Annotated in this window: 44 protein-coding genes, 1 tRNA gene and 1 pseudogene (2 of these 46 running past the window's edge); 30 read left to right on the top strand and 16 right to left on the bottom strand. The window is 42.3% G+C overall.

Annotated elements, in window-relative coordinates:
* The 7 genes from mnmG to rpmH form a co-directional block, all read right to left on the bottom strand.
* Positions 1 to 446 carry the 5' portion of a tRNA uridine-5-carboxymethylaminomethyl(34) synthesis enzyme MnmG gene (gene mnmG / locus Q0E19_RS00765; RefSeq protein ID WP_294407012.1) on the bottom strand. It extends 1,432 nt beyond the left edge of the window, so the window shows 446 of its 1,878 coding nt (coding positions 1-446); the start codon lies at positions 444 to 446; its stop codon lies off the left edge, out of view.
* Between the two features lie 83 nt (positions 447 to 529).
* The gene (mnmE, locus tag Q0E19_RS00760; protein ID WP_294406185.1) at positions 530 to 1,897 is read right to left on the bottom strand and encodes a tRNA uridine-5-carboxymethylaminomethyl(34) synthesis GTPase MnmE; all 1,368 of its coding nucleotides are present in this window, start codon (positions 1,895 to 1,897) and stop codon (positions 530 to 532) included.
* Between the two features lie 151 nt (positions 1,898 to 2,048).
* The gene (gene jag / locus Q0E19_RS00755; RefSeq protein WP_294406183.1) at positions 2,049 to 2,849 is read right to left on the bottom strand and encodes an RNA-binding cell elongation regulator Jag/EloR; all 801 of its coding nucleotides are present in this window, start codon (positions 2,847 to 2,849) and stop codon (positions 2,049 to 2,051) included.
* Between the two features lie 29 nt (positions 2,850 to 2,878).
* Entirely contained in the window at positions 2,879 to 4,219 is a 1,341-nt protein-coding gene (locus Q0E19_RS00750; protein WP_294406180.1) for a YidC/Oxa1 family membrane protein insertase, read from the bottom strand.
* Positions 4,220 to 4,367: 148 nt separating this feature from the next.
* A complete protein-coding gene (gene yidD / locus Q0E19_RS00745) occupies positions 4,368 to 4,622 on the bottom strand; it encodes a membrane protein insertion efficiency factor YidD (protein WP_294406178.1) in 255 nt (84 codons plus the stop codon).
* Position 4,623: 1 nt separating this feature from the next.
* Entirely contained in the window at positions 4,624 to 5,034 is a 411-nt protein-coding gene (gene rnpA, locus Q0E19_RS00740) for a ribonuclease P protein component (RefSeq protein ID WP_294406175.1), read from the bottom strand.
* Positions 5,035 to 5,174: 140 nt separating this feature from the next.
* Complete coding sequence (gene rpmH, locus Q0E19_RS00735; protein ID WP_294406172.1) at positions 5,175 to 5,309, bottom strand: 50S ribosomal protein L34; 135 nt, start codon at positions 5,307 to 5,309, stop codon at positions 5,175 to 5,177.
* Positions 5,310 to 5,825: 516 nt separating this feature from the next.
* Between rpmH and dnaA the strand changes: the two genes are divergently transcribed.
* From dnaA to gyrA, 8 genes are all read left to right on the top strand, one after another.
* A complete protein-coding gene (gene dnaA / locus Q0E19_RS00730) occupies positions 5,826 to 7,202 on the top strand; it encodes a chromosomal replication initiator protein DnaA (RefSeq protein ID WP_294406168.1) in 1,377 nt (458 codons plus the stop codon).
* 635 nt (positions 7,203 to 7,837) lie between these two features.
* Positions 7,838 to 8,944 (top strand): DNA polymerase III subunit beta, encoded by a 1,107-nt coding sequence (gene dnaN, locus Q0E19_RS00725; protein WP_294406165.1) that lies wholly within the window; start codon positions 7,838 to 7,840, stop codon positions 8,942 to 8,944.
* A gap of 9 nt (positions 8,945 to 8,953) precedes the next feature.
* Positions 8,954 to 9,184, top strand: coding sequence for an RNA-binding S4 domain-containing protein (locus Q0E19_RS00720; RefSeq protein WP_294406163.1), 231 nt, complete (start codon positions 8,954 to 8,956; stop codon positions 9,182 to 9,184).
* 4 nt (positions 9,185 to 9,188) lie between these two features.
* Entirely contained in the window at positions 9,189 to 10,319 is a 1,131-nt protein-coding gene (gene recF, locus Q0E19_RS00715; RefSeq protein ID WP_294406161.1) for a DNA replication/repair protein RecF, read from the top strand.
* 21 nt (positions 10,320 to 10,340) lie between these two features.
* Positions 10,341 to 10,628, top strand: a complete 288-nt coding sequence (gene remB, locus Q0E19_RS00710) for an extracellular matrix regulator RemB (RefSeq protein WP_294406159.1) — start codon at positions 10,341 to 10,343, stop codon at positions 10,626 to 10,628.
* 123 nt (positions 10,629 to 10,751) lie between these two features.
* Positions 10,752 to 12,683: a DNA topoisomerase (ATP-hydrolyzing) subunit B gene (gyrB, locus tag Q0E19_RS00705; protein ID WP_294407010.1), complete on the top strand. Its 1,932-nt coding sequence runs from the start codon at positions 10,752 to 10,754 to the stop codon at positions 12,681 to 12,683.
* A gap of 32 nt (positions 12,684 to 12,715) precedes the next feature.
* On the top strand, positions 12,716 to 13,441 hold the full coding sequence (locus Q0E19_RS00700; protein ID WP_294406157.1) for a hypothetical protein: 726 nt from the start codon (positions 12,716 to 12,718) through the stop codon (positions 13,439 to 13,441).
* 16 nt (positions 13,442 to 13,457) lie between these two features.
* Complete coding sequence (gene gyrA, locus Q0E19_RS00695; protein ID WP_294406155.1) at positions 13,458 to 15,986, top strand: DNA gyrase subunit A; 2,529 nt, start codon at positions 13,458 to 13,460, stop codon at positions 15,984 to 15,986.
* Positions 15,987 to 16,114: 128 nt separating this feature from the next.
* Here gyrA and Q0E19_RS00690 read toward each other — a convergent pair whose 3' ends face one another.
* The 6 genes and pseudogenes from Q0E19_RS00690 to Q0E19_RS00665 form a co-directional block, all read right to left on the bottom strand.
* The gene (locus Q0E19_RS00690; RefSeq protein WP_294406153.1) at positions 16,115 to 16,840 is read right to left on the bottom strand and encodes a hypothetical protein; all 726 of its coding nucleotides are present in this window, start codon (positions 16,838 to 16,840) and stop codon (positions 16,115 to 16,117) included.
* Positions 16,841 to 17,147: 307 nt separating this feature from the next.
* A complete protein-coding gene (locus Q0E19_RS00685; RefSeq protein WP_294406151.1) occupies positions 17,148 to 18,422 on the bottom strand; it encodes an ABC transporter permease in 1,275 nt (424 codons plus the stop codon).
* Positions 18,423 to 18,436: 14 nt separating this feature from the next.
* Complete coding sequence (locus tag Q0E19_RS00680) at positions 18,437 to 20,284, bottom strand: biotin/lipoyl-binding protein (protein WP_294406148.1); 1,848 nt, start codon at positions 20,282 to 20,284, stop codon at positions 18,437 to 18,439.
* 203 nt (positions 20,285 to 20,487) lie between these two features.
* Positions 20,488 to 21,150, bottom strand: a pseudogene (locus tag Q0E19_RS00675) (ABC transporter ATP-binding protein); the annotation flags it as partial.
* Between the two features lie 17 nt (positions 21,151 to 21,167).
* On the bottom strand, positions 21,168 to 22,649 hold the full coding sequence (locus tag Q0E19_RS00670) for an efflux RND transporter periplasmic adaptor subunit (protein WP_294406146.1): 1,482 nt from the start codon (positions 22,647 to 22,649) through the stop codon (positions 21,168 to 21,170).
* A 498-nt stretch (positions 22,650 to 23,147) separates the two neighbouring features.
* Entirely contained in the window at positions 23,148 to 24,215 is a 1,068-nt protein-coding gene (locus Q0E19_RS00665; protein ID WP_294406144.1) for an electron transporter RnfD, read from the bottom strand.
* A gap of 266 nt (positions 24,216 to 24,481) precedes the next feature.
* On the opposite strand from Q0E19_RS00665, the gene Q0E19_RS00660 reads away from it, so the two are divergent.
* The 7 genes from Q0E19_RS00660 (at position 24,482) to Q0E19_RS00630 (ending at position 34,608) form a co-directional block, all read left to right on the top strand.
* A complete protein-coding gene (locus Q0E19_RS00660; protein ID WP_294407008.1) occupies positions 24,482 to 25,273 on the top strand; it encodes a TatD family hydrolase in 792 nt (263 codons plus the stop codon).
* An 18-nt stretch (positions 25,274 to 25,291) separates the two neighbouring features.
* Entirely contained in the window at positions 25,292 to 26,245 is a 954-nt protein-coding gene (locus Q0E19_RS00655; protein ID WP_294406141.1) for a glycosyltransferase family 2 protein, read from the top strand.
* A 20-nt stretch (positions 26,246 to 26,265) separates the two neighbouring features.
* The gene (locus Q0E19_RS00650; protein WP_294406139.1) at positions 26,266 to 26,841 is read left to right on the top strand and encodes an SseB family protein; all 576 of its coding nucleotides are present in this window, start codon (positions 26,266 to 26,268) and stop codon (positions 26,839 to 26,841) included.
* A gap of 183 nt (positions 26,842 to 27,024) precedes the next feature.
* Positions 27,025 to 28,350 carry a xylose isomerase gene (gene xylA, locus Q0E19_RS00645; protein ID WP_294406136.1) on the top strand — a complete coding sequence of 442 codons (1,326 nt, stop codon included), beginning with the start codon at positions 27,025 to 27,027 and terminating at the stop codon, positions 28,348 to 28,350.
* Positions 28,351 to 28,640: 290 nt separating this feature from the next.
* On the top strand, positions 28,641 to 30,851 hold the full coding sequence (locus Q0E19_RS00640) for an alpha-galactosidase (RefSeq protein ID WP_294407006.1): 2,211 nt from the start codon (positions 28,641 to 28,643) through the stop codon (positions 30,849 to 30,851).
* Positions 30,852 to 31,032: 181 nt separating this feature from the next.
* The gene (locus tag Q0E19_RS00635; RefSeq protein ID WP_294406134.1) at positions 31,033 to 33,330 is read left to right on the top strand and encodes an exo-alpha-sialidase; all 2,298 of its coding nucleotides are present in this window, start codon (positions 31,033 to 31,035) and stop codon (positions 33,328 to 33,330) included.
* A 645-nt stretch (positions 33,331 to 33,975) separates the two neighbouring features.
* On the top strand, positions 33,976 to 34,608 hold the full coding sequence (locus Q0E19_RS00630; protein ID WP_294406133.1) for an orotate phosphoribosyltransferase: 633 nt from the start codon (positions 33,976 to 33,978) through the stop codon (positions 34,606 to 34,608).
* Between the two features lie 789 nt (positions 34,609 to 35,397).
* Here Q0E19_RS00630 and spoVG read toward each other — a convergent pair.
* The gene (gene spoVG / locus Q0E19_RS00625; protein WP_294406130.1) at positions 35,398 to 35,679 is read right to left on the bottom strand and encodes a septation regulator SpoVG; all 282 of its coding nucleotides are present in this window, start codon (positions 35,677 to 35,679) and stop codon (positions 35,398 to 35,400) included.
* Positions 35,680 to 35,943: 264 nt separating this feature from the next.
* Between spoVG and murC the strand changes: the two genes are divergently transcribed.
* The 4 genes from murC to cls all read left to right on the top strand — a co-directional run bounded on the left by murC (position 35,944) and on the right by cls (position 40,525).
* Positions 35,944 to 37,380: a UDP-N-acetylmuramate--L-alanine ligase gene (gene murC / locus Q0E19_RS00620; RefSeq protein ID WP_294406128.1), complete on the top strand. Its 1,437-nt coding sequence runs from the start codon at positions 35,944 to 35,946 to the stop codon at positions 37,378 to 37,380.
* Positions 37,381 to 37,398: 18 nt separating this feature from the next.
* On the top strand, positions 37,399 to 37,983 hold the full coding sequence (lexA, locus tag Q0E19_RS00615) for a transcriptional repressor LexA (protein ID WP_294406126.1): 585 nt from the start codon (positions 37,399 to 37,401) through the stop codon (positions 37,981 to 37,983).
* A gap of 24 nt (positions 37,984 to 38,007) precedes the next feature.
* Entirely contained in the window at positions 38,008 to 38,727 is a 720-nt protein-coding gene (locus tag Q0E19_RS00610) for a zinc ribbon domain-containing protein (RefSeq protein ID WP_294406122.1), read from the top strand.
* A gap of 154 nt (positions 38,728 to 38,881) precedes the next feature.
* Positions 38,882 to 40,525 carry a cardiolipin synthase gene (cls, locus tag Q0E19_RS00605; RefSeq protein ID WP_294406120.1) on the top strand — a complete coding sequence of 548 codons (1,644 nt, stop codon included), beginning with the start codon at positions 38,882 to 38,884 and terminating at the stop codon, positions 40,523 to 40,525.
* A gap of 80 nt (positions 40,526 to 40,605) precedes the next feature.
* On the opposite strand, the gene Q0E19_RS00600 is transcribed toward cls, so the two are convergent.
* Positions 40,606 to 42,039 (bottom strand): hypothetical protein, encoded by a 1,434-nt coding sequence (locus Q0E19_RS00600; RefSeq protein WP_294406117.1) that lies wholly within the window; start codon positions 42,037 to 42,039, stop codon positions 40,606 to 40,608.
* Between the two features lie 557 nt (positions 42,040 to 42,596).
* Here Q0E19_RS00600 and Q0E19_RS00595 point away from each other — a divergent pair.
* The 9 genes from Q0E19_RS00595 (at position 42,597) to Q0E19_RS00555 (ending at position 54,810) form a co-directional block, all read left to right on the top strand.
* Positions 42,597 to 45,218: a cation-translocating P-type ATPase gene (locus Q0E19_RS00595; RefSeq protein ID WP_294406115.1), complete on the top strand. Its 2,622-nt coding sequence runs from the start codon at positions 42,597 to 42,599 to the stop codon at positions 45,216 to 45,218.
* Between the two features lie 241 nt (positions 45,219 to 45,459).
* Entirely contained in the window at positions 45,460 to 48,012 is a 2,553-nt protein-coding gene (locus Q0E19_RS00590; protein WP_294406112.1) for a YfhO family protein, read from the top strand.
* A gap of 33 nt (positions 48,013 to 48,045) precedes the next feature.
* Positions 48,046 to 48,588, top strand: a complete 543-nt coding sequence (locus Q0E19_RS00585) for an NUDIX domain-containing protein (protein ID WP_294406110.1) — start codon at positions 48,046 to 48,048, stop codon at positions 48,586 to 48,588.
* Between the two features lie 6 nt (positions 48,589 to 48,594).
* Positions 48,595 to 49,788 carry a CDP-glycerol glycerophosphotransferase family protein gene (locus tag Q0E19_RS00580; protein WP_294406107.1) on the top strand — a complete coding sequence of 398 codons (1,194 nt, stop codon included), beginning with the start codon at positions 48,595 to 48,597 and terminating at the stop codon, positions 49,786 to 49,788.
* 19 nt (positions 49,789 to 49,807) lie between these two features.
* Positions 49,808 to 51,655, top strand: coding sequence for a CDP-glycerol glycerophosphotransferase family protein (locus tag Q0E19_RS00575; RefSeq protein WP_294407004.1), 1,848 nt, complete (start codon positions 49,808 to 49,810; stop codon positions 51,653 to 51,655).
* A gap of 74 nt (positions 51,656 to 51,729) precedes the next feature.
* Positions 51,730 to 52,092, top strand: a complete 363-nt coding sequence (locus Q0E19_RS00570) for a hypothetical protein (RefSeq protein ID WP_294406105.1) — start codon at positions 51,730 to 51,732, stop codon at positions 52,090 to 52,092.
* 19 nt (positions 52,093 to 52,111) lie between these two features.
* Positions 52,112 to 53,572, top strand: coding sequence for a proline--tRNA ligase (gene proS, locus Q0E19_RS00565; RefSeq protein WP_294406102.1), 1,461 nt, complete (start codon positions 52,112 to 52,114; stop codon positions 53,570 to 53,572).
* Positions 53,573 to 53,837: 265 nt separating this feature from the next.
* Positions 53,838 to 53,922: transfer RNA gene (locus Q0E19_RS00560), tRNA-Leu, on the top strand.
* 480 nt (positions 53,923 to 54,402) lie between these two features.
* Positions 54,403 to 54,810 (top strand): DUF3592 domain-containing protein, encoded by a 408-nt coding sequence (locus Q0E19_RS00555; RefSeq protein WP_294406099.1) that lies wholly within the window; start codon positions 54,403 to 54,405, stop codon positions 54,808 to 54,810.
* A gap of 230 nt (positions 54,811 to 55,040) precedes the next feature.
* On the opposite strand, the gene alr is transcribed toward Q0E19_RS00555, so the two are convergent.
* Positions 55,041 to 56,177, bottom strand: a complete 1,137-nt coding sequence (gene alr / locus Q0E19_RS00550; RefSeq protein ID WP_294406097.1) for an alanine racemase — start codon at positions 56,175 to 56,177, stop codon at positions 55,041 to 55,043.
* A gap of 224 nt (positions 56,178 to 56,401) precedes the next feature.
* Here alr and Q0E19_RS00545 point away from each other — a divergent pair, with 224 nt between their 5' ends.
* Together Q0E19_RS00545 and Q0E19_RS00540 are read left to right on the top strand one after the other, a co-directional pair.
* Positions 56,402 to 57,037: an SLOG family protein gene (locus tag Q0E19_RS00545; protein ID WP_294406095.1), complete on the top strand. Its 636-nt coding sequence runs from the start codon at positions 56,402 to 56,404 to the stop codon at positions 57,035 to 57,037.
* 14 nt (positions 57,038 to 57,051) lie between these two features.
* Positions 57,052 to 57,671 carry the 5' portion of an LCP family protein gene (locus Q0E19_RS00540; protein ID WP_294406093.1) on the top strand. The gene runs 391 nt beyond the window's last position, so 620 of the gene's 1,011 nt are visible here — the first part of the coding sequence; the start codon lies at positions 57,052 to 57,054; the stop codon falls past the right edge of the window.

The raw sequence follows: 57,671 nt of genomic DNA, 5'->3' as shown, positions 1-57,671 counted from the left end.
GAATATTCTGTGCCGAGCTTTGTTTTTATTCCGCAGACGGTCTTTCCGTCCTCCTCAAAAAGTATCTCCGTTACCTCAGCCTGTTTAAGAAAAAGTCCCTCAGTATCTTCAATAGTCTTTTTCATAAGTGTATGATATTTTACTCTGTCTATCTGCGCCCTTAAACTATGAACGGCAGGACCTTTTCCTCTGTTCAGTATCCTGCTCTGTATAAGCGTCTTATCAGCAGCTTTTCCCATTTCTCCGCCGAGAGCGTCTATCTCTCTGACAAGATGTCCCTTTGCAGTTCCGCCTATAGAAGGGTTGCATGGCATATTTGCCACACCGTCAAGAGTTATGGTAAAAAGCGCTGTTTTCAGTCCCATCCTTGCTCCCGCCAAAGCAGCCTCACAGCCTGCGTGACCTGCGCCGATAACTATAATATCAAAATATTCTCTGTTTTCTATATTTGTATCTGAACTTGCTTTACTTTCCAATTTTTTCACCTTTTTTTATAAAAACTTAAAAACTTTAAACCATTATTGCCTTGTTATTTTCCAACACAGAACTTAGAAAAGACCTCGTCAACTACCGCCTCTGTCGCCTTTTCTCCCGTAAGCTCCATAAGTGCATTTGCCGCATAATCTATCATCACAGTAACAGCGTCAAGTGTCTCTCCCATATCAAGGCTTTCGAGAGCCATTTTCAGATATTTGTCCGCTGTCTGCGCACAGTTCATCTGCCTTTCATTTGCAAATATCGTACTGTCTGCGTCATAATCCTCCGGACTGAACATCTTCTCTATCTCGCTTTGCAGTGAATCTTTTCCCTCTTCATTCTTAGCCGAAATCTCAACTATACTATTGCTGTAACTGTTGAAAAATTCTTTGTCTATCCTGCTTTCAAGGTCGGATTTGTTCAGCACGATAATAGTTTTTCTGCCTGTATTCTTAACATATTCAAGCAGCTCCTTGTCCTCATCATCAAGAGGACGTGAGGTGTCAAAGACCTCCATTATGAGCATCGCATTGTCAAGCTTTTTCTTTGCTATCTCAACGCCTATTTTTTCCACCTTGTCATCAGTTTCGTGTATGCCTGCGGTATCGGAAAGCTTTAGGGTAAGTTCGCCTATTTTCGCACTTTCCTCAATAACATCTCTTGTCGTACCTGCAACATCGGTAACTATTGAGCGGTCATATCCGAGCAGCATATTCATCAGTGTAGATTTTCCAACATTCGGTTTTCCTGCTATACAGGTATCGACTCCACGTTTCAGCACCATTCCGTTATCATAATCACGCAGTATCTTTTCCGTAACAGCTATGGATTCTTTCAGACTTGTCCGCAGATTTTCTTCCTCAACTTCGGGAAGATCCTCTTCGGGATAATCCACCCATGCGGCAAGTTCTCCCAGTATCTTCACAAGCCGCTTTGTTACTCCCGATATCTTTTTAAACAGCCTGCCTTCTCTTGTCAGATTTGCAGACGCAAGTTCATATTCGCCCTGAGCTGATATAGTATCCATAACAGATTCCGCCTGCGTAAGTGACATTTTTCCGTTGAGCAAAGCACGTTTTGTAAACTCACCTTTATTTGCAAGAACTGCGCCGTTTTTCAGACAAAGCCTTAAAACCTGTTTCGTAACAAAAATTCCGCCGTGACATGATATCTCCGCCACGTCCTCGCCTGTATAAGACTTCGGCGCACGGAAAACTGTCAGCACACCGTCATCTACCACCTTTTCCCCGTCAGTTATCCTGCCGTATGCACAGGTATAGCCCTGCATATTTTCAACAGACTCACATGATAAAGGTTTAAAAATTTTTGCGGCAACAGAAACTGCATTCTCACCGCTTATTCGTATTACTGAGATACCGCCCTCAGCGAGAGGAGTGGAAACAGCGCATATATCGGACATTTATAATATCAATCCTTTCGGAAAACAATTTATCGAGCCTTAACTCTACTTCACCATTGTAATTATATCACTATAACACGATAAAGTCAATTAAGACATAAAAGAAACAGCAGACAGATCAAACCGACCTGTCTGCTGTAATTTTTATTTATCAGAACTCTATCTTTGAGTAAAGTCCTGCATCGGTCATTGAATCCTCAGGCTTTGGCTTCTTGTATTCCTTCTCAAAGCTTGTGGTGAAATCAAATCCCTTGCTGCGTGGAGCATTGTTTCTTCTTCCGCCGTTTCTTCTGCCCTTGCCGCCTTTTCTGTATCCGCCTCTGTCATCTCTTCTTGGATTTGTTGAGCTGATTATTACTTTTCTGTAAGGCTCTTCACCCTTTGACTGGGACTGAACGCCCTCTATCTCGGATACTGCTGCGTGGATTATTCTTCTCTCATATGGATTCATTGGTTCGAGAGCTGAAGATCTGCCGTTCTTCTTTACGTTGTTTGCGATCTTTCTTGCAAGCTCTTCAAGCTGAACTTTTCTTCTCTCTCTGAAACCGTTGCAGTCTGTTGTGATTCTGAAATATTCTCTGTCGATCCTGTTGCTTACCAGTGATGCAAGATACTGGAGTGAATCGAGCAGCTCGCCCTTCTTACCGATAAGCTCTTCAAAACCGTCGCCGTTTATCTCAAGAGCAACGCCGTTTTCGATCTCGCTCTCTTCAACTGTAACATTCTCTATTCCCATTGCTGTGAGAACTTTCTTGATGTACTTTACTGCAATATCTGTCTTTGTTTCAGTATATTCAGCGTCTACCTTTGCTTCGCCCTTCATCTTGCCGAAAAGCGACTTCTTAGGTTCTTCAACAACTGTAAATGTTATCTTTTCCTCACTTACTCCGAACTCACTGACTGCCATTGCTTTTGCAGCTTCAACTGTTGCAGCCGTAAATGTCTGTTTCATAATTCCTGCTCCTCTCAAATAGGTAAATATTAATCCTGCGAATCGTCATATTCATCGCCGTATTTCTCTGCCATACGTTTTCTCGCTTCGTTAAGCTTTTTTCTCTGCTCGTCCTTCATTTCTGTTTTGGACTTTTTCTTCGGCTCTTCATAATCGTCGCCGATATCCTCGTGTATAGCCTTTCTTACTTCGCTGGGGTCTTTTCCGGACTGTATCATCTGAGCCTCAGCCATTTTCTGCATGAAATTCTGCTTGCCCTTTTTCTTTTCCTTAGCTATATCTCTTTCGACCAGCTCTGCAACGTGGTCAGGAGTGTATATCTTATTGAGAACTATTGTCTGGAGAAGTGCGAATATTGAAGAATAGCACCAGTAAAGACCAAGTCCAAGAGGATAAGAGAATGCGATCCAGAGTGAGAACAGAGGCATAATGTACATCATTATCATCATAGAGCCGCCCATTTTTACAGCGTCAGGATTGTTCTTCTTCTGGAAGTGCTGAGAAACGATAGTAACCAGCAGCTGGAGAACAAAACATAGTATAGGAATGATGCAGGTTATGCTCTTTATGGAAGGTATCGTACCCATGTAGATACCAAAGAAATCGTAGTTGAAGTCATGTGCGAAATCTTCGATCTCGCTTGAAACTATTCCGAGAACGTCAGAATATTCGCCGTCCAGATCCTGTGCGAAAACGAAAGTCATAAGCTCAGGTCTTGACTTGATAAGGTTCTGTGAGAAATATTTTTCGTTTGTGATGAACTCATCGAGGTCATTGTGGAGAACGAATGCGTCCACAACATTTTCAAGCTTTGTATCATTATCCAGAGCCTTTGCGGAATTAGGATACTTTTCCTCGTCCTTAAGGAGAGTTTCAAGCTCTTCCTTAGGATCTTTGCCGTCCTTTTCATATCCTGCGATAAGGTCTGTTACAGTAGTATCGTTGCTGTGTACCTCTGTACTTACAGTGTAAAGATTTGATATCAATTCATTTGACTGATTTACCTTGTCCTTGTCAATGTTGGATACATATGTCAGCGGACCGTAAATTACAGGGATAAGAGCAAAAAGTATAACCATTGTGATAAGCATAGGCAGACAGCTTGCCATAGGGTTTACGCCTGCTTTTGCATAAAGGTTCATCTGTTCTTCCTGCAGCTTCTGCTGATTTTTAGCATACTTTTTCTGAAGCTTTTTCAGCTCAGGCTGCAGCATGGACATTCTTGCCGTACTTTTCTGCTGCTTGATCTGAAGAGGGAATGTTATAAGTCTTGTAAGAAGAGTGAAAAGCAGGAGCGCTATGCCGTAATTCTTGCATACGAAATAGCAGCCTTTCATTATCCATCCCAAAGGTGTAGCAATAATACTCATCAAATTCCTCCGATATCTCTTTGATTCATTTTACTTTTTTACTTTTTTTACTTTGCATAACATAAGCGATCTATATATTAATACGTCTTTATTAATTCAGTATTAGATCAATAAAGACCCGTTATTTTCAAAAATCATTATCTTAATTTTAATTCTTATTCTTTTTTATCCTAAAATAATCCCTTGTTATCCTTTCGGGAACATGATCAACCCCGCCCAAAGACCATGGATTGCACCTCAGTATCCTCCACACCGTCAGCAGTGTACCCTTGAAAAAGCCGTGCATCTTATATGCGTCCAGCGCATATTTGGAACATGACGGATAATACTTGCATCTCGCCGGAAAAAGCGGACTGATAAATTTTCTGTAAAATTTTATGATAAGCTCTGCAAGATATCTCATTTTACTCTTTAATTTGATTTTGCTTTTGTATTCTGTTATTTTGTCCCCTGCCGTTTTTCTTTCTTGGATCTTTCTTTTCGGGACTGTTCATCTCTTTAACAAGCTTTGTGCAGATGAACTTCTCTATATCCGCAGACGACTTTTCGGCAATATCATTCCTGCCGACAAAAACGATATCATATCCTATGGGCAGCTTGTCCTCATTAAGTCTGTACGCAGCCCTTACTATACGCTTTATGCGGTTTCTCTGAACGGCGTTGCCGTTTTTTTTGCTGACGGTTATACCCAGTCTGTTCACAGGCATTCTGTTAGGAAAAAAATATGCGCAGACATATCCGTTCGCTGTAAATCTTCCTTTTCTGTAACACCTCTGAAATGCCTTGTTTTCTTTTAATACAACCGTGAAAAGCATATGATATCCCCGTCCGCAGCCTTTCGTACTAAAAAATACAAAAAGCTGTCTGAAAAAAATTTACAAACTCTAAAAAAAGATAAAGACCTTATACCGGGCAAAAGCATCAGCACATTGCCGGTATACGGTCAGTTTATATCTTAGTGGCTGAGTCTTGCTCTGCCCTTTGCTCTTCTGCGAGCCAGTACCTTTCTGCCGTTTGCAGTGGACATTCTCTTCATAAAGCCGTGTACTTTCTTTCTCTGAAGCTTCTTAGGCTGATAAGTTCTTTTCATTAAATTCATCCTCCTTCCGCAATATACCACCTATGTCAATAACCCACAGAAAACATCGGTTTTGACATAGTCCTTGTAATTTAACATTATATCCTATACCTATACCTTTTGTCAAGTGTATTCACAATTTTTTTATAATATTTTTTACGGCATTTTCAAGGTTATCACTTTTTCTCAGGCTTCAAATCTTAATATTTTATTAATCAGAATGCAGGATTTTTCTTTGTATACAATATGTTGTGTCAGAGTAAAATTTTCTGTCTTTTATTTGGTATCACCACCGCTTTGCCTCTTTTATCCTGCCAGCGGCTTTTTCTCTGAGATCTTTTTGCTACTATTTTATTATATATAACTCTTGAAATTTTTTTTGAGATGTGATATAATGAAATAGAATTGATTAGTATGCCTATTTTTCATTTTTTACAATTTCGACAGCAAACAGCGCTGAGGAAATATAGGAATTTTACGAAAAAATAAACGAAAGTATATCAAGTATATCCGGAGGTAATAAAAATAATGGAGTCCTTTAACGAAGTATTTGCAGAGGTGCTGAAATACTGTTACAGTCTTACGAATGAAAATAAGATAAGCGAACAGGGTTACAATATGTGGATAAAAGTCCTTGAACCTTACAAGCTCGAAAACAACACAGCTTATCTTCTTGCTGATTCGGATTTTGTAAAAAATACTGCTCTGACTGCATATGGTGCAGCCATAAAAGAAGCTTTTGCTTATGTCCTCGGTTTTGACGTTGATCTTAAGATACTTGTCAAGAGCGAAGGAAACTCAGTTGAAAAAGATGAGGCAGAGATAGAAGTAAAGACTGCGGACTTTTCCGAGGACGCAAAGAACAGCCTTACCTTCGACAACTTCATCAAGGGCAAGTCAAACGAACTTGCTTATGCATTCTGTATCGCAGTTGCAAACAAATATGATAAAAATTCAGACAACTCAAAGGATATAGACCCGAATAAGGTGTTCAACCCACTTATCATCTACGGCGATTCCGGACTGGGCAAAACTCACCTTATGAAAGCTATCGAGCATGAGGTAAAGAAGAAAAATCCTGAGATGAAGATAATCTACACCACAGGTGAATCCTTTATCAATGAGCTTGTAAAGGCGCTCGAATTTAAAGATACCATAAGATTTCATGAAAAATACCGCAACGCTGACTTCCTGCTGGTAGACGATATCCAGACTATTGCAGGAAAAGACAGAATGCAGGAGGAATTTTTCCATACCTTTAACGACCTTTACAATGCAGGAAAGCAGATCGTGCTGACTTCCGATATCGCTCCTTCAAAAATATCCAAGCTTCAGAACAGAATACTTAACAGATTTTCCCTCGGCGTACAGGTAGACGTTACTCTGCCTGACTTTGAAACAAGAATGGCTATCGTAAAGAGAAAGGCAGAGATACTCGATCTCCAGCTTTCCGACTCCATAGCAAGAATAATCGCCGAAAAGATCAAGACTAATATCCGTCAGCTTGAGGGCACAGTCAACAAGATAAAGGCTCTCACCACATATACAAACGAAAACCCTTCCATTTCCATGGCTCAGAGGGTAATAAAAGAGATCATAATAGAAAATCACCCTGCGGAGATCACAGTTGACAGAATACTTAATGAAGTAGCGGCAGCTTTCGATCTTACTGCGGACGATATAAAGTCAACCCACAGACATCAGAACATATCCATCGCAAGAAAAGTATCCATATATGTTCTTAAAGAAGTAAAGGGCATGACTTATACTGAAATAGGAGAGGCTCTGAACAAAAACCACTCCACAATGACCATTCATTATAAAGAGATAGAGAAAACTCTTAAAGAAAACAGCCAGTTAAAGGAAACGGTTGACGATATAATCAAAAATCTTAAAGAGAGATAAGAGTTATACTCTCACTTTATTCAACAAAGTTTTGTTTGAGAAAAATTTGCTGATATGTGCAGAAAAACGGCTGAAAAAGCAGTTTTTAAACATTATTAACGCATTTATCAACAGTTTCAACAAAGTTTTCAACATTTTTCAAAGTTTATTCAACTCCCGATATATAGGGCAGCAGACCATATGCCGAAAGAAGTTATCAAGATCTTTAAACAATCAGCCGCAGGGTCATTTAAACAGAAAATTGTTGAAAAAATCAGCCCATAATGATTTTCAACAAATATTTGAAAAGTTTTTAGTTTTCAATCAACACTGATTCAACTTTTCAACAGCCGAAAAATTATCAAAATTCTTTCAATAATGCCATGTTGAAAAATAAACAGGCTCAAAGCCGTATTTTTTCGGTATCCGCAGAGTTTTCAACCAAATCAACAGACCCTACTAATAATACTAATATATATTGTTATGTTTTCTTTTATTACACGACAAAGATATGCATTTTTGATTTGCGGTGTGTTGAAAAAAATATAATATGCTAATAAAAGCATATTATTCCAATAGATGTAAATATATAAACGTACTTGAATTTTAAATATCATTTTGAAAGGAGTATCCGGTTTTCTCCGGAAAATACCACTATGAAATTTTTGTGTTCAAAGCAGACTATTTACGACGCAGTTGTAAATGTGTCAAAGGCGGTAGCGGACAGATCCACTATGCCTTCTCTTGAGGGAATAAAGTTCAGACTGGAAGATTCTCTTCTGGAGCTTACCGGATATAATCTTGAAATGGGTATAAGAACCTGCATCGCAGTTACAAGTCAGGACAAAGGCTCTTTTATAATCAACGCAAGACTTTTTGCTGAAATGATAAAGAAAATGCCTGAGGCTGATATCCTTATTGAAATATCCGAAAGCTATCAGGTAACTCTTTCGGGAGGAGTTACCACATATAACCTCTTTGCCGTAAGCGCAGAAGATTATCCTGATCTCCCTGAAAAGGACAGCGAAACTGTTATCCCTTTCACACAGCCTGTTTTAAAAGAAATGATAAATCAGACAAAGTTCGCTGTTTCAACTATGGATACAAAGCCTATACTTAAGGGTGAGCTTTTCGATATAGAAAACGGCACTCTTACCCTTGCCGCAATAGACGGTTACAGACTTGCTGTAAGATATGAGCCAGTAAAGTATGCAGAGGCTATAAAGTTCGTTGTCCCTGCAAAGACTCTTGTTGATGTTACAGCACTTTTGAGCGATAATGACGAGGACGTTGTAAATATCTATCCTTCCAAAAAGCATATTATTTTTGAGATCGGCGGATATATGGTATATTCAAGACTGCTGGAGGGTGAGTTCCACCCTTATAAGTCAGCTATCCCTGCATCATCTTCCACAGAAGTTATCGCAGACAGAAAAGAGCTTATTTCCACCCTTGAAAGAGCAATGCTGCTTATAAGCGACAGAACGCCTTCACCTGTAAGATGCTATTTTGAAAACAACCTTATCAAGATAAACTGTTCGACTGCTCTCGGAAAGATATCCGATGAGATACACGCAGATATCTCAGGCCCTGTTATAGAGATTGGATTCAAGTGCAGATATCTTCTCGATCCGCTTAAAGTTATAACCGACGATAAGGTAAAGCTTCAGATGGGCGGAAGTCTGCTGCCTATGAAGATAGTTCCATGCGAGGGCAATCAGTATACATACCTCGTACTGCCTGTAAGACTGCCTAAGGAGTAAAATTTGAATATGGATTATAAACAGATAGAAGTAAAGATAAAATCAGATTTCATCAAGCTTGATTCGCTGCTCAAATATGCAGGCGTGGTAGAAACGGGCGGCATAGGAAAAGAAATTATCCTTGAAGAAAGGATAAAGGTGAACGGTGAGGTCTGCACTATGAGAGGAAAAAAGATCCGTCCCGGTGATAAGGTGCAGATAGATGAGATCAAGAGCGAGATCGTTGTAAAGCAGGACTGATCTTATGTTTGTGACAAGGCTTTCCGTAAACGGGTTCAAGAACCTTAAAAATATAGATATCGTGCCTGATGAAAGGCTCAATATCCTTTGCGGAAAAAATGCTCAGGGAAAAACAAATCTTATCGAGGCTATATGGCTTTGCAGCGGAGCAAGATCATTCAGATCCACAAAGGACAGAAGAATGATCGGCGACGACGAGCAGACTATGAATATAGAGCTTAGCTTTAAGAACAGCTTTCGTGAGCAGGATATAAAGCTTGCTATGGCAAGACCAAATCTTAAAGAAAAAAACGCTTTTTTAAACGGCGTAAAGCTTAGATCGCCCTCAAAGCTTTTCGGCAGCCTTAACTGCGTCATATTCACTCCTGAGGATCTTGAGATATCAAAGGGTTCGCCTGAGATAAGAAGACAGTTTATGGATCTTTCAGTATCTCAGATAAAAAATTCCTACTCTCAGGTAGTGATGAAATATGAAAATATCATTGAGCAGCGTAATGTACTGCTGAAAAATATAAATATGGGCAGTTCTGATGTGAGCGAGCTTGATGTGTGGGATCATCAGCTTGCACAGATGGGTGCTTATATCACTCTGCTGAGATATAATTACTCCAAAAAGCTTGGTGCAGTATGTCAAAGGCTTTATGATGAGATATCTGACGGCAGGGAAAAACTTGAAACTGAGTATTATTCCACAGTTTTCACAAGGCTGGAGGGCAGAACGGATTATTCAAAGGATCTTGCCGAGGAGTATATGGCTTGCCTGAAAAATAATCTGAAAGAAGATCTCAGAGCAGGCTTTACACTCAAAGGTGTGCATAGGGACGATCTTGTGTGCAGGATAAACGGCAGGCTTGTGAGAGAGGACGCTTCTCAGGGGCAGCACCGCTCGGTAGCGCTTGTGCTGAAACTTGCGCAGGCTTATATACTTCAGGAAGAGATAGATGATTTTCCCTGTATACTTCTTGATGACGTCCTGTCGGAGCTTGACCTTTCAAGACAAAAATTCGTTATATCTAAAATACACGGTATGCAGGTATTCATCACCTGCTGTGATAAAAATATCCCGTTCGATGAAAATTCTCACGGAAAGATATTCGGGATAGAGAACGGACGGATAACGGCAAACAATATCTGATGAAACGGAGCAGATGCAAAAATGTATCTTCATTTAGGAGCGGATCATATCGTTAATACCCGAAACATAGTGGGGATATTCGATATAGAAAATACTTCCGTTTCAAAAAGCACTAAAGAGTTTCTGAACAATGCTGAAAAACATAGGCGTGTAGTCTACTGCACATATGAGCTGCCGAAAAGCTTTGTGGTGTGCATAGATGAAGAGCTGACAGAAACGGTCTATATTTCTCAGATGTCCTGCGCTACGCTGCTGAAAAGATTTTCAAGGCAGAAAAGCGGCAGGAAAATCCAGAAAACCATTATATAAATTTATTAAGTCTATTATCGAAAATCAGCTAAATGCGAAACCGTCCGTCCGAGGACAAGAGGGGGTTATTTTTTGGAAAGCAATAAGGAAATCGAAATTGAAAATACCGAAGCTATATCGGCTATCGACAAAAGCAATAATTATGACGAAAATCAGATCGAGGTACTGGAAGGTCTTGAACCGGTAAGAGTAAGACCAGGTATGTATATCGGTTCGACAGGTCCAAAGGGACTTCATCACCTTGTTTATGAGATAGTGGATAACGCTATCGACGAGGCGCTTGCAGGATACTGTACTGAAATAATCGTTGATATCCTGCCTGATGATGTTATAAGAGTTGTGGATAACGGACGTGGTATCCCGACGGGTATTCACCCGAAAGAGGGAATCTCTGCGGCTACGGTAGTTTATACTGTCCTCCATGCAGGCGGAAAATTCGGCGGTGGCGGAGGATACAAGGTAGCAGGCGGTCTGCACGGAGTTGGTGCATCAGTTGTAAACGCACTTTCCGAATATCTTGAACTTACCGTTTATGACGGAACACATATCCACTTCCAGAGATTTGACAGAGGTCAGTATAAAGAGCAGATGAAGATAATCGGCGATACTGACAAAACAGGTACAGAAGTAAAATTCAAGCCTGACCCGCAGATCTTTCAGGAATCTACTGTGTTTGACTATGAAACTCTGCTGAAAAGACTCAGAGAGCAGGCTTTCCTCAACGCAGGCATAAAGATAATCTTCTCTGACCTCAGAGATGCTGAGAACCCTGTTTCAGAAGTTCTGCACTATGAGGGCGGTATAAGACAGTTCGTTGAACATATCCACAAGACAAGGGGAGTAGATCCGCTTTCACCGGAGGTAATTTATATCAACGGTGTTGAGGGCGATATGTTCGCTGAAATAGCTATGCAGTATAATGATACCTATAATGAGATAATACTGTCATTTGCTAATAATATCCATACACCTGACGGCGGTTCTCACGAAATGGGATTCAAGTCTGCCCTTACAAAGATACTTAACGATTACGGCAAGGCTCATAATCTTATCAAGGATAATGACGACGCTCTTATGGGCGAGGATGTAAGAGAGGGACTTACCGCCATAGTTTCTGTAAAGCTCACAAACTGTGAGTTTGAAGGTCAGACAAAGGGACGTCTTGGAAACCCTGAGGTAAGACCTTTCGTTGACAAGATGCTAAAGGAAAAGCTGAGAAACTATCTGGAGGAAAATCCTTCGGTAGCAAAGGCTATATTTGATAAATCCATTCAGGCTCAGAAAGCAAGAGAGGCTGCAAAGAGAGCGAGAGAACTTACAAGAAGAAAGTCTGTTCTTGAATCCGCATCTCTGCCGGGCAAGCTTGCCGACTGTTCCGAAAGGGACGCAGAAATGACCGAGATATATATCGTCGAGGGAGATTCTGCGGGCGGTTCTGCTAAGGAAGGCAGAAACAGAAAGTATCAGGCTATCCTCCCGCTGTGGGGAAAAATGCTCAACGTTGAAAAGGCAAGGATCGATAAGGTGTACGGCAATGAAAAGCTTATGCCTGTGGTAACTGCGCTGGGTACTTCAATAGGCGAATCATTCGATATATCAAAGCTCCGCTACGGCAAGGTTATCATTATGGCGGATGCCGATGTAGACGGATCTCATATCAGAACCCTTCTGCTGACCTTCTTTTTCAGATTTATGCGTCCGCTCATAGAAGAGGGACACGTTTTCATTGCTCAGCCGCCGCTTTTCAAGGTCGAGAGAGCAAAGAAAGTAAGATACGCTTTTTCCGATGAGGAAAGAGATAAGTATATAGGCGAGCTGTCCGAAAACGGAAAGCTCAAAGTCGCTGTTCAGCGATACAAAGGTCTTGGTGAGATGGACCCTGAACAGCTTTGGGAAACTACCATGGACCCTGAGAGAAGGACCATGATAAAGGTAACTATGGAGGACGCTATAAAGGCGGACGAGATATTTACCATACTTATGGGTGACAAGGTCGCTCCGAGAAAAGAATTTATCGAGAAGAATGCAGAGTATGTAAAGGATCTTGATGTATAAGTCTTATTCAGACATAAGAAAGGAAACTTATTTTGGATAATTTAGAAAACAAGGATAAAGATACTGAAAATACGTCAGAAGAAAAAATAGAAATTGAAGAAAAGGCAGAAATAGCTGAGGAACAGACTGAGGAAGTATCTGAAGATATTGCCGATGATGAGGCTGAGATATCTGAAACAGATGAAGAAGAGTCTGAGCCGATAACATCTTTTGAGTATGATGTAAAAAACGAGGAAGAGGAAAAGGCTTTTCTTACATTCCAGAAAAAGTATGTCTATAAGCACAACTGGAAAGTTACCGCAGCTTTTGCGGCGGTGGCTCTGCTGTTTCTTGTTTCAATAATAAGAGATCCCTCCGGATACCTTAACTGGGTGCTTATGTTCATTTGTCTTTTTATGATATTTGCAACATGGTTCAATACGGTGAGGATAAGAAAGTATCTTGTTTCGGCACTGAAATCCCTTGAGGACGACAGATACCGCTTTACGCTGTATGACGATAAGTTCATTATAGAAACCATATTCACGAAAGAGGAAACTGAGGAAGAAGATTTCGTCCCCGTAAAGCCTAAGGTAGTGAATTTCAAGGATATTTCCCTTAACGTTATCGAAACAGGCGAAATGTTTATCATAATTCTTAAAAAAGAAACGATTTACGTTCTCTCTAAAAGAGTGATCGGTCAGAAGGATCAGGATATCCTGCGTGAAAGATTTTCTGAGCTGCTTGGCGAGGATTACGAAAAAAGAGAAGATCAATAGGTTAGGAGTGGGTTAAGTGGACGAATATAATCTTATAAATCAGGACGTCGAAAGCATAATGCGTGAGTCCTTTTTACAGTATTCAATGGCGGTCATCGTTTCGAGAGCGCTGCCTGATGTAAGAGATGGCTTGAAGCCTGTTCACAGAAGAATACTATATACAATGCATGAAAACGGTCTGACGCCGGATCAGCCTTACCGTAAGTGTGCGGATACGGTCGGTTCTGTACTTGGTCGTTATCATCCACACGGCGACGCTTCGGTTTACGATGCTCTGGTAAGACTTGCGCAGAGCTTTTCACTGAGATATCCGCTGGTAGACGGTCACGGAAACTTCGGTTCTGTTGACGGCGACCCGCCTGCTGCTTACCGTTATACGGAAGCTAAAATGGCTAAGATGTCACTTAATATGCTGACGGATATAAAGAAAGATACAGTAGATTTCCAGTCGAACTACGATGACAGACTGCAGGAGCCTGTTGTGCTGCCGTCAAGATTTCCGAATATCCTCTGTAACGGTGCTGTCGGTATTGCAGTAGGTATGGCAACGAATATCCCTCCTCATAACCTCCATGAGGTAATAGAGGGAATGAAGATAGTCATGAAGAACCCTGACTGCACCCTTGACGAGCTTATGGGAGCTATAAAAGGACCTGACTTTCCGACAGGCGGAATAATTATGGGCAGGGCAGGAATAAGGGCTGCTTACGGCACAGGTAAGGGCAAGATAATCCTGCGTTCAAAGACCTCTATCGAAGAGATAAAGGGCAGAAACTGTATCGTTGTTACAGAGATACCTTATATGGTAAACAAGTCAAGACTTGTTGTATCTATCGCTGATCTTGTAAAGGATAAGAGAATAGACGGCATACACGATCTCCGTGATGAAACAGGCAGAGATGGTATGAGAATAGTTATCGAGCTGAAAAAGGACGCAAATCCGCAGGTCGTACTGAACAAACTTTTCACATACACTCAGCTGCAGGATTCTGTGGGAGTAAACTTCCTTGCACTTGTAAACGGTGTGCCGAAGGTACTTACTCTTAAGCAGATACTTGAAGAATATATAAACTTCCAGGTCGAGGTAATCAGAAGAAGAACAAACTTTGATCTGAAAAAGGCCAAGGAAAGAGAGCATATCTTACAGGGTCTTGTTATCGCTCTGGATAATATCGACGAAGTTATCGAGATAATGAAAACTTCAAAGAACGTTCCAGAGGCTAAGGAAAGACTGGGCAAGAGATTCGGTCTTACTGATATACAGTCTGAGCATATCGCAAATATGACTCTCGGCCGTCTGACCGGTATGGAAAGACAGAAGATAATCGACGAACTGGCTGAGATCGAGATAAGAGTAGCTGACCTTGAAGATATACTTGCAAATCATCAGAGAGTGCTTGATATCATTATCGAGGAAGTTGAGGCTATTCAGGAAAAATTCGGCGACGAGAGAAGAACTCAGATCGAAAATGTCAGCGGTGAAGTTGATATCGAGGATCTTATCCCTGTTGAGGAGAGCGTTGTAACATATACAAATGTTGGTTATATAAAGAGAATGCCTATCTCTGTATACAAGGCTCAGAACAGAGGCGGTAAGGGCGTAACGGGTATGAAACAGCGTGAGAACGACTGTATCACAGAAATGTCCGTATGCTCATCACATGACAATATCCTGTTCATTACCACAAAGGGACTTGCATATAAGCTTAAATGTTATGAGCTGCCTGAGGGTTCAAAAGCTTCAAGAGGTACTCATATCAATAATATCCTTATGCTGGGCGAAAACGAAATGATCGCAGCCATGATAAAGGTCGAGGACTTTGAGGCTGACAATTATATCGTTATGGTAACAAAGAACGGCAAGATAAAGAGAACTCCGCTGCGTTCATATAAGAACGTGAGAAAGCATGGTCTTATCGCTATCGGTCTTGACGAGGGCGACGAGATAGCAGGAGTAAGAATGACAAGCGGCAGCGATGAAGTTATCATAGCAACGCATAACGGCAGCGCTATCCGCATCAAGGAAGAAACTATCAGAGAGATGTCCAGAACTGCTCACGGCGTAAAGGCTATAAAGCTCCGTGAGGGTGACTATGTAGTTTCAATGGCAAGAGTAAGACAGGGCGCAAGTGTGCTTACTGTTTCTGAGAACGGTCTTGGAAGAAGAGTTGAACTTGACTCTTACAGGATACAGAACAGAGGCGGCTACGGTCTGATGAACTACAAGGCAGGAAATGTCTGCGGCATAAAGGTAGTAGATGATGATGACGATATCATTATGATATCCTCAGACGGAATCGTAATAAGGATCCGTGCCTGCGATATCAGCGTTATGGGCAGATACTCCAGAGGCGTAAGGCTTATGAGAGTAGGCGAGAACGAAAAGGTCGTTACTTTCACAAGAACAGAGCATGACAGCACAGCAGAGATCGCAGAGGTCGAGAAAGCTTCTGAGGAAGAGATAGCTGCTGCAAAGGCTGAAGAAAGTGCGGAAGTTATTGAGGAAGAGCCTGTAATTGATGACGATACAGACACAGAAGAATAAAGCCGAATAGCTTAATAATACAAATATGCAGTACCGAAAAAAGGTGCTGCATATTTTTTATCTATGTATCTATTTATCTGCATAAAAAAGGTCGGACAATTTTCTTTGCCCGACCTGTGTGATTTGTTTTATTTTGATTTCTTTTCTTTCTTATCTTTTTTCTCTTTCTTTTTCTTCTTTTTGTTTTCCTTTATTATCTTGAGCGGATCACCGAAACGTTCCTTGTTTTCTTCCTCTGTTAAGATAGGCTGTTCGCTGCTGCTGATGATATTCGTCATCTGCTGCATAAGAAGATCCTGCTCAAAGAACTCTACCGCAGCTTCACAGGTGTCAGCCATACCGTTTTCAATGTATCCTTTTATCTTGCCTATATTTTTCATATAGTCAGCATCAAGAGTCATAAAGTCTATCTTCTTTTCAAGAGCCTTGAGATAATCGTCACGCTGTCTTTCAAGCTGGCTGATACGACCGTCAAGTATCTCGATCTGTTCCTTTATGCCCTCATTGACCTCTTTCTGATGCTCCTCCGCAGCCGTCAGCTTATACTTGTTAAGCGCAATAACGAATGCTGTGCCGAGAACGAATACAGCCGCTCCCGCAACGATAGGAACAAGTATTATCTTAGAAAAAAGCACAAAGAAAACAATGAACACCGCCGCCGCAATAAGTGCGCAGATACCGATAGACTTCAAAGTCTTTGACTTAACGTTAAATTCAGCGGTGAGCTGAGATATGTCCTTTATGTATGTTTTAAGATAATCTTTATTTTCGTAGCTTACCTTAACAGCGTCCTCAAATTCAAAGTATCTGTTAATATAAGCTTCCGCCTGTTCAATTCTTTCAAGCTCGCTCATTTTAATTCCCTCTTACAATTACATAGGCTGAAAGCATTCTGAAAAAGTCAAAGCATTCAGCTTAAAATAATAATACCATATGTGATATAGTATATCATAATAAATGGTATTTGTCAACTGTTATTGTTAACAAAATATTATTTGTATTTTTCACTTTTATAAATAAGCGTAAATTTGTCGCAAAAAAATTTTTAACAGGGTAACGAAATTGTAATACTTGAATAATAATGTCAATTCAGTAAAAAAATAAACAAAACACCCTTTCCGCCTAAGCAGAAAGGGTGTGAAAAACGTAATATTATATGTTTTATTCGTATCTGAGAGCGTCGATAGGGTTGAGGTTCGCAGCCTTTATAGATGGTATAAGACCGAAAACTATTCCTACTACCATTGAGAACACTACCGATACCACAATAGCCATAGAAGATATTGCCACAGGTACATCTGCGATGTTTGCGATTATCTTTGAAAGACCTATGCCTGAGAAAACTCCGATAAGTCCGCCGATGCTTGTAAGAACGGCAGCCTCAGTCAAAAACTGTGCGAGTATTCTTCTCTTTCTTGCGCCCAAAGCCTTTTTAAGACCGATCTCTCTTGTTCTCTCCGTAACGGAAACGAGCATGATGTTCATTACGCCTATTCCTCCTACCAGCAGAGAAATGCTTGCTATCCAGATAAGCATACTGTTGGTTGAAGATGAAAGATCCTGAAGTGCCTTAGCCTGTTCAAGAAGGCTCTCACTCTTGTATTCCATAGAGTTTGTGGTATTTTCTCCGGCAGATTTTACTGAAACAACATTTTCGTTAAGTATGTCAGCCGTTTTCTTTCCTGCGTTTGTCATGCTGTCTGTGTCAACAGCCTTTGCAATGCAGTTCTGCGGCTCATCATATCTGAAAAGCATTCCCCAGTCGTCTGTCGGTATGAAAATAAGTCCGCTCGATGTCTGATTGTATGTGTAATAATCATTGACCGAGTTTATTACAGGCTCAAAGCCTATGCGCTTTGTTGCAACGCCTATGATAGTGAACGGCTCGCCGTTTATGTCTATCTGTTTTCCTATGGCGCTTTCGCCCTCGAAAAGTCCTCTCTGAAGAGTTGAGTCGATTATAGCCACCTTGGAATAATTCTTATACTGATCCTTTGTGAAAGCTATTCCTTCAGCGATATCATATCCCAGCGTGGAGAAATAGTCCTCATCAATGCCGTATATAATAGCTGAGTCTATCTTCTTGTTGAGGTAGAAAAGGCTGTCGAGATTGCTTCTTGTTCTGTAAAGTGTGCAGCTTTCGACCTCTTTAAGATCCTCTATGCGCTTTTTCATATCGTCTGTTATGACCTTTATGTTTGACGGCACAGAATTCCATGTGAAGTCTACATCATTGTCGCCGTCTGAAAGAGATATCTTTACCGTGTTGTTTCCCGAACCGATAAGGTTGTTCTTTATCTGCTCGTTTGTTCCCTCAATGGTGGAAACTATGGCGATGATAGCCGCAATACCTATGATTATGCCCAGCATAGTAAGAAACGAACGTATCTTATGGGAAAGTATGCCTTGCAGGGAAAGTCTTATATTTTCAAACATTATATTTCCCCTCCTTAATAACTGTCAGGGTAAAGAACTTCAGTGGAATCCTTTGTCTTTACTCCCTCTTTGACATCTGTTCCGTATGGGAAGCATATTCTGTCGGACATTTTAAGACCGCCCTTTATCTCAATGTTCGTTCCATACATTATCTGACCTGCTTTTACATACTGCTTTACAAGTCTGTTGTTATCGTCTGCTTTCATAATGTAGTAGTTTCCGCCCTCCTGCCTTACATAGTGGATAGGCAGGTAAACAGAGTTGCTTGTGTCCTTTCCGCTGCTTGTGAATGAAACTGATACCCAGTCGCCTACATTGAAATCAGCCGAATCATCAAGCTTTGCGTGAACATAATATGTTGAGTTGTTCGGGTTATCTCCCCAGTTTTCAGCATTGTATGAGGAAGGTTCGGTTTCAACGCTTGTCACCTCAGCGGAAGTTGAACTTCCCGTTTCCCATGACATAACGTTAAGGTAACTTCCCACCGCAGCCTTTGGAAGATTAAGTTCTGAAACTGAGCATCTTACCTCAACTCCGCCGTCGCCCTCGATAATGGCGAAAGCGTCGCTGTCGCCCGAATCACCGCTGTATATATCTTCGTCGGTATAGTCCTCATCGGTGTGATCGTCAGATGTGCCGTCACCTGTGTCCTGCGTCTGATCAGGGTCGCTTATCTTCTTTACAACGCCGTCGATATTTGCAACTACCTTGCCGTCAGATTTCTGTTTCTTAGAGTTGTTGTATTCAAGATTTGCATTTTTCAGCTCTATCTGCATATCCTTTATTTCATTCTGCTTTTCTGTTATCATCTGCTGTAGCTCAGCTTTTGAATAAACATAGTCCAGACTTCCGCTGTTATCGTCAGAAGTATCTGTGTTGTCGATATCGTCCGCAGTATAGTCATAGCCGTCATCAGAAGAATTTATATCGGAATCATCACCGCTTATATCTGTATCGTCTGATATATCATCACTGCTGTCCGTATCGTCAGCCTGCTGTGTGCCTGCCGGAAGAGCAAATGAAAATGTTCCATAGAATTTTGCAGTTGTGTCAAGAGTTATAAGACCTGTCTTTTCATCAATAGTGATGCCGTCTGAAACGCTCCAGTTCTGTGCCTCTTTCACATTTATCGCTGTGCCGTCTATGCACCATTTGTAAAGGAAATTTGAGTCCTTGTCATAAATGCAAAGCTCTGCATATTTTTTTGTAGAAGCCATTCTCTGCATAAATGCAAGTGCTACCTTCGCCTCTGTGCTGCAGTTTATTATGTAAGGATCGGTCTTTTCACCCGTTCCGCTTGCCTGTACAAAAGCAGGCTTTACAACGTCAACAGTTTCCACAGGTTCGGGAGTCGGCTCAGGCTCAGGATCTGGTACGTCAGGTACGACCGGTTCATCTGGTTCATCGGGAATGTCCGGAGTATCCGGTTCATCAGGCTCTTGCGGAGCATTTTCCGAAGGCTGGAGTTTCTTGTACTTTTCTATCTCCTTGTTAGCCATTTTTATGTTCTGCTCTATTACCTTGACCTGATTTTCTTTCTGCGCAAGCTCCAGTTCAACTACCGTCATATCATATTCAAGTATGGTGTCGCCCTTTTTGACTGTGTCGCCCTGCTTTACGCATACCTTTTTAATAAGCTTCTGAGAATCAACATATATCTTCTGTGAGTTTGCGGATATTATCTCGCCCGACATATCGTCGCTTGAATAGTCGTACATATCAGCGCTTTCCGCCATCATATTAACAGGAACAACGTCAACTACCTTTTTATCGTCCTGTGATTTTTCATATTTCTTATATCCGAAAAATCCTCCCGTACCGAGTATTGCAAAGCAGAGAAGAAAAATTATGAGTTTTTTCATTTTGTTTTACCTCCCTCTTCCCCTTTGTCAGCAAAACTGATGTTCGGTGTGTTCTTGTTTTTTCTGTAACTTTCCATAAGTTCTTCAACGCTCTGAGCTTTTCTTATTTCGGAAATTTCAATATCATTTGAGTTGTTTGCATTGTCCGAAACTTCATCCGTATCATTTTCATTAAAGTTCGGATTTCTGCTGTCAAATGCTCCCTTGTGAAGTTCGCCGTCACGGATATACATTACCCTCTTTGCACAGTTCGCTATCTCAGGCTCGTGTGTTATCATAACGATAGTAACACCGTCATCATTAAGCTCCTTGAAAAGCTCCATTACCTGATCGCCCGACTTTGTATCCAATGCACCCGTAGGCTCGTCGGCAAGCAGCAGCTTAGGCTTGTTTACTATCGCCCTCGCAATAGCCACTCTCTGTTTCTGTCCGCCCGAAAGCTGCGTAGGCTTGAACATCATTCTGTCCTCAAGACCTACCTTTTTAAGCGCCTGCTTTGCAAGCTCATGCCTTTGCTTTTTCGGAACGCCCGCATAAAGCAGAGGAAGCTCTACATTTTCAAGTGCAGACTGTCTTGGAAGCAGGTTGAAGTTCTGGAATACGAAACCTATCTTCTTGTTTCTTATTGAGGAAAGCTGCTTGTCTGAACAGCTCATTATATCTGCTCCGTCGAAAAAGAACGTGCCTTTCGTCTGCTTGTCAAGGCAGCCTATTATGTTCATAAGGGTAGATTTACCCGAACCCGACGGACCCATTATAGCGACATATTCGCCGTCATCTACCGAAATGGATATATCTTTAAGAACAGGCACAGCCTCTTTTCCCTGAAGATAATCCTTGTAGATATTTTTCAGTTCAAATACCATATCGTTCTCCTGTTCTGTTATGCCTCTGCGGCATCGTCAGCATTTGTATTATCTGTTGTGTCTGTGTTATCTGCGTCAGCGTTGTTTTCATCGGCATAGAAGTTGTTGAAAAATTCTTCAAGCTCTTCATCTGTCATTGAATTCATCTCTTCTTCTGTTATGCCGTACATCTCTTCAAAAGAGCCGCTGTCTGTGTAATCAACGAAATCCTCGTTGCCTGTATCTGTATCATCATATGTTCCATCATCATACATATCCACATCATCGCCGTCTGTAAGATCATTGTCGGGAACAGATATATCAGACTGGTTTGTGGTAGTTTCAAGACCTTCCTTTATGTAGTCGGCAGGGTATGCGATATAGTCGTCAGTTTCAAGACCTGAAAGTATCTGACAGTCGCCGTAGTCCTCGTCAGTTTCACCGATCTCAACATATCTCTTTTCGATCTTGTCCTTCTTTGCGTTCTTTGCCCATACATATCTCTTGTCGCCGTCCTTGCAGATAAAATCTGTGTACAGCCATATACCTGTCTTTGTGACCTCTGTACTCTGACCGTTATCCATCTCGATTATGATATGCTGACCGAGCATAAAGCCGTCAAGGGAGTCGGGAGTAACATAGAAAGCATACTTTGAAGAAGTAGTTTCCTCGTCAGACTCTCCGTAGTAGTACATATTGTTTGTATCCTTCTGAGGATTCGTGTCTATCTCTGAGATAGTACCTGTCCACTGAGTATCGTCAACACGGCTCTTGAGAATAACGCTTGCACCCTCGTAGATGTCCGAACCGTTCTGCTCGTTGAATGTACCCTTTACTCTGTAATCTCCCTCAGCTGTGATCTGCATTATAACATCTGAGCTTTCTGAATAGTCGCCGCTGTTGGAGGAAGATGTGCTGTCTTTAAGATTTTTGATTATGCCGTCGATAGGCGCAGTAACATAAGCGCTCTTTATAGACGCTTCAAGCTTCTGTATCTCAACGTTCTTTGCCTTTATGTCATATTCGCTTCTTGCGTTGTCGCTCTGAAGTGAAAGGATCTGTGTGTTGTATGAAACAACAGCGTCAGCGTCTGCATTCTGTTTTTCTTTTTCGAGGGATGCTATCTCTGTCTTGTTTGTGTCGATAGTGTTCTGGAGCTTTTCCACTTCAAGCTTTGCTGTATCTATCTCAAGCTGAATGGATTCCACATCATAAGTGAGGAGCTTGTCGCCCTTTTTAACGCTGTCGCCCTCGCTTACAAGTATCTCGTCGATAGTCTTTGAAGTATCATACTTTACATCAACGGACTTCTGCGCAACGATAACTCCCGCAAATGAATTTGCAAGAAGATCTGAGCCTGTGACTGTGTTCACTGTGGATACTTTCTGAACATAGACCTTTTCACCGCTTGACGATGAGTTTTTGGAAAATTCCTTGTAGATGAAATATCCCCCTGTACATAAAGCACAGATGATTATTACGGTAACTATTACCGTAATCACACGTTTTTTTGCTGCCATAACCATTTCCTCCGTTATTCAGTTTATATATTTATATTATATAAGCAACACTACACAGAATTTGCTTATACAAAAAAAGTCCGCAAATATATTGCAGACATATTTTACCTGTTGAATTGTATATTTTACCACCATAAAGCTTATACAGCCTTACACAGCATAATAAGCGACAGTATTTACCCCTGCCGCAAAAAAGCTTTATAGCCTTATAGCATTAAATATAGTATATGTCTGTTGTCTTTGATTTTTTTGTCTGTCTTTTGTCTTTTTATTTTTGATTTTAAATTTTATATCTTTTTATTATGGAATAATTATAGTACAATTATTTGTATATGTCAACGCAAAAGAAATTATATTAAGATTTTTTTCAGTTTTTTGTATGTTAAAACATAAAATTTGTATAATTTTGAACAATTTGTATAAAAAAGCCGTATGCAAATCAAAAGACGTACATACGGCATTTTTAGCTTATATTAAGTATATTTCGGTCATTTCAGATCATTCCCAGACCTTATCTCCCATTGCGGAAATGAAAGCTGTAAGTTCCTCAGCCATTTCGTACTGCTCAGGCAGACGTGGGTGACCTGGGGTAGCCTTTCCTGACCTTGTGAACTTGCAGTGAGATATCTTCTCATCATTAAGCTCGTTCTTTATCTCCTCTATTACATCGTCCCATACAGGATCGTGATTGAGTACAGTCAAAAGAAGTATAAAATATGCGTTCGGATATTTTGACTTCAGATCAAGGATTATATCCTTGTATCTGTTCTTCCACTTTGTTCTGTATTCAGGATCTGTGATATCATTGTCAGGGTGTCCCTCTCTGTGAGGATCGTTCTGACCGACAGCGAAAAGAACAACGTTCGGAACATAAGAAGAGAAATCCCACTTTGTTATGCCCTTTTTGCCCTCAGGAAAATAGCAGAGCTTGTCATAAGCCGACTCCATACCGATAAATTCGGGAGCATGATAATATCCCGTACCGTCGAATATAGCTATTCCGCCCTGTGCGCTGTCATGTATCTGCGCACCGAGATTTCTCGATGTGATGAAAGAATAGCTGTGCCATGCGTTGTCATATACTCCCTCATGTCCCTCAGGATCGCAGCTTGCAGTATATTCAACAGCCTCAACAACTTCACCTGCCGAAACGGAATCTCCGTAACACTCTATCTTTCTTGACGGCAGAGGTGAATGTTCAAGCGCTTCACCCTCAGCGTCTATCTCAAAGCCTAAAAATTCAAAATAATGGGTAGCACCCTGTCTTTTATAGAAGATTATCTCATGCTCGCCCTCGTCAAGTCCCTCAGCCAGCGGAACAACGATATCCTTGTCGTTTTCACTTATCTCCGCCTTGCATTCCTTTCCGTCGATAAGAAATCCCACCAGCATATCATTATAATATCTGTGGTTGTGAACAACTGCGCTTACGCTCGTTCCTGTAAACTTCATTCTTGCATTTGTTCCTGCCCAGTAAAACTCAGGTCTTTTCGGGTCTGCAAAATCTATTCTTCCCATGTAAAGTATAAAATTGCTGTCCGCAGGGATAAGCTTTTTCTTTGCCATGATCTTTCCTCCAATAACTTTAAAATGTATCAATGAAAAATATAAACATCATCACCATATTTTTCAGATAAATTCATTATATATTATAAAATTCTTTTATCCATATGTCAAGAGCAAAATCACGGTTAATTGCAACTTTTTTTATTCAATATCTCTGAATTATTCCTTATTAAGTTAAAAAATGCTTTACAAAATGTATTTGGTGTGCTATAATATTTTTGTATATTGCAGATAATATCATAATGTGATGAAAGGATGTCTTTGAAATAAGTAATATTTTTGATTCGCATTGTCATTATGACGACGCTGCTTTCGATGAGGACAGGTATGAACTGCTGGACAGACTGCTCATAGGTGAGGATCACCCTGTGGATAAAATGCTCCATGCGGCAACAGATGAAAAGTCCTCCCTTTTCGGTATCGAAACAGCAAAGAAATATGAGAACTTTTATACCTCGATAGGCTTTCACCCTGAGTGTATGGACTCTATCCCCGATAACTTTACAGATGTTCTGGAAGAGCTTTATCATAAAGCCAGCAGCATACATAAGCTTTGCGCTGTGGGCGAGATAGGTCTTGATTATCATTATGAGGGATACGATAAGCAAAAACAGATAGCTGTATTTACAAAGCAGATAGAATTTGCGGTGAAAAGATCTCTCCCTGTTATGATCCATTGCAGGGACGCTACGGAGGATTGTATGGAGATACTCCGTAAATACCGCCCTGAGGGAGTGGTGCATTGCTTTTCCGGTTCGGCTGAAACAGCAAGGGAAATAGTCGGTCTTGGAATGTATATCGGCTTTACGGGTGCGCTGGCTTTTAAAAATTCAAAGAAAGCTAAAAGAGCCTGCGACGCTGTTCCGACAGAAAGACTGCTGCTTGAAACAGATTGTCCTTATATGGCTCCGCCGCCGTTCAGAGGACAAAGATGCGACAGCTCTATGATAGAAAAAACGGCTGAAACTATGGCTGAGATAAAGAACAAAACGGTGCAGGAAATTATAAATATAACAAACCACAACGCCTGCACTCTCTTTGGAATAAACACAAAGTAAGAAAGGATCTTGACAAAAATGGCAGAAATAATGTATATTGTTATCCCATGCTACAATGAGGAGGAAATGCTCCCTATAACAGCAAAGGAGATAATGAAGAAAATGGACGCACTTACCGCTGCGGGAAAGATAAGCCCGAAAAGTAAGGTAATGTTCGTTGACGACGGCTCAAAGGATAAGACATGGCAGATAATCAGCCAGCTCAATTCAATGAGCGATATGTTCACAGGAGTAAAGCTGTCAAGAAATAAGGGCCATCAGAATGCGCTCCTTGCAGGACTTATGACTGCAAAGAACTATGCTGATATAATCGTTTCAATGGACGCTGACCTTCAGGACGATATAAATGCCATAGACGGTTTCCTTGAAAAGAGAGCAGAAGGCTGCGATATTGTTTACGGAGTCCGCTCATCAAGAGAAAAGGATACCGCTTTCAAGAGAAATACAGCTCAGGCTTACTATAAGATACTTGAAAAAATGGGCGTTGAGATCACATATAACCACGCAGATTACAGACTTATGTCAAAGCGTGCAGTAGAGGCTCTCGCTGAATTCAAGGAAGTAAACCTCTTCCTCAGAGGACTTGTTCCAATGGTGGGATATAAGAGCGATATCGTTACATATGTAAGAAATGAAAGAGTTGCAGGCGAGTCAAAGTATCCGCTGAAAAAGATGATATCCTTTGCCGTTGAGGGAATAACCTCTCTGTCGGTAAAGCCTATAAGATTTATCACAACTATCGGTATCATTGTTTTCCTTGTATCTCTTATTATGCTCCTCTATTTCCTCATCACATGGGCAGTGGGCAGCACAGTTAGAGGCTGGGCGTCTACTATCACATCAGTATGGGCAATAGGCGGACTTCAGCTGCTTGCGATCGGAATTATCGGCGAGTATATCGGAAAGATCTATCTTGAAACAAAGGCTCGTCCTAAATTTATAATTGAAAAGAATCTCGAAGAAGAAAATTAATCATAAAGGAGTAGAAAATAATGGCAGAGCAGAATAACCAGAACAACCAGAATAAAATGGATAACACAGCCCTCGTAGAGGCTATCAAGGCAATGAGAGAGAATTTCTGTCCGGAAACACAGAATAAGGTAATAAACATTGCCCTCAGATGCACTTTCCTTATCCCTGCTGTTGTTGAAAAGAATACAGAGCTTGTTGCTGACGCTGACAACCATGTAAAGTTTCAGGATAAGCAGACAGCAAAGTTCATTCTTATCAACCATAAGGAAAGAGGATCATACTTCCCTGTTTTCACAGATGAAACAGAGCTGAAGAAGATCAAGACAGACAGACCTTACAGACCTTTCGCAATGAAGTTCCCTGATATCGCAGGTCTTACAGAGAATACTCCTAACGTAAAGGGATTCGTTATAAATCCTTTCGGTCAGAATCTTCCTTTCACAAAGGAGATGCTCGCTTCTATCAAGCAGACTCTCATCAATGTAAGAAAGCAGAGAGAAGAGGCTGCAAAGGCTGCTAAGGAAGCTGAAAATGCAGAGGGCGCTGAGAACGCTGCTCCTAACATCACTGTTTCTTCAGCTGAGGAGAACAATTAATAAAGTAAAATATGTTTACAGAGAGCCGTGTGAAAATGCGGCTCTTTTTTATGAAATTTTGCAATATGTAAAGATTTGAATATCAAGCGAAATCTATAAAAAAACTGTTGACAAACCTCCCTCATTTGGTGTATTATTATAGTGTAATCGTTTTACGATACTAATTTTATGGAGGTTATATATATGGCTGAATTTTTCAAGGATATCCCTAAGATCAAGTTCGAGGGTACAAACAGCACAAATCCGCTGGCTTTCAAATATTACGATCCTGATGAGGTTGTAATGGGCAAGACAATGAGAGAGCAGCTCAAGTTCGCACTTTCATGGTGGCATACAATGGGCGGCGACGGAACAGATATGTTCGGCTGCGGCACAACAGATAAAACATGGGGCGAGAGCGACCCAGCTGCAAGAGCAAAGGCTAAGGTAGACGCTGCTTTTGAGATCATGGACAAGCTCTCTATCGACTATTTCTGCTATCACGACAGAGATATCTCTCCTGAGTACGGCACACTCGCTGAAACAAATGCTAAGTTCGATGAAGTAATCGACTATATCGAGGAGAAGATGAAGGCTGATCCAACAAAGAAGCTTCTCTGGGGTACAGCTAAGTGCTTCGATCACCCAAGATATATGCACGGCGCAGGCACAGCTCCTTCAGCTGACGTTTTCGCTTATGCAGCAGCTCAGATCAAGAAGGCTGTTGACAGCACAGTAAGACTCGGTGGTCAGGGTTATGTATTCTGGGGCGGAAGAGAAGGCTATGAAACTCTTCTCAACACAAATATGGCTCTTGAGCAGGACAATATGGCAAGACTTATGAAGATGACTGTTGACTATGCACGTTCTATCGGCTATACAGGCGACTTCTATATCGAGCCAAAGCCAAAGGAGCCAACAAAGCATCAGTATGACTTCGATACAGCTACTGTTCTCGGATTCCTGAGAAAGTACGGCCTTGATAAGGATTTCAAGATGAACATCGAGGCTAACCACGCTACACTTGCTCAGCATACTTTCCAGCACGAGCTGAGAGTTGCAAGAGATAACGGCGTATTCGGTTCTATCGACGCAAACCAGGGCGACCCGCTCCTCGGCTGGGATACAGACCAGTTCCCAACAAATGCTTACGATGCAACACTTTGTATGTATGAAGTTCTTAAGGCAGGCGGTTTCACAAACGGCGGTCTTAACTTCGACGCAAAGGCAAGAAGAGGTTCATTCACACATGAAGATATCTTCCTCAGCTATATCGCAGGTATGGATACTTTCGCTCTCGGTCTTAAGGCAGCTGCTAAGCTTATCGAGGACGGCAGAATAGACAAGTTCGTTGATGACAGATATGCATCATGGAACAGCGGTATCGGTGCTGATATCATCGCAGGCAAGGTAGGTATGGCTGACCTTGAAAAGTATGCTCTCGAAAAGGGCGAGGTAACAGATTCACTTACAAGCGGCAGACAGGAATATCTCGAAAGCGTTGTAAATCAGGTAATGTTCAACCTCTAATATTATAATCAGAATGAAAGCAGTCGGAAATATCCGGCTGCTTTTTTAATACTGAGGTTCAAATATTTATGTATAAAACCGCCTTTTGCGGTCATAAGCGGTCGGATCATGCGGCGGCAAGTTCGTATATTTAAACGTACATAAAAAATTAACAAATAAAAATTCACTCTGTAAACGTTTAATCTCTTGCAATATTCTAAGTTTATGATATAATATTGTTTAGTGTTAAATAGAAATAAAATGTTCATATTTTAATGCTAAGATTAATTTTATAAAAGGAGCTGGTTATCATAAGTATTACATATAATGAACAGTCAAAAACCTTTAAGCTCAGAGCAAAGGATACAGACTATATGCTTCAGGTGATCGAGGAAGGCTATCTCGCTCACGTTTATTACGGAAAGAAAGTCTGCGACGAGGATCTTACATACCTCCTCAGACTTGACGAAAGCCCATTCACCCCTGCAACAAATGACAGGGACAGAGCAAGCTTTATGGATTCACTCCCGTTCGAGTATCCATGTTTCGGTCTTGGCGATTACAGAGAGCCTGCTATGATGATAATGGATATCAACGGTATGTCTACCTGCGATCTGAGATATGTTTCACATAAGATATATAAGGGCAAGCCTGCCCTTGAGGGACTTCCTGCTACTTTCGCAACAGAAAAGAGCGGGGCTGAAACTCTTGAGATAACAATGAGAGATAAGTATGCCTGCATTGAGGCTACTCTCATCTACACCGCTTTTGACGATCTGGACGTTATCACACGTTCGGTAAACTTCAAAAACTACGGCGAAAACCCTGTAAAGCTTACAAGAGCGCTTTCTGCCTGCGTTGATTTCGATACCCACGAGTTCGATATGATAACACTCAACGGCTCATGGGCAAGAGAAAGAGCTGTTGAAAGATGCAGACTCCACCACGCTAAGCAGCTGGTAGATTCATGCAAGGGTGAGTCATCACATCAGAACAATCCTTTCGTTGCACTCTGCGAGCATAAGGCTGATGAGGACAGCGGAGAGGTTTTCGCTTTCAACCTTGTTTATTCAGGCAACTTCTTTGCACAGGCTGAGGTAACACAGCATAAGAAAACTCGTTTCCTTATGGGTATAAATCCTCTTGACTTTGAATGGCTGCTTGAAAGCGGCGAAGTTTTCACCGCTCCTGAGGTAGTTATGGTACACTCTGACGAAGGTCTTGGCAAGATGTCAAGAACATTCCACGATCTGTACAGAGAGAACCTTATCAGAGGTGAGTACAAGGATAAAAGACGTCCTATCCTCATCAACAACTGGGAAGCAACATATTTCAACTTCAATACAGATAAGCTTATCGACATCGCAAGAGAGGCTTCAAAGCTGGGTATCGAAATGCTCGTAATGGACGATGGCTGGTTCGGCCACAGAGATGCGGATAACTCTTCACTGGGCGACTGGTTCGTTTATGAAAAGAAGATAAACGGCGGCTTAAAGCACCTTGTTGACGAGGTAAATAAGCTGGGTATGAAGTTCGGTATCTGGTTCGAGCCTGAGATGATATCACCTGATTCAGAGCTTTATAAAAAGCACCCTGACTGGGCTATACAGGTAAAGGGCAGACCGCTCACACTTTGCAGAGAGCAGTATGTTCTCGACTACTCACAGAAGGAAGTAAGAGATTACGTTTACTCCATGATGAGAAATATACTTGATTCAGCAAATATCGAGTATATAAAGTGGGATATGAACAGACAGCTCACAGAGGTCGGCTCAAACTTCCTGCCTAAGGAAAGACAGAGAGAGCTTTGGCATAGATATGTTCTCGGCGTTTATGACCTTATGAACAGACTGACAACAGATTATCCACATATCCTTCTTGAAAACTGTTCAGGCGGCGGAGCAAGATTTGACCCGGGTATGCTTTACTATTCACCGCAGATCTGGTGTTCAGACGATACAGACGCTATCGAAAGACTTAAAATACAGCATGGTACTTCAATGTGCTATCCATGCTCTGCTATGGGCGCACACGTTTCAGACTGCCCTAACCACACAGTCGGCAGAAACACACCGTTCAAGACAAGAGGTCATGTTGCTATGGTCGGCACTTTCGGCTATGAGCTTGACGTAACAAAGATACCTCAGGAGGACAGGGACGCTATCCCAGGTCAGATTGAGGAGTTCAGAAAGTTCAATACCCTTGTAAGAACAGGCGACCATTACAGAATAGGCAATATGTTCGAGGACAACACATGGGACGCATGGATGTTCGTTTCAAAGGATAAGAGCGAGGCTCTCTTTGAGTTTGTTCAGGTAATGGGCAGACCTAACGAGCGTTCAAGAAGAATAAAGCTTAAGGGACTTGAAGCTGACGCTTTCTACTATGAGGAAAGCGAACCGGATAAGCTTATCTCCGGTTCTGCTCTTATGAACGCAGGTATAAATATAGCTAAGATCTGGAACGGCGACGGACTTTACGGCGACTATGCTTCAAAGATACTTCACTATATAAAGAAATAAAAGAAATAAAGCTTACGAAACTGAAAGTTTATAAGTTCGTTAAAAATTATATTTAATATTGACATCTAAATAAAGTAAAATATAACTGTAAGCTTAATATGACATAAAGGCGGATAAGGATATCCGCCTTTATGCACAATGAAAATGTAAACGAATACATAACTTGAACAAGGAGAATGGTATGAAAGTAAAAAAGCTGATCGCACTAAGCTGCGCCTGCCTTATGACTGTATCAGCCTTTGCAGGCTGTTCTGACAGCTCCGACAAAAAGGACAGCAGTTCAAAATCGGGTTCAGACAGTTCATCTGCCGAGCAGACCTATTATAACGGCGAAAAAAAGGATACAGGCTGGGAATGGGGAAATGTTGAGATAGTCGGCGGAGGATTTGTGCCGAATATAGTTTATAACCCTACCGAAGAGGGATTAGTGTACTGCCGTACAGATATCGGCGGCGCATATAAGCTCAATAAGGAAACTAACCGCTGGGAGTGTATAACAGATTTTATCGGCGGTGATGATTGGAACTATATGGGCATCGAAAGCATTGCCACAGACCCTGTTGAACCTAACAGAGTTTATATCGCAGCAGGTACATATTCAACATCAAACGGAGCGATATTCTACTCCGATGATTACGGTGAAAACTGGGGAATATATGAGCTGCCTTTCGGCTGCGGCGGAAATGAAGTTGGAAGAGGTGCAGGAGAAAGACTTCAGGTCGATCCTAACGACAACTCCATAATCTATTTCGGTTCGAGAGCAGACGGACTATGGAAATCTGAAGATTACGGCAGAACATGGGCAGAGGTAACAGAGTTCCCGACAAAGGGCGGTTATACTGAGGAAGGTTATTCTCAGGGACTTACCTTTGTTGCATTCGATAAGTCAAGCTCAGAAAAGGGCGAGGCAACAAAAACTATCTTTGTCGGCGCAGCTGCCTCAAAGGGCAACTATATCTATCGTTCAGACGATGCAGGAAAGACATGGACAGAGATAGAGAACCCTACCGCTATTACAACGGGTGATAATTCAAGATTAAAGCCTGTTCAGGGAGAGGTTTCCTCAGACGGATATCTTTATACTTCATGGTCATATAAGATAGGTCCGAGCAACGCATCTGACGGCGCTATACAGAAGCTTGACATCAAGACGAACGAGTGGACGGAGATAACCCCTGACACAGTTTATACCTGCGGATACAACGGAATTTCCGTAAACCCTAACGATCCTAAGATGATCGTCTGCGAAACACTTGACCTTTGGGCAGTGGTTGACAACGTGTTCGTAAGCTTTGACGGCGGTGAAAGCTGGACAGGCATATGGGCAGATGATGAGAACGGCGACCCGCAGAACAATTACACTATCGACATAAGTTCAAGCGAATGGCTCGACTGGCAGGGACAGCTCAAACCGGGCTGGTGGATGACAGGTGTGGCAATAAACCCATTCAACCCTGATGAGATAATGTACGGCACAGGCGCAACTATCTTCGGCACAACAAATCTCACAAAGGCAAAGGAAGAGCCTATAAATCTTGAAGTAAGAGCAATGGGCATAGAGGAAACTGCTATATTCGATTTCGTTTCACCGAACGCAAATGATGAAAATGCACCTGACCTTTATTCCATTATGGGAGATATTTACGGATTTAAGCATCAGGACGCTGACGTTGCACCAAAGGAGCATTACGGCGACTTTAAGTCCACTGACATCGACTGTGCATCACAGGATTACAATATCGTTGTAAGAGCCACTGACGCAGATTCGGGTACGGTATACTATTCAACAGACGCAGCCGATACATGGCAGGCTGTTGAAACTCTGCCTGAGGGTGTTGACGCAAAGGCAGGCGGTTCTGTAAAGCTTTCAGCAGACGGAAAAACTATTTTGTATCAGTCTGGAACAGCAGGCGCAGGAGTATTTGTAACAAATGATTTCGGCAAGACATGGACAAAGTGCGAGGATATCCCAGCCGGTTCTATGATCGAAACGGACAAGGTGAACCCTGAAAAGTTCTACGCTGCATTTGACGGAGTTATCTATATGAGTGAGGACAGAGGTCAGTCATTCAGTCAGGTAACAAGTATGCTGGTGACAAACTTCACAATGCAGGCTTGCACAGACACAGAGGGAGATCTCTGGCTTGCAGTAGGCAGCGGCGGAGTATATCTTCTTGACACAGCCACAGGCGAGCTTACAAACACCTGCAAGGAAGTTGATGAGTGCGACGCTCTCGGCTTCGGCAAGGCAAAGAACGACGGCGACTATATGGCTCTCTATATGCTTGGTGACGCAAACGGCGAAGGCTACGGCGTTTACATTTCCGAGGACAAGGGCGCAAGCTGGAGAAGAATAAATGATGATGCTCACAAGTGGGGCAATGTAAACAAGGTCATCTCAGGCGACCCTAAGACATACGGCAGAGTTTACATTTCAACCAACGGCAGAGGAATCATCAGAGGCGATGTTGCAGAATAATTTGCACAGCAAGCTGAGTATATAGCATATTGAGAAGGGCGGTCAGCACCGACGAGAGGTGTTGACGCTCTTTTCTTTTATAATTTTATAGATCTTACAAGTTTGATATGGAAAACAAAGCTTACACGGAAATTACAAATCAAATAATAATTTGTCTAAATATCGCTTTGTTGAGTACGTTTTTTTGGATAAGCGTTGTAACAAAATAGTTACGCTACGGTTACACACAAGGGGCAAAAAAAGGACAGCTGTTGATTGTTGAAAAAGTTTTCAACATTTCAACAGCTGATATTAGGGGAAAAGCGTGACTTTTTAACAGTTTCAACAGAGTTTTCAACAATAATCAAAGAATTCAACTGTTGAATTCAACTGTCCAAAAATATTCTTGTTACCGTTTTTTAACCGTTTGTAATTTGTTCACAATCATATTTTTATGTAAATTTATTGCTGTAAATTGAGCGAAAACAGAGGAAAAGGCATAATTTTTTCAGTTATAGTCTAAATGCACAAATATTTATGTACAAATTTATTAAAAAAGTTATTGCAATTTGAATAGAAATGTGATATAATAACCAATACATAAAAAACGTTCATATTTTTTATAAACATTTTTCAATAATTTTAACATAACAGGAGGCATAAATCATGGAAGAACGTATGCAGACCATACAGTCAAGAAAAAACAAGAAGGTATGTATAGGGGTCATTCCCGGACACTACGCAACGAACCACTCTCACGTTAATTATTATGTTGCTATGACATCTATAAAGACAAGCCTTAAAATGGCAAAGGATGCTGCTGCGGAGCTTGGAAACACATACACAGGAACGCACATCGACACGATAATCTGTCTTGAGGGAACGGAGATACTTGGTGCATTTCTTGCGGACTATCTTGCGCAGGGCGGAATAAACAGCGGTGCTGACATAAACGTAGTTACACCTGAGCTGAACGCAGTAAATCAGATGATATTCAGGGACAACACCCAGAAGAAGATATGGGGCAAGCGTGTACTTCTGCTTATTTCATCAGCCTCCACAGGTAAGAGCATAAACAGAGCCATAGACTGTTTGCAGTATTACAACGGAAAGCTTGTAGGCATAGGCTCTATATTCTCGGCGATAAAGGAATCCAACGGAATAGAGATACACGCACTGTTCACAGAAAAGGATCTGCCGAACTATGAGAACTACGCAGCCAGCGAATGCCCGATGTGCAAAGCAGGACAGAAAGTAGATGCACTCATCAACAGCTTCGGCTACTCCAAACTGTCCTAAGGCCGGACGGGCCATTACGCTACGCTCGTAAACTCGCTGTCTGCTGTCCGAACTTTTCATTTTGCGCTCGGAAGAGTCCTCGGGCGGACGGCTCGATTCGCTACGCTCGACTAGCTCGCTGTCGGCGGTCGGGGCTTTTACTTTGAGCTCGGAAGAAACAGAGATATGACTTTTCCTAAAACCGACTTTGATAAGGTCTTATCTTGGTTTTTAAATGTTTGATGTTTCGTAGGGGCGACTTTTGGTCGCCTCTTTTTATACACGGAAATAACCCAGCTTATAAGCAGCAAACTTTAAATACCAAACAAAGCAAAAGCAATCACAAACTATCAACTGCACAAAGCAAGTTTTAGGCTAAAGCCCTTTTTCAAAAGGGCTTTCAGGGGCTCAAAGGGGGCAGCGCCCCTTTGTCGCTCCCGCAGGAGCGAAATCCCCATCGGAGGAGCTCCGCATAGGGTGAATTTGAAAATAGTCCAGCGGACTGTTTTCAAAGAGGGGCAAGCCCTGCGATAGAGGGCTGCCCCTTACTTGCCTACCGCACAAATTCCCCTGCAAGGGCTTGCCCCTTGCACGTCCTCGGGCGGACGGCTCGGTTCGGGACACTCGGAAGAAACAGAGTGCTGGCTTTTTCTAAAACCAACTTTGATAAGGTTTTATCTCGGCTTTTAAATGTTTGATATTTCGTAGGGGCGACTTTTGGTCGCCTCTTTTGTGTGCAAAGATATGTAACCCAAAATTTAATTTATAAAGTATAACAGGCGGTCAGAATACCGCCTGTTTTTATGCTGTTCAGTTATATTTCATCTGCTCATGAACGGTTTGTTCCTGCGCAAATGTATCAAGTATCTTTTCTTCTATCTGATTTCGTGCTGAGGACGTTATGGGGTGTACGATATCTCTGAAAACTCCGCTCTCGTCACGTCTGCTGGGCATGGCTACGAAAAGCCTGCTGTCCCCCTGTATTATTTTGATGTCGTGTACGGCGAAAATGTTGTCGAATGTAACGCTGACTATTCCCCTCAGCTTTCCCTCGTTCATTATCTTGCGTATCTTTACTTCTGTGATGTTCATATATGGTCAGCTCCTGTGTAGATTTAAGATATCTTTTTTGCACTTTTCGGATTTGTTGTGTTAAAAAGATGATCTTATTAAAAATTCTTGCCATTTGATAAAAAAATATTCAAAAAGGGGTTTATTTTTTTGAAAAAATGTATTATAATAAAAATAACTATAAAGTTATCACTATGCATTTTTTGCATATTATATTATTACTTTTATTTACTTTTACTATATTGAACCGCTGACCATCAGCGTTTGGAAAAGAGGACAACACCTATGATCTCTGATGAAATTTTAAAGAATATAAAACACGTCCATTTTATCGGAATAGGCGGATCGGGTATGTATCCGCTGGTACAGATATTCCACTCAAAGGGTTATTTTATCACAGGTTCGGATAATAACGAAACTGAAACTCTTGACGCCGTTAGAAAAATGGGCATCACAGTTTACCTCGGTCAGAAAGCCGAGAATATTGAGGGCGCAGACCTTATTATTTATACTGCCGCAATTATGGCGGATAACCCTGAGCTTATCGCCGCAAAGAACAGCGGCGCATATGTCTGCGAAAGAGCGGATATACTTGGACTTGTTACAAGCTGGTATGACAACGCTCTCTGCGTCTGTGGAACTCACGGAAAGACAACTACATCTTCTATGCTCACACAGGTATTTGTTTCCTCAGATGTGGATATCTCCTGCGTTATCGGCGGAAAGCTGCCAAGCATAGGCGGTTCTGGCAAGGCTGGCTCAACACAGACTATGGTCTGCGAGTCCTGCGAGTTCGAGGATCATTTCCTTAAACTTCACCCCGATGTTGCGGTCATACTTAATGTTGACGCAGATCATCTTGAGTATTTCAAGAATATAGAAAATATAATCAAGAGCTTTAATAAGTTTGCCTCTATGGCATCAAAGGCTGTTATATATAATGGCGATGATGAAAATACACTTAAAGCCGTTGACGGAATAGACGGCGGAAAGAAGCTTATATCTTTCGGCTGGGACAGAAGCAACGATTATTCAGCCTCAATAAAGAGTAAGAAAGGCTTGCAGACAGTTTTCACCCTTTACTATAAGGGCGCTCCTGTAAGGGATATGACTATAAATGTTCCGGGAGATCATAATGTGCTTAACGCTCTTGCTGCCTGCGCTGCTGCAAGATATTCAGGTCTTGACTGGGACAGCATTGCAGCCGGTCTTGCAGATTTCCATGGCGCTATAAGACGTTTCCAGAAGATAGATGAAGTTATGGGAGTTACCATTGCGGACGACTATGCTCATCACCCAAAGGAGATAGAGTGTACGCTCAAAGCCGCAAAGAGCCTTGATTTCAAGCGTGTGTGGGCAGTTTTCCAGCCTTTCACATATTCAAGAACAGAGATACTTATGGACGATTTCGCCTCTGCACTCTCCATTGCTGATATTTCCGTTATCACCGATATTATGGGCAGCAGAGAGAAGAATACCCATGGTATCTATACCGAGATGCTCGGCACAAAGACTTCAAATGCAGTGTGGTTTGAAACTCCTCATGAGATAGTGGATAAGCAGACCGCTCAGCAGAAGGAAAAGAACTTTGATATGTGCATCGACTATATAATGAAAAACTGCGCAGAGGGAGATCTTGTTATAACTCTCGGCTGCGGAGATGTCTATAAGCTTGCTAAAAAGCTCGCAAAAAGGCTTCACGAGAAAGAACAGAAACAGTAAATTTTGAAAGGGATTGCTATGAAGATAACCGAAAACGAGCGAAAGGTCTTTGAATTTATAAAGCAGCGTGTGGAGGAGGGTTATCCCCCTACTGTCAGAGAAATCTGTTCTGAGTTCGGGTTCAAGTCCACCTCAACAGCTCACAGATATATAAATTCGCTGACTGAAAAGGGTTTTCTTGAAAAAGGCTCAAAGCAGAACAGAGCGATACGCCTTGTGGGTTCGGCAGGTATGAGGATACCCCTTGTTGGAACGGTAACTGCGGGAACACCTATAACGGCTATCGAGTATGTCAGCGAGTATATAAATTTTCAGCCTGCAAGGAATTATTCAAATCCGCTTTTCGCCCTCAAGGTAAGGGGAGAATCTATGATAAATGCAGCTATCCTTGACGGGGATATAGTTGTTGTGGAGCAGACTCCCTATGCTGAAAACGGCGAGATAGTGGTTGCGCTCGTAGACGGCGATTCCGCAACAGTAAAGACCTTTTATAAGGAGGACGGCCATTTCAGACTTCAGCCTGAGAATGACACAATGGATCCTATCATAGTTGACAGCGTGGATATACTGGGCAAGGTCGTGGGCGTTATAAGATACATATAGGCTTTATAACAGAAAGGAAAGACAATGAAAAAATGCGTATACTGCGGCGCTGCAATGAAAGAAGGGGCAAAGATCTGCACAAACTGCGGAAAGGTCGCACCCTCAGAGCAGCTTAACGGCAATCAGTTCAGCAATTTCGGCGGACCGCAGGGAATGACACCTGGTGCAAAAAATACTGCAAGGACAACATATGCAGCAACACGTTCCGCAAAACAGATGAAATATGCGGACGACAAGTACGGAAACGGACCAAGACGCAGGGTAGACGAAAACTACGATCCTGTAAAGCAGTCGAAACAGAAAGTACCGTTCGTAACAAACGAAAGCAGCGGAAAGGAAAAGCACAGGAGCAGGATAATACCTGTGGTGAAGCTGCTGATAAAAATTGCGTTGGTGCTGTTCATACTCTATGCCGCATTCGGTTTTGCAAGAGTTATGATGGTAAAATCTGCGTCATATGATTTCAAGCTGGGCGAGGGAATGAAGCTTACAAGTGAAAACTACGGCGACGCTTTCGATAATTATTTTACCGACGGAAAATGGAGCTATGAACTTAAAGGCAACTGTGTGACATATAAGGGAACGGCTCAGGACGGCGGAGAATATGAGATGACTTTCGGAAAATCAGAAGGTCAGACGGCAGTTCTGACCCTTACCATAGACGGCAAAAAGATAGACAGCGAAAAGATAATGCCGCAGTATGTATTGGGAATGTTCATGTCGGAAAAAATGGTTACCCAGTAGTGTGTATCCTAATCTGAATATCTCTGGCGGACGCAGCAGGCAAAGGCAGGCTGCTCCGCCAGTTTAAGTTCAATTAATGTTCTTTATATATACTTTAATTTATACAGGCGGCTGATAAAGCCAAAGGAATGCCGCTTTAGTATAGGAGGAAGTTATGGACGAAAAAACGGAGAAAAAATTAAAGAAAGAAAATAAAGACAAAATAGAAAAAACTGAAAAAATACCGAAGGAAAGAAAACAGAGAGAACCGTATAAAAGAAAGCCGAAAACCCTGCTCAATGTGATATTCTCACAGAAAGCGACTATCATTCTGCTCCTTGTGCTTCAGTTCGTGCTGATATTTATAACCTTTACTCAGCTGAGCGAGCATTATACATATATCCATGTTGTGTTCTCCACCATTGCCATTGTGCTGGCGATATCAATACTCAATACGAATGAAAATCCTGCGTATAAGCTGACCTGGATAATCCCTATGCTTGTGCTGCCTGTGTTCACTACGGTGGTGTATATACTGCTGAAAAACCAACCCGGCACACGAAAGGTGCGCAACGCATACGCAAAGAAATGTGCAAATACAAGAGCTTTCCTGCCTACTGATAAGGAGGTAATGAAAGCGGTAAAGGAAGAGGATTCAACTCTTTATAAACTCTGCACATATATAGATGACCGTGCAGGCTACCCTGCGTACAGATGCGAGGGGGCAGAGTATTATCCGCTGGGAGAATACAAGTTCGAGGCTATGATAAGGGAGCTTAAAAAGGCTGAGGATTTTATCTTTATGGAGTATTTCATTGTTGACGAGGGCGAAATGTGGTCGCAGATAATGGAGATACTGCTTGAAAAGGTAAAGGCGGGAGTGGAGATAAGATTTCTCTGCGACGGAATGGGTTCGCAGTTCACTCTCCCCTCAAAGGATCTGAAAAAGCTGAGAAAAAACGGCATAAAGTGCCTTATCTTCAATAGGTTCCACCCTATGATGTCCACCATACAGAACAACAGAGATCACAGAAAGATACTTGTTGTGGACGGAAAGGTTGCATTCAACGGCGGTATAAATCTTGCCGACGAGTACATAAACAGAAGAATAAGGTTCGGTCATTGGAAGGACACAGCCGTTATGATAAAGGGCGAGGCGGTATGGAACTATACAATGATGTTCCTGCAAATGTGGGAGGTCATTTCGGGCGATACCGCACAGTATGATATGTACAGACCGAAAAGCACAGATGAAGTCCGCCGCTGCAAGGGTTATGTTATCCCATATTCGGATTCACCGCTCGACGATGAGGACGTTGGAAAGCTTGTTTATATGGATATGATAAACAATGCACAGGATTATGTTTATATAACCACCCCGTATTTTATCCCCGACAATGAGATGATGACAGCGCTGGAGCTTGCGGCGAAATCGGGTGTGGACGTAAGGATAATCACTCCACATATTCCGGACAAGTGGTATATCCACTGCATAACGAAATCATATTACCGTGACCTGCTTGCCATTGGCGTAAAGGTGTATGAATATACCCCTGGATTTATCCACGCAAAGAACTTTCTGTCGGACGATAAAAAGGCTGTTGTCGGAACGATAAATCTTGATTACAGAAGCCTTTATCTGCATTTTGAATGTGCAACATATATGTATGATACCGAGTGCATAAAGGATATAAGAGCAGATTTTGATGATCTCTTTGAAAACAAATGCCATATGATAACGGCGGAGGATTGCAGGAAGATAAGCTTTTTCAGCAGATTTGCCTCAGTTATACTGAGAATGTTCGCACCGCTGCTTTGATAAGATCAATATGATATGAAAAAACGCACGATAATAAAGATCGTGCGTTTTTCGTTATATGAGGTTTAGATCAGGCTTTTTTACTTTGACTTGCGCTTTGTAACGATAACTGCTGCAAGTCCGACAGATGCTGCTGCAAATCCTGCTGCTGCTCCTGTGGTCGGATTCTCACTTGAAGATGTGTTTACCTTTGTGTTTGCCTTGCTGCTTGTATCTGCCTTTGAGTCAGATGAAGAGTCAGCCTTTGATTCTGAAGATGATTCAGATGAAGGCTCTGATGAAGAAGGATCAGGCTGTGGCTCCGGATCAGGTGCAGGCATCTCATGCTCAGGAACTGTGATAGTCAGATCTGTTGAAACTGAGTCAACCATATCTGCTCCTGCTGTAACAGTGATAGTGTAGTCACCTGCAGGTACAGAAGCGTCTGTATTTACCTTCCAAAGTGTCTGAACGTCGCTGAGGTTGCTTATGTATGCAAAATCAACAGTATCGCTTTCGCCGTCTGCAAGAGTCATTCCCTCGGGGAGAGTGATCTTAAGATAAGCGTTGTTGAGGTTAGCCTCAGAGCAGTTCATATAAGCTGTTACATCGAATGGTGCAAATACTTCGTCGCTGTCCTCATCATCATTGAAAGATACTTCCTTGTCGCAGTATGCGTTCAGTGCAAGAGAAGCGTTTGACTCAGAAGAGAACTCAGACATACCGTAGAATGTTGTGTATGTTCTTGACTCGCCTGCTGCAAGTTCCTTTTCATACCAGTTTATAGTAACTGCGCTGTCATGGTATGAATAGTCAGGTATTATGGTGTAATCCCAGTTGTTTTCGTCACTTCTAACGTGCCACCAGTCAGCGAACTGAACCTTGTCAGGACGGAGATAACCGCTCTTGATGAATGTTCCCTGTGAGGTAACGCCCGGATCATAGAAGCTGTCGAATGCCTGCCAGAATGTCGGGATATCATCACCCTCAAATTCCATTTCAGAAGCAACTGCGCCTACGCCGGGAACTCTAAAAGGTGCTGCATCGTTTCCTGCCAGCATTGTGTCGAGCATGATCCTTCCGCCTGCTGTGTGTGAAACGTCGTCATTGTTTATTATAGTAAGCTCCACCTTGAGAACGTCAGCTCTGTTTGTGGAAATATTGTCTACGATAGAAAGTGTTCTGATAACAGTGATATTTCCGTCTGTCAATTCAGCAGAAGTTGAAAGATTGTCCTCGGAAGGAGTGTCGGAAGCTGATGAGAATGTAGTTGCCTTGCCGTCGATAACGTATGAGCAGTAAGATGTTGCTCGCTCGTTTGTGTATCTGTAAAGCAGATTTTTATTATCGTCAGATTCAATGTCAGGGTTGCCCTTTACTGTACCCAGTGAGAAATTGCCATCTGATTTGTCAACGAACAGACCGATATAGTCATTGCTGAGATTAATATCGTCAGAAGATGCCGCAGATGCTGACAAAGCAGAACCGAAAACAGCAGATACAGCCAGAATTCCTGCAAATATTTTCTTAAACATTTTGTTTTCCTCCATAATTTTTATTTTTATGCGTTTGTTGAAAAAACTGAAAATATTATGCCCATAATATTCCTATAATATCATAGTATAAAATATTTCAATAATTTAATTATACAATATCTGCACAAATGTGGCAATTAGCTTTTTACATATTAAATATGATTAATTTTAATTAGCTATTGTGGATAATGATAAATTAAGCAAGAGTCTAAATATAAATCAAATAAAATTTTCAATTTCTATTGACAAATTATATTAAATCTGTTATAATAATCGGGTAAAAGAGAGTAGCCGGCGGCGGTTTTACCGTTCGTTTATGCTTGCGTCAGTACGGTTAGCTGCTTTAAAAGTTGCTGACCCGCTTCATATCTAAACGGCGAGACTTTTACTGAGAAAATTGCGTGATAAGTGTGCAGTTTTGCCAGTAAGAGAGCTCGTTTTTTATTGTCAGTATTTCACACTTCCCACAGAGAGGAGCGTGAAATTTTTTTTTAGCGGGGTACACTTATATAAAAATAAGAGAGAAAAAAATATGTACGAAAAGGATCTGTTAAGTTATGACTAATCAGTATCAGAAAAAACTAAGCGAGGTATATGACGAGCTTTCGTCATGTCCTGAGGGTCTGTCTACACAGCAGGCCCAGAAAAATCTGGAGAAGTACGGAAAGAATATCATCTCCGAAGGGAAAAAGAAACCCGTGTGGCTCATTTTCCTCGAACAGTTCAAGGATTTCCTTGTGCTTATCCTTATTGCCGCAGCTGTTGTGTCTGCATTTATGAAAGACGCTGAAAGCTGTGCGGTAATACTCTTTGTTATTACAATGAATTCTATACTCGGCACAGTTCAGACTGTCAAGGCGGATAAATCACTCAGCAATCTTAAACAGCTCTCTGCTCCGACCGCAAAGGCTGTGCGAAACGGCGAAAAGGTGGTCATTCCTGCTGAGGACGTTGCGGTAGGTGATATACTTATCCTTGAAGCAGGCGATCAGGTCTGCGGTGACGGACGTCTTATCGAATGTGCCTCTGTTCAGGTGAACGAATCTGCACTTACTGGCGAAAGCCTTAACGTTCAGAAAGAGCTTTGCGAGATATCGGGCGAAAAACCGCTTGCGGAGAGAACGAATATGGTATATTCAGGCTCTTTCGTCACATACGGAAGAGGAAAAATGCTCGTTACCGAAACAGGTATGGATACAGAGGTCGGAAAGATAGCCTCACTTATCCAGAATGCATCTGAGAGAAAAACTCCTCTTCAGAAAACTCTTGACGATTTCGGCAAAAAGCTTTCTATGGGCATACTTATCATATGCGCAGTGGTATTTGCACTCAGCCTTATAAACGTTGACGTTATAAATAAGGACAGCATAATGAACTCATTTATGTTCGCTGTCGCTCTTGCAGTTGCCGCTATACCTGAGGCACTGAGTTCTATCGTTACTATCGTTCTCAGCTTTGGTACGCAGAAAATGGCAAAGGAAAATGCCATTATGAGAAAGCTGCAGGCTGTTGAAGGTCTGGGCAGCGTGTCGGTTATCTGTTCGGATAAAACAGGTACTCTCACTCAAAACAAAATGACCGTAAGAAAGATAATGGCAAACGGCAGGATAATCGACACCGACGCAGTTGATGATGAGGATAAAAACGATCCTGTCATAAAGCAGATGCTCAGAGCTATGATACTCTGCAACGATTCAAGCTGCCATGACGGCGTTGAAATAGGCGACCCGACAGAAACCGCCCTCATAAACTTCGGATTCAAGCTTGGTCTTGACCCCGAAAAGGTAAGAGCGGATATAAAGCGAATTTCCGAGATACCTTTCGATTCCGACAGAAAGCTTATGTCCACTCTCCACAATATCGACGGCAGAAATATCATGTACACAAAGGGCGCAGTCGATGTCCTTATAGACAGGATAAATGCTGACGATGATGAAAAGAAACGTATTACAGAATGTGCGGCAGAGCTTTCGGAAAAAGGTCTGCGTATACTCGCTTTCGTTTGCAGAGAGTTTGACGGCGAGCAGCTTGACGTAAATGATGAGAACGGCTACCAGTTCCTTGGTCTTATCGCAATGATGGACCCTCCGAGAGAAGAATCAAAGGCTGCCGTTGCAGAATGCAGAAAAGCGGGCATAAAACCGGTTATGATAACGGGCGACCATATTGTTACAGCCTCGGCTATCGCAAGGGAGATAGGCATACTTGATGAAAGCTCAAAGGCTGTTGAGGGTTCTGTCCTTGACCAGTATTCAGATGAAGAGCTTGTTGAGTTCGTAAGGGATAAGGCTGTTTATGCAAGAGTTACACCTGAGCATAAGATAAGGATCGTAAAGGCTTGGCAGGCAAACGGCTGCATAGTTTCCATGACAGGCGACGGAGTAAACGACGCTCCTGCCCTCAAACAGGCTGACGTAGGCGTGGCAATGGGAATAACAGGTACAGAGGTATCAAAGGACGCAGCGTCAATGGTGCTTGCGGACGATAACTTTGCCACTATCGTAAAGGCAATAAAGAACGGCAGAAATATTTATGAGAACATAAAGAAAGCAATAATGTTCCTTCTTTCGGGAAATTTCGCAGGTATCCTTGTGGTGCTTTTCAACTCCCTCCTCGGACTGCCTGTACCTTTCGCAGCTATCCACCTGCTGTTTATAAATCTTCTTACTGACTCTCTCCCTGCTATTGCGCTGGGACTTGAACCTCACTCTGAGGACGTTATGAGAAACAAGCCGAGAAATGCGAACGAATCTATCCTCACAAAAGCATTTATGGGCAAGATAGGCGTTTACGGACTTGTGATAGGCATTGCCACGATCTGCTCATTCCTTATCGGAAACGGCGGCTTTGGTATGAACGGCGACGCAAAGGCAGCAGTCGGCATGACAATGGCATTTGCAACACTCTGTTCCGCAAGACTTTTCCACGGCTTCTCCTGCAAAAAGGATAAGGCTGTCATCTTCTCGAAGGAAATGTTCAACAATAAATTCGGCATACTTGCTTTCCTCGCAGGAATGCTCTTCCTTAACCTTGTGCTTTTCGTTCCTCCAATCAAGGAGCTTTTCAAGGTGGCAGAACTTACAGGTATGCAGTATGTATGGCTCTATGCACTCAGCTTTGGCTCTATGCTGGTGATACAGCTTGTGAATGCGGTTTATTTCGGCAGAAAAAAGAACTGATAAAATATGAAAATGCGGTTTGGATATCCAAGCTGCATTTTTTATGCCCTTTCAATAAAATTGTTTAAAAAGCCTTGCATACGGACTTTTGTTGTGCTATAATACATTATGTATAACTGTTTATTGCCGTATAAAGAGCATATTATGCGGCTTTGCAGAGATGTATAGTAGAACGCATTAAAAGGAAAAATATTGAAAGGAGGATATACCTGCACTCTTTTTTTGCAGGTATGCCATAAAAATGTTTAAACGATCACCCTATCTGAAAAATGGTGAACAGAAGCAGAAAGAAAAATATCTGCTGCTGTTTATTGTCGCTTTTGCGGGAATGCTGATATGCTTCATTCCGTCGCTTATCGTAAATAAGGGCATTTTCCTTTATTACGGAGATTTTAATTCTCAGCAGCTTATGTTCTATAAGCACGCTCAGGAAATGGTCAAGGACGGAAACCTTGCATGGGACTGGGGAACGGATCTGGGTTCGAGCTTTGTGGGTTCATACTCGTTCTATCTTCTCGGTTCGCCTTTCTTCTGGCTGACTACCCTTTTCCCAAAGGGCGCAACGGTCTATCTTATGCCGTGGCTGCTTTCGTTAAAGACCGCCGTTGCGGCTGTTTGCGCATACGCTTACATAAGACGTTTCGCAAAGGACGTGAACGCAAGCTTTATCGGCGCTCTGCTTTATGCCTTTTCGGGATTTCAGACATATAACGTGTTCTTTAACCACTTCCACGACGCAACGGCTTTCTTCCCGCTCATGCTGCTGGGATTTGAAATGCTCGTTCAGGATAACAAGAAAGGTCCGTTTGCCGTTGCGGTGGCAATATGCGCTACCATAAGCTACTTCTTCTTTGTCTGCGACGCTGTTTTCCTTGTTATCTACTTCTTCCTCAGATGCATAGACAAGGATTTCAATATAGATATGAAGAAGTTCGGTCTGCTCATACTTGAGGCTGTTATCGGCGTTATGATCTCTGCTACGCTGCTGCTGCCGAGCGTTCTTGAAGTCCTTTCAAACTATCGTGTAAACGAAAGACTTTTCGGCAAGGATCTTGTGTTCTACGGCGAAAATGTAAGAATACCAAGAATAATACAGGCATTCTTCATGCTTTCAGATATGCCTGCAAGAATAAATATCCTCAGCTCAGACAATGCAAGATGGGCTTCACTGGCAGGCTATCTCCCGATGTTCTCTATGGCGGGCGTTATCGCTTATATGAGAACAAAGAAGAAAAACTGGGCTTCTTGGGCAATGATCGTGTTCGGCATAATGGCTTGTATCCCTGTGCTGAACTCAACATTTGTCCTCTTTAATGCATCATATTATGCAAGATGGTACTATATGCCTATCCTGCTTATGTGTATGATGACCGCAAAGGTGCTTTCTGACAACAGGGACGATCTTAAAAAGGGATTTATCCCATGCGTAGTGGTCGCACTGTTCTTTATCGGCGTAGGACTTCTCCCGACACAGGAAAACGGTGTTACCGTTTACGGAAAAGTTCCTGCATATATCGAGCTTTATTATATTCAGGCGATCGTAACTATACTTATGCTTGTTATGCTGGGCGTACTTATCTATGTGGTTGCTGAAAAGAAGATAAACTATATGAAAACTGCCGCAGCTATGACGGCGGCTGCCTGCATAATCTGCAACACATCTTCGGTGCTTTACGGCGTTGCACAGGGTTCTGAAAACCCCGACTATATCGAACGTGCCATTAATGGCGGCGATAATATAGATATGGACAAGCTTGAAGCCTCATCTGAAAATTACAGCAAAACAAATAACTTTTACAGAATAGATACCTCTGAAAATGTTGATAACTGGTGTATGTTCTGGGATCTCTCTTCAATGAGATGCTTCCACAGCGTAGTTTCAACATCTATCATGGAGTTCTATGATGCGATAGATCAGACAAGAGATGTTGCGTCAAGAATGGAAACAAAGCTTTATCCGCTGAGAAGTCTTTTCTCTGTAAAATATTACTTCAACGAGCTTTCCGAGGCTGAAAGAAACGGTTCGCAGACAGTTCAGACTCCAATGAACATAAACGGTCTTAAAGGCTTTAATTATGTTGATACTCAGAACGGATTCAATGTATACGAAAATGAAAACTATATCCCTATGGGATTTGCCTATGACTACTGTATCACAGATTCTGATATAAAGTCCGCTCAGGAAGTAGAAAAGACTCAGATGCTTATGAAAGCACTGGTTCTTGACGGAAAGCAGATACAGAAGTACAAGGACGTTATAAGCTACTATAAGTTCACAGGTCAGGATTATTCTGAGGATAACTATGCTCAGAACTGTGCAGACAGAAAGGCTGAGAGCTGTGACAAGTTCAGCTATGACACAAACGGCTTTGACGCAGAGATAACTCTCGATTCCTCAAAGCTTGTGTTCTTCAGCGTACCATATGACAAGGGCTGGAGCGCACAGGTCAACGGCGAGGACGTTGAGATCGAAAAGGTAGATTACGGCTTTATGGCTGTGCTTTGTCCTGCCGGTACAAGCGAGATAAGCTTCCATTATGAAACTTATGGTATAAAGTACGGTATGATAATCACAGGCGTTGGCTTTGTATCCCTCTTTGCTTATGTTATGTTCTGGCACTATAAAAAGGACGAAAAAGAGCCTGTCGAGGGCGATGGCGAGGACAGAAAGGATAAAAACAACAAGAAAAAGAAAGATAGCAAAAAAGACGGCGAAAATAGCGAAAAGAATAAAGAAAATAATAATGATAAGAAGATATCAGATACAGACAGCAGTGAAAAGGACGCTGAATGATCTGAATAAAACGGTTAAGAAAGGCTGAAAATAATGGTACAGAATGAAAAGCAGCTGGATTCGCAGCTTATCTACGACGGAAAGGTCGTAAAGCTTTATAAGGACGAGGTCGAGCTGGATAACGGCTATAAGACAGGCAGAGAATGGATAAAGCACCCGGGCGGAGTATGCATTGCCGCTGTGGACGAGGATGAGAACGTGTACTTTGTGGAGCAGTTCAGATATCCTTTCCACACAGCACTTATGGAGATACCTGCGGGCAAGCTTGAATTCGGCGAGAACCACAGAGAATGCGGCATAAGAGAGCTTAAAGAGGAGATCGGCGCAGAGGCTGAAAGCTTTGAATACCTCGGCTGCCTTTATCCTACGGTGGCTTATGATACAGAGGTCATTCATATGTATCTTGCAAGAGGACTTTCCTTCGGCGAGCAGCATCTTGACGAGGGCGAGTTCCTTGACGTAAAGAAGATACCTCTTGAAAAGGCTTTTGAAATGGTAATGAACAACGAGCTGCCCGATTCAAAAACTCAGCTTGCCATAATAAAGACCTATATAAAACTCAAAGGAGAAAAGTAATACCCTATGGCAGGTGCTGCAAAGCTGCTGAAAAGCGTGGTGAAGTTCACAGCCTTTAAGATCGTTTATCCTGCGGTATATAAGATATCCGCTCTGAGAAAATGCGATAAAGGCAAGGTGATATTCGCCGAGATAAGATCCGACAAGCTGACGGATAATTTCAGATATATCTACCAAAGGCTTGAGAATACTCAGGGCATAAAGCCGCAGCTTTTCGCCGTGAACAATATTTCGGGCGGAATGGGTTATCTGTGGAAATATGCAAAACTGTGCGCAGAAATGGGCAATGCAGGCGCTGTACTTATAAACGAAAGCTGCAACCTTTTCGGTGCGTTCAGATTTCGTAAGGAAACAAAGGTCATTCAGACGTGGCACGCCTGCGGAGCATTCAAGAAATGGGGACTAAGCTCCGCCGAGGGAACTTTCGGCGAAAGCCGCAGGGAGCAGGAAAAATATCCTGCCCACACAAGCTATACCCTCTGCCCAGTAAGTTCTGAGGAATGTATATGGGCATACAGGGAGGCTTTCGGTCTTAAAGACAACGCAGACTGCGTAAAGGCAATGGGCGTTTCAAGGACGGATTTCTATTTCAAAGAGCAGAATATACTGAATGCGCAGAAAAGACTGGACGAGGTGCTTGAAAAGCGGCTCACAGGAGGAAGAAAGGGCAGAAAGGTCATACTCTATGCCCCTACGTTCCGTGGACAGCCCAGCAGGGCATATATCCCCGAAAAGCTTCATATAAGGGCGCTGAGGGAGAAGTTCGGCAGTGATTTTGTGCTGCTCATCAAACGTCACGGCTTTGTGAAAAAGCAGTGGGATATCCCCTCTGACTGTATGGATTTTGCCGCAGACGTGACAGAGGATATGGGCATAGATCAGCTTATTGTAACAGCTGATATGCTCATAACAGACTACTCTTCGGTGATATTTGAATATTCCCTTATGCGCAGACCGATGATATTCTATGCCTTTGATCTGGCGGATTATTATGACGCAAGAGGGTTTTATTACAGCTATGACGAAAGCTTTCTGCCAGGCGGTATCGCAGAAGACGGCGGCAGGCTTTCTGAGCTTATCTCGGAGGCTGCAAAAACGGATTATTCCGAGAGAGCGGATAGATTCAGAAAAAGATTTATGGGGGCTTGTGACGGCAAAGCTACCGACAGGATAGCGGATTATATTTTGAATAAACAGTAAGGAAAGTGATTTGCTTTATATGGATACGATCAACAAGCAGAATGAAGAAAAGGTCATCGAGGCTAATGAAAGAAGACTTGCCGCTCTGGAGGACCTTGTGGGACGAAACAAGAAGTTCGCCGCCCTCACAAGGGTAGAGTTCAAAAGAGTCATTCTTCATATCGAGGGAGAGCTGGTAGGTTTTTCAGATGATGAGATACCCGACTTGTGGGCGAGATTTGTTACACAGGACAGACGTCTGAAATTCAATGCACAGCATTTTGACCTTGACGGAACACATTTTCATATCACTGTGAATATGATGAGCGCAAACAATGAAGCGCCTCCAGAAACGGGCGAATACAGCCTGCGCATATTCAAGAAGTACAAGGGCATGAACAAGCCTGAGATATCAACAGATAAATGCGACTATGTTATGATGTACGGTACGCTGTGCAAAAAGACATATGACGATAACGGAAAATGCCTGTCAAATGTGGAGCTGACCAACGAATACCCTGCGGTAATATCATACAGGGTAGACGCTGTCGAGAACGATTCTGCGGATAATCCTATGAATTTCAAGATAAGAAGAGGTGCAAACAACCTGTTCTATGCGGTATCGACTTCTGATATGGATACCTTTGAGTATGGACTTCATATCACATACAAGCCGCCTCAGCCGTCACAGACATTCTTCATAAGAACAAAGAAGATACTTGAAAACAGGAAAAAGCTCATTATCCGTGACCTTTACGGACTTAAAATATGGTGCTTTAAAACAGCTTTCAAATTCTTTAAGAAGTTTGCCAAAAAGAACGGCGATATCATTCTTTTCGCCAGCGGTTCAAGAGCAGAGATAGGCGGAAACGAAAAGGTCATATACGACAGAATGGTTGAAAGGGGACTGGATAAGAAGTTCAAGTTCCGTTTCGACTTCAAAGCGAATATCACAGAGAAAAAGTCCATACCCGCAATGATAAAATTCGTTTATTATCTTGCAACTTCGGATATTATCCTTGTGGACGATTATTACCCGGATATATACCTTGTTGATTTCGACAAGGACGTTAAGATACTTCAGGTATGGCACGCCTGCGGTGCGTTCAAGGCAGTAGGCTTTGAACGTCTTGGAAAGCAGGGCGCTCCTGCATTCAACACAAAGGTTCATAAATGCTATACTCACGTTCCTGTAAGCTCCTATCATTCCGCTATGCACAATGCAGAGGGATTTGCCATAGACGAAAGCAAGTTCTACCCTGTGGGTATACCGAGAACGGATATATTCTTTGACGAAAAGTACAAGGAGGAAACAAGAAAGCGTATGCTGGAGGTGTTCCCTCAGTGCAAGGCGGCTAAGACGGTATATCTCTATGCCCCGACTTTCAGAGGAAACAATGCCGTTACGGCATACTTCCCATTCGATAAGGTTGATCTGAATGCATTCGGTGAGTTCCTTGAGCAGACGGATTCTGTGCTTATCGTAAAGCTCCACCCGTTCGTAAGACGTGCAGTGGAGATACCCGAAAAGTATAAGGACAGGATAATCGACGCTACCCCATATCGTGAGGTCAACGATATACTGTTCATTATCGACGTGCTTATAACGGATTACAGTTCTATCATATATGAAACTTCCCTGCTGAAAAAGCCTATGCTTTTCTATGCTTTCGATCAGAGATACTATGAGGCGACAAGAGATTTCTTTGAGCCTTATGAGGATCTTGTTCCGGGAAAGATATGCTCGAATTTTGATACGCTTATGGAGGCTCTCCGCAAGAAGGACTATGAGTTCGAGAAGATGGACGGCTTTATAAAGAAAAACTTTACCTATACTGACGGGAAGTCAACTGACAGAGTTATCGACCAGCTTATTCTCGGCGAATAACGCTTTTATAGTTGCATTTGTATCCGCAGCGTGGTATAATAAAGAAATAATGTCGGGAAAACGAGGTGACAAGGTTGGATAAGGAAACATTAAGTATGCTTGTGGACGTGGTGATAAGCTGTGCGGTAATAATGGCGCTTATAGTCGCAGCTTGCCTTGTTACTCCAAAAATTGCAAAGTTCATAGAAAAACGTTGTCCTAAGCTGGCTGAAAAGACCGATCCCGCAAGGGTGGACGGTGAAAATAAGGGCGTTGACCCAAAGGATTATAAGGTGCAGGGCGCATTTGAATCCTCAAAGCTGGAGGGGTTCGACCCGAACTATAAGATATACAATCAGGATATATACGGCTTTGATCTCAAGCGTAAAAAGCATGACAAGGGCGGAGAAAACAGCTCTGCAAAGTCAGATGACGATAAGGAAAATTCAGAAAAGTAATAAGAAAGAGGTTATATAAATGGCAAAAAACAACAAGAAAATGGTTGACGCTATCACGTCAATGGACGAGGATTTCGCAAAGTGGTATACAGATATCTGTATGAAAGCTGAGCTTGTTTCATATACAAGCGTAAAGGGCTGTATGGTGATCCGTCCTTACGGCTATGCTATATGGGAGAACATACAGAGAATACTTGACGGACGTTTCAAGGAACTTGGTCATGAAAACGTATGTATGCCTATGTTCATTCCTGAGAGCCTGCTCCAGAAGGAAAAGGATCACGTTGAGGGATTTGCGCCTGAGGTAGCTTGGGTAACTCACGGCGGAAGTGAAAAGCTGGAGGACAGACTTTGCGTAAGACCAACTTCCGAAACACTTTTCTGCGAGCATTATTCAAATATAGTACATTCATACAGAGATCTTCCTAAGCTTTACAATCAGTGGGTATCTGTTGTAAGATGGGAAAAGACCACAAGACCTTTCCTCCGTTCAAGAGAGTTCCTCTGGCAGGAAGGACACACTATCCACGAAACAGCTGAGGAGGCTATCGAGGAAACAGAGCGTATGCTCAACTGCTACGCTGATTTCTGCGAGCATGACCTTGCTATGCCTGTTGTAAAGGGAAGAAAGACTGAGAGCGACAAGTTCGCAGGCGCTGAGGCTACATATGCTATCGAGGCGCTTATGCATGACGGAAAGGCTCTTCAGGCAGGCACATCACACTACTTCGGCGACGGTTTCGCAAGAGCATTCGACATTCAGTTCACAGGAAGAGATAACAAGCTTGCATACCCTCATCAGACTTCATGGGGTGTGACAACAAGACTTATAGGTGCTGTTATAATGACACACGGCGACGATAACGGACTTGTTCTGCCGCCTGCTGTTGCACCTGTACAGGTAGTTATCGTGCCTATCGCACAGCATAAGGAGGGCGTTCTTGACGAGGCTCAGAAGATATATGACAAGCTCAAAGCCTGCGGTGTAAGAGTAAAGCTCGACGATTCAAACAATTCTCCAGGATGGAAGTTTGCTGAGTACGAGATGAAGGGTATTCCTGTAAGAGTTGAGATAGGTCCAAAGGATATAGAGAACGGTCAGTGCATAGTTGCAACAAGATACAACGGCGAGAAGATCACAGTTTCTCTTGAAAATATGCTTGAAACACTCAAAGATACAGTTATCGAGATGCTTGAAAAGACTATACCTGAGGGAATGTACAAGAAGGCAGCCGAGAACAGAGAGAACAAGACATACCGCTGCAAGACAATGGACGAGATAAAGGCTGCGCTTGAAGAAAAGGGCGACGGCTTTGTAAAGGCAATGTGGTGCGGTGACGAGGCTTGTGAGGATAAGGTAAAGGAGATCACAGGCGTAGGTTCAAGATGTATCCCATTCGATCAGGAAGAGATAGACGACGTGTGCGTATGCTGCGGAAAGCCTGCAAAGAAAATGGTACTCTGGGGCAAGGCATATTAATGCAGTCGTAGTGCAATTTTAATAAACCGAATATCTGCCGCCGAACGGAAAGAATGAACTTCGTTCGGCGGTTTTTATTTGTGTCGATAAAAGTATAATTATGCATAATTATATATATGATATTCTAGTTTATATATAATAGAATATTTTTTGAAAAAAGGTGTTGACAAACGGTGCTGAGCGTGCTATAATAATTAAGCTGAATGACACGGAACACGAACGAAACGAAAGAGTTCAGAACGTTCGGCAGACAATCAAATAAAATGCGGCAGTGCTGGAATAGGCAGACAGGCACGTTTGAGGGGCGTGTGTCACACGACGTATGGGTTCAAGTCCCATTTGCCGCACCAAGTTAAAGAGCTTGCAAATCTTTTATTATGGGTTTGCGAGTTTTTTGTTTTATGGGGATTTTGAGTATAAATGTTATGGTGAAAAATTTAGGAGCAGGCTTTGTTTGGCTTGCTCCTTTTTGTTGTTCGGTTTTGCGTAAAGTTTGCTTTGGACGATTGAGGGTTTGTGATTATTTTGATTTTGCGTTTAATGTTTGAGGTCAAGTTTGAAAACTAGACTTTGTTACGAAATATCAAACATTTAAAAGCCAATATAAAACCTCATCAAAGTCGGTTTCAGTAAAATCCATATCTTTGTTTCTTCCGAGCGCTAAAGTAACAGCTCCAACAGCAGACAGCGAGCTTGCCGAGCGTCACGAACCGAGCCGTCCGCCCGAGGGCGCCCGTCCGGCGAGGACCGAGGACAAGTTGACAGATTATTGGAGGTTTGTTATAATATATAAATAAATATATTTTACAAAAAGAAAGGCTGATATTTATATGAAAAAGGAAATTTCAAATAAACAGTGGCTTGTAATAGCCTTGGTCATATTTGTTGCTGCGGTGATGTGTCTGACAGGGTATAAAATATATACGTCTGATTATGTGTCTGTAAACGCAGAGGTAACAAATATATCTGTCAGAACAACAGGAAAAAAGCATAGGCAGGTAGATTATGAGGAACTTCAGTATGTGTATAATGAGAAGGATTATACATTGCAGCGAGATATCGGCTTCCTCAACAGTGAAAAGATAGGTGACAAGGTAGAAATAAAAATTGATCCCGAAAATCCAACTGCAATAGAGGATCAGAGCCTTTTAAGAATGCTTTGTATTGTGAGCAGCGTGTTCTTTTTGATAAGTGCTTTTCTTGCGATTAAATCGTTCAAAAGCAGAGGAAAAGATTAGTGCATTTAATAAGTAAGTGCCTTTCACTTTGATTTGTATGCAAAAAAAGAGGCGACCAAAGGTCGCCCCTACCGAACTATCGAAACTTGTTAAGCCTAGATAAAGACTTCATCAAACCAAAAGAGCCAATATAAAACCTCATCAAAGTCGGTTTCAGTAAAATCCATATCTTTGTTTCTTCCGAGTGCTAAAGTAACAACTCCAACAGCAGACAGCGAGCTTGCCGAGCGTCACGAACCGAGCCGTCCGCCCGAGGACACACGGGGGACACGGTGGGAGATGCCGCAGACTATTTCGTAGCCTATCGTGCCTGTGAGAGCAGCTATGTCATCTGCTGTGATCTCATCGTTCATAAGCGTTACTTCATCACCAACACATACATCATCAAGCGCCGAAACATCGCACATAAACTGATCCATGCATATCCTGCCTGTTATCTTGCAGCGCTTTCCTCTTATGATGACTTCGCCTGCGTTTGAAAGCTTTCTCGGAAAACCGTCTGCGTAACCAGCCGTAACTGTGGCAAGCTTTACCCTTTCACCTGCGTGATATGTCCTGCCGTAGCTTACAGCCGTTCCGCTGTCAATGTACTTGACCTGCGATACAACTGCTTTGAGCGTCATTACAGGCTTAGGCTTGAACGGCAGCTCTTTCTGAGGATTTGGATAAAGTCCGTAAAGTATTATGCCGAGCCTTGCAAAAGTGCTGCGTTTGTCAAAATGATATATTCCGCCTGCGGAATTAAGTATGTGTACCTGTCCAAGCTCTGTGCCAGCCGCCTTTGCAGCGTCTGAAACAGCAAAGAACTTCTCCGTCTGCATCTTTGTGTAATCATCATCAGACTGGTCACAGCCGTCAGCTGACGCATAGTGAGTGAAAATTCCCTCAAGGGATATGTTTTCAAGCTTTGATATCTCTTTCAGCTCATCTGCTATGGAACTAACATCTCCGTGAAGGCCTATCCTCGTCATGCCTGTGTCAATGGCAGCATGAAGCCTTACCTTGCCGGAAGTGCAGTTTTCGGAAAGAGATCTTGCGTAAGAGTATTCTGTGCAAGCCTGAACTATGTCGAACTTTACAAGATCGTCTGCGTTTTCTTCAGGAGTGTAACCGAGAATAAGTATCTCACCGGTTATACCCATGTTCCTCAGACGTTCAGCCTCCAGCAGATTTGATACAGCAAAATGCTTTACCCCAAGCTCGTTCTGGAGAAACGGGGCGATTATCTTGTCGCCGTGACCATAGCAGGAAGCCTTTACAACACACATTATATCTGTGTCTTCACCGATATATTTCTTGTACTGTGTGTAGTTGTATGCGATGCTGTCAAGACTTATCTCAGCCCAGCAGCGTCTTAAAACGTTCATACCGATTCTTCTTTCGTATTTTATTGTACATATGTACATAACTCTAAAGACAGCACCATGCAGAATATTGCGCAGTGCTGCCTTAAAATTATAACTCATATCAGCCTGTTTGTCAATCATAATTATATATGGGAAAAAATATCTCAATGACTTTTCTCAGCTATTGAAAAATAAAGAAAGATGTGTTATAATAACTGTAAATGCAGTGAAAGGCGGCGGTTTTTGTGAGAATTACAGCAGCGGAAGATTTCAGCTGTGATAAAAGTACCGCCTGCTGTATAACAGGTCACAGACGGCGGGATCTGCCATTCGGCGGAGATATGAATAAGCAGGGTATGAAATGCCTTGTAAGTATGCTCCAGCTGCTGTGTCAGGAGGCTTACCGTGACGGCTATCGTACATTTATATCGGGTATGGCGGACGGAATCGACCTCACCTGCGCAAAACTCGTTCACGAAATGATATCTTCGGGGAAATTTCCTGATACAAGACTTGTCTGCGCCCTCCCCTATGAGGAACAGTACAGGGAGATAAGCGGTGCGCTGGACGGGTATTACTACTCTATGATACTTTCGCAGTGCGATGAAAAAGTCATCGTCAGCAGCAAAGGGGATAAGATGAGATATAAGCTGAGAAATCAGTTTATGGTGGATCATTCTTCGAGGATCATAGGCGCATATAAGAAAAAGGAACGTGGTTCCGGAACGCTCCAGACCATAAATATGGCGAAAAAGGCAGGACTTGATATCCAGATAATCTCGCTGGACGAAAATCCTGTGCTTTACTGCGATACAGACACAAATGACGGTGTGTCGGATTTTATAAGAATACAGAGCTGCAAAACGGCTGAAAAAATATAGGAGGAAATGCTGATATGTCCGCAGGCAAGGCTATTGCTGCAAATGCAGCAGAAAGATCAGAAAAGGCATTTAAAAATGCCCCAAATCCAAAAAAGAAAAAGAAGAAAAGAAGGTCGCAGGCACCTGTCGCATTGGTTTATTTTATAACTGTGCTGGTGTTTATGGCTCTGCTGGCGGCATTGTCTATATATCTGCTGAAGGAGTTCAATATACTTGACGACGGCGGCGACGACGAGGACGCTGTTATCTCAAATACGGTGTTCACTAACCTTTATGCAAGAGTAAATTCAAAGGGCGTGCTTTCCGATGCAGCTATCATAAGAGTTGAACCTGATGAGCAGAAGATACTTGTTGTGCCTGTTTCGGCAATGACTGCGGCAAGCACGAATAAGAGCCAGACCATGCGTGACGTTTTTGAAACAGGCGGAATGGCTCAGCTTAAATCTGAGATCCAGGATACATATGACGTTACTATCGACAACTATATGTCCATAACAAATGAGGCTTTTGAAAGCGTAGCGGATATTTTCGGTGGAATTACATATACTCCGTCTGAGGAGCTTTACTACCTTTCACAGGACAACGATCAGAACGATATCTTCATTTCAAAGGGCGAGCTTACCAACCTTGACGG

The sequence above is a fragment of the uncultured Ruminococcus sp. genome (genome assembly GCF_934476685.1).
Taxonomy (GTDB): domain Bacteria; phylum Bacillota; class Clostridia; order Oscillospirales; family Ruminococcaceae; genus Hominimerdicola.
Note: the sequence above shows the minus strand (reverse complement) of the source record. Positions and strands in the feature narration are given on the sequence as shown.

Excerpts from the sequence above, each read along its gene's own strand:
- mnmE (WP_294406185.1), bottom strand. The coding sequence starts at position 1,897 with ATGTCCGATATATGCGCTGTTTCCACTCCTCTCGCTGAGGGCGGTATC.
- jag (WP_294406183.1), bottom strand. The coding sequence starts at position 2,849 with ATGAAACAGACATTTACGGCTGCAACAGTTGAAGCTGCAAAAGCAATG.
- Q0E19_RS00750 (WP_294406180.1), bottom strand. The coding sequence starts at position 4,219 with ATGAGTATTATTGCTACACCTTTGGGATGGATAATGAAAGGCTGCTAT.
- yidD (WP_294406178.1), bottom strand. The coding sequence starts at position 4,622 with ATGAGATATCTTGCAGAGCTTATCATAAAATTTTACAGAAAATTTATC.
- rnpA (WP_294406175.1), bottom strand. The coding sequence starts at position 5,034 with ATGCTTTTCACGGTTGTATTAAAAGAAAACAAGGCATTTCAGAGGTGT.
- rpmH (WP_294406172.1), bottom strand. The coding sequence starts at position 5,309 with ATGAAAAGAACTTATCAGCCTAAGAAGCTTCAGAGAAAGAAAGTACAC.
- dnaA (WP_294406168.1), top strand. The coding sequence starts at position 5,826 with ATGGAGTCCTTTAACGAAGTATTTGCAGAGGTGCTGAAATACTGTTAC.
- dnaN (WP_294406165.1), top strand. The coding sequence starts at position 7,838 with ATGAAATTTTTGTGTTCAAAGCAGACTATTTACGACGCAGTTGTAAAT.
- Q0E19_RS00720 (WP_294406163.1), top strand. The coding sequence starts at position 8,954 with ATGGATTATAAACAGATAGAAGTAAAGATAAAATCAGATTTCATCAAG.
- recF (WP_294406161.1), top strand. The coding sequence starts at position 9,189 with ATGTTTGTGACAAGGCTTTCCGTAAACGGGTTCAAGAACCTTAAAAAT.
- remB (WP_294406159.1), top strand. The coding sequence starts at position 10,341 with ATGTATCTTCATTTAGGAGCGGATCATATCGTTAATACCCGAAACATA.
- Q0E19_RS00690 (WP_294406153.1), bottom strand. The coding sequence starts at position 16,840 with ATGAGCGAGCTTGAAAGAATTGAACAGGCGGAAGCTTATATTAACAGA.
- Q0E19_RS00685 (WP_294406151.1), bottom strand. The coding sequence starts at position 18,422 with ATGTTTGAAAATATAAGACTTTCCCTGCAAGGCATACTTTCCCATAAG.
- Q0E19_RS00680 (WP_294406148.1), bottom strand. The coding sequence starts at position 20,284 with ATGAAAAAACTCATAATTTTTCTTCTCTGCTTTGCAATACTCGGTACG.
- Q0E19_RS00670 (WP_294406146.1), bottom strand. The coding sequence starts at position 22,649 with ATGGCAGCAAAAAAACGTGTGATTACGGTAATAGTTACCGTAATAATC.
- Q0E19_RS00665 (WP_294406144.1), bottom strand. The coding sequence starts at position 24,215 with ATGGCAAAGAAAAAGCTTATCCCTGCGGACAGCAATTTTATACTTTAC.
- Q0E19_RS00655 (WP_294406141.1), top strand. The coding sequence starts at position 25,292 with ATGGCAGAAATAATGTATATTGTTATCCCATGCTACAATGAGGAGGAA.
- Q0E19_RS00650 (WP_294406139.1), top strand. The coding sequence starts at position 26,266 with ATGGCAGAGCAGAATAACCAGAACAACCAGAATAAAATGGATAACACA.
- xylA (WP_294406136.1), top strand. The coding sequence starts at position 27,025 with ATGGCTGAATTTTTCAAGGATATCCCTAAGATCAAGTTCGAGGGTACA.
- Q0E19_RS00635 (WP_294406134.1), top strand. The coding sequence starts at position 31,033 with ATGAAAGTAAAAAAGCTGATCGCACTAAGCTGCGCCTGCCTTATGACT.
- Q0E19_RS00630 (WP_294406133.1), top strand. The coding sequence starts at position 33,976 with ATGGAAGAACGTATGCAGACCATACAGTCAAGAAAAAACAAGAAGGTA.
- spoVG (WP_294406130.1), bottom strand. The coding sequence starts at position 35,679 with ATGAACATCACAGAAGTAAAGATACGCAAGATAATGAACGAGGGAAAG.
- murC (WP_294406128.1), top strand. The coding sequence starts at position 35,944 with ATGATCTCTGATGAAATTTTAAAGAATATAAAACACGTCCATTTTATC.
- lexA (WP_294406126.1), top strand. The coding sequence starts at position 37,399 with ATGAAGATAACCGAAAACGAGCGAAAGGTCTTTGAATTTATAAAGCAG.
- Q0E19_RS00610 (WP_294406122.1), top strand. The coding sequence starts at position 38,008 with ATGAAAAAATGCGTATACTGCGGCGCTGCAATGAAAGAAGGGGCAAAG.
- cls (WP_294406120.1), top strand. The coding sequence starts at position 38,882 with ATGGACGAAAAAACGGAGAAAAAATTAAAGAAAGAAAATAAAGACAAA.
- Q0E19_RS00600 (WP_294406117.1), bottom strand. The coding sequence starts at position 42,039 with ATGTTTAAGAAAATATTTGCAGGAATTCTGGCTGTATCTGCTGTTTTC.
- Q0E19_RS00595 (WP_294406115.1), top strand. The coding sequence starts at position 42,597 with ATGACTAATCAGTATCAGAAAAAACTAAGCGAGGTATATGACGAGCTT.
- Q0E19_RS00590 (WP_294406112.1), top strand. The coding sequence starts at position 45,460 with ATGTTTAAACGATCACCCTATCTGAAAAATGGTGAACAGAAGCAGAAA.
- Q0E19_RS00585 (WP_294406110.1), top strand. The coding sequence starts at position 48,046 with ATGGTACAGAATGAAAAGCAGCTGGATTCGCAGCTTATCTACGACGGA.
- Q0E19_RS00580 (WP_294406107.1), top strand. The coding sequence starts at position 48,595 with ATGGCAGGTGCTGCAAAGCTGCTGAAAAGCGTGGTGAAGTTCACAGCC.
- Q0E19_RS00575 (WP_294407004.1), top strand. The coding sequence starts at position 49,808 with ATGGATACGATCAACAAGCAGAATGAAGAAAAGGTCATCGAGGCTAAT.
- proS (WP_294406102.1), top strand. The coding sequence starts at position 52,112 with ATGGCAAAAAACAACAAGAAAATGGTTGACGCTATCACGTCAATGGAC.
- Q0E19_RS00555 (WP_294406099.1), top strand. The coding sequence starts at position 54,403 with ATGAAAAAGGAAATTTCAAATAAACAGTGGCTTGTAATAGCCTTGGTC.
- alr (WP_294406097.1), bottom strand. The coding sequence starts at position 56,177 with ATGAACGTTTTAAGACGCTGCTGGGCTGAGATAAGTCTTGACAGCATC.